A 53,637-nucleotide genomic window follows, 5' to 3' on the forward strand; every position below is an offset into this window, starting at 1 on the left:
GGTGATGCCCATGTGGACCGTGCGTCATCGGCAACCACGCCCTTCGACCGACCGTTTCAGGAGATGATCACCGAAGGCGCCTGGGGAACAGTCTGGTCGCGTCCCACCTGGTCGAAGCGCGAGCGCTCGATGGTAACCATCGCGCTTCTCGCGGCCTTAGGCCATGATGAGGAGGTGGCCATGCATGTGCGTGCTACCGCGAATACGGGAGCGAGCCGGGAGGATATCTGCGAGGCTCTTTTGCATGTCGGCGTCTATGCCGGCGTGCCGGCGGCCAACCGGGCGTTCAAGATCGCCAAGCAGGTTTTCGAGGAGATGGATATGGCAGCAAACGGGGGAGGGGCGGATGTCTGATCTATTGAACAGGAAGCCCGAGACGGGGGCTTTCTTTCCACGCGACCGGGACTGGCATCCGCCGGCCTATACGCCGGGCTACAAGACATCCGTCTTACGCTCACCGCAAAAGGCACTTCTGTCGCTGGATGGCACCAGGTCCGAGATCACCGGCCCCGTCTTCGGCCATTCGATACTTGGCGAACTCGACAACGACCTGATCCACAACTTCGCCAAACCGGGCGAGAGTGCGATCGGCGAGCGCATCATCGTGCATGGCCGGGTGCTGGACGAACGGGGCCAGCCCGTTCCCGGCGCTTTGCTCGAATTTTGGCAGGCCAATGCCGGTGGTCGCTACCGTCACAAGAAGGAAAGTTATCTCGCAGCGCTTGATCCGAACTTCGGAGGGTGTGGGCGGACCATAACCGACGAGAACGGTTATTACGCCTTCCGAACCATCAAGCCCGGCCCCTATCCTTGGCCGAACGGGGTCAACGACTGGCGCCCGGCGCATATTCATTTCTCGATCTTCGGGCACGGCTTTTCGCAGCGCCTGATCACCCAGATGTATTTCGAGGGCGATCCGATGATCTGGAAGTGTCCGATCGTCATGACGATCCCGGATCGACGGGCGATCGAGCAACTGGTGGCAGCGCTCGACTGGTCGGCGACGATCCCGATGGATGCGCGCGCCTACAAGTTCGACATTATTCTGCGGGGACGCCGTTCGACGCTGTTTGAAAATCGGATGGAGGGCAATTGATGGTGCAGTCTCTCGACTATCTGAAGGAGAGCCCTTCGCAGACCGCTGGCCCTTATGTGCATATCGGCCTGACCCCGAACTTCGCCGATATCCAGGGCGTCTATCCTTCTGATCTCGGCACGGCCATGGTCAACGACCGGACGCGTGGCGAGCGCATCACCATAACGGGCCGGGTGATCGATGGCTCTGGGACACCGCTCAGGGATGCGCTGATCGAGATCTGGCAGGCTGATTGCGACGGGCTTTACAATAGCCCGTCCGAAACGCGCGGCAGTGCCGATCCCAATTTTACCTGTTGGGGGCGTTGTCCCTGCGATCTCTCGACCGGCGAATACCGGTTCGATACGGTCAAGCCGGGCCGTGTGCCCTTCCGGGATGGGCGCCTGATGGCGCCGCATATCTCGTTCTTTGTGGTTGCCCGTGGTATCAATCTCGGTCTCAACACGCGGCTTTATTTTCCTGATGAAGAGGCGGCCAATGCGGAGGATCCTATCCTGTCGCGCATCGAGCATCGTGTCCGGGTGCCAACGCTGATTGCGCGCAAGGACGGCGCCACCTACCATTTCGACATTCACCTGCAGGGAGACAAGGAAACGGTCTTTTTCGACATCTAGGACCGTTTTTGCTTCATCATGACCGCATCCGTCTTCGATCATCCCTTCCTGTCCGGCCTGCTCGGCGACCCGGAAACGGCAGCCCTGTTTTCCGCTCAAGCGGATCTGGCCGCCATGCTGCGCATCGAAGTTGCCCTGGCGGACGTGCAAGCGGCATGTGGTCTTGTTCCAAAGGCCTCCGCTGAAACCATTGCCGGGCTCGCCGAGACCTTCGTGCCGGATATGCATATGCTCGCGGTGGCGACGGCGCGGGACGGTGTCGTCATCCCGGAACTGGTGCGTCAGTGGCGCGCGGCTTTGGGCGAAGCGGGCAAGGATCTGCATTTCGGCGCAACCAGCCAGGATGTGATCGATACCAGCCTGATGCTGCGGCTCCAGTCTCTCTGCCAACTTTTGACTGGGAGGCTCGAACGCCTGGAAGCCAATCTCGGTCAGCTCAATCAAAAATTCGGTGCAGCAAGGCTCATGGGCCATACCCGCATGCAGGCCGCCATCGAGATTTCCGTCGCCGACAGGATTGTCGCATGGCAGGCACCGCTTGCAGAGCTGCAGGGGCGGCTTGCGCATTGGCAGAGTGCCGGGCTGCCCTTGCAGTTCGGCGGAGCAGCCGGAACCTTGGATAAACTTGGCGATCAGGGTGCCATCGTGCGAAGCCAGCTCGCTCAAAGGCTTGGCCTTGCCGATCGGCCGCAATGGCACGCCCAACGCGCCATCATTGCCGATGTCGGCAATACGCTATCGCTTGTCAGCGGCAGCCTCGGCAAGATCGGCCAGGATCTGGCTCTGATGGCGCAATCTGGCACGGCTATCATCGGCGGCGGCGGCGCTTCCTCTGCCATGCCGCACAAGCGCAATCCGGTAAAGGCGGAGATCCTGGTGACGCTTGCCCGCTTCAATGCCGTACAGGTGGCGGGTCTGCATCAGTCGCTGGTGCATGAGCAGGAACGATCCGGTGCCGCCTGGACGCTCGAATGGTTGCTCCTGCCGCAGATGGCGATTGCCGCAGGTGCGGCCACCCGAATTGCCCTTGATCTTCTTGCCTCCATCGAAGCGCTGGGGCAGGCGGACTGATTTGTCCGCGTTCATCCTCGCCTGTGCGGTTGCGGCCAGGCCGAAATCCTCCGCCTTGCGGTGCGCCCCTCAGCATGGAAGATCTAGGTTTACTTTATTAAGCTGGAATTAGGTTTCTCATCCCATTTTGATCGTTTGAAAGAGACTGTCCCGTGCTCGGTATCAAAGCGGGATTGGGGGAGAAGCACGTGTTCATCGACCGCATTTTGTCGCGCTTCAGCATCCAAACCAAGGTGCTGATTTTCATATTGCCTTTTGTCGTCAGCATTTCTGCCGTCGGGTTTACCGGGCTTTATGCCTCCGGCCTTCTGCAGGGGCGTATCGAGATTTCCAACAGCGTGTTGCAGTCGCTGAGTGGCTTTCGCGATGTTTCAGCGGCCATGTCGACATTTCTGGCGGAGACGAACGACGAGACGCGCGAGGATGTCACCGGTCGCCTGAAGCAGCAGCAGGACAATCTGCACACCACGCTTTCGCAGCTTCCGGCCGATGCCGATGGTCGCACCGAACTCGAACAGGCGAGTGGCCTGGTGGATACGGTCGTCAGCCATGTTGGCGAGCTCTGGAATTTGCATGAGCGCGAAGGCGAGCTGGTCGGCCTTCTGCAAAAGGGCAATGAAGCTGTCGTTGTGGCCCAGGGGCGAGTGGCTGCCAGCATGCTGGAAACCGAAGCCAAGCTGAAATCCGATGACACGGCCGCGAAATCGATGTTGCGCGAAGCGGAAAACATTCGCAGCACCGGCACCTTCCTCACCGAAACGAATTCCGGCTTTACCAAAGCTGCCACGCCTGAACTGAAATACGAGTTCATCAAGGGGCGGCTCGACGAACTGGCCACCCGTCAGACGATGCTCGTTGAGGCGCTTCCTGCCGCCAACCAGTCCGCGGCCAAGACGCTCGACAAGATAATCGCCGATCTCAAGACCATGCTTGCCGCCGGCGATACGTCAGAGGACGCGGTCAAGACCATGGCTGGCAGTCTGCGCAACTTCACCCAGCTCAATGCCTATCTTGGTCTTGCTGCCCAGCAGAAGATGAAGGAGGCAACCATCCGGTTTGCCGAGCTCGATGGTCCGCTCCTCAAGGCAGAGGCCCTTCTTGCCAGCGGCCGTCAGGTCACGACGGTGGGTTATGCCTTGCAGATCGTCATGGCGCGTTTTCTGCTCGAGCCGAGCGACGAAAATCGCACGCTTCTGAAAACGCAAATCGACGCAGCGCGCGAAGCTCTGGCATCGCTTGGCAAGGTTGCCGCCGAGGATCAAGCACTGGTCTCGATCGTCAACGACCTCGGCCCTTCGCTCGCAACCATGGAAACGGCAAGCGCCGATCTCGTTGCCGTCAGCAAGGAAAGCGGCGAAAGCTATCTCCGTGCCGGCTCCGATCTCAACGTCATCTGGGGCAAGCTTACCAATTTTGCCGAGGTGCAAAAGGTCAGCGCCGGCGAAGAGCGCCAGGATGCCAATTCGATTTCCATCGGCGCCACCATTCTCGGCATTCTGATTTCGATCTTTGCCGGTATTGGTCTCGTTCTCACCTTCAAGGGGCCAATCGGCCAGATCACGGGTGCCATGCGCCGTCTGGCCGAAGGGGGGCTTGATACTAGCATCAGCGGCGAGAGCCGTGTCGACGAAATCGGCGAGATGGCCCGCGCCCTTGGCGTCTTCAAGCAGAACGCGCTGTCCAAGATCGAGATTGAAAGCCGCAGCGAAGCGGAGCGGGCGCAGGCGGAAGAAGAACGCCGACGCAACGATATGGAAAAGCAGGAAACCGACCGCCAGATCGATTTTGCGGTCAACGCACTGGCCGCCGGTCTGCGCCGCCTGTCGCAAGGCGATATTTCCGAAGTCATCGACACGCCTTTCCACGGTCGTCTCGAACAGTTGCGCACCGACTTCAACCAGTCGCTTGCCCGGCTGCAGGATACGCTGACGCAGATCCGCGCAAACACGCAGCACATTCAACGCAACGCCGTCGAAATGACCGGCGCTGCCGACCAGCTGTCGAAGCGGACCGAGCAGCAGGCGGCCTCGCTCGAAGAGACTGCGGCCTCCGTCGATGAAATCACGGTGACGGTGCGCCTGTCGGCGGAGCGGGCACAGGAGGCAAACCAGATCGTTGCCGAGACCAAGTCGCGTGCCGATACGTCTTCGGTCGTTGTCGGCAATGCGATCGATGCCATGGGTCGCATCGAGGCGGCGTCCGGTCAGATCGTGCAGATCATCGACGTGATCGACGAGATCGCCTTCCAGACCAATCTTCTTGCGCTCAATGCCGGGATCGAGGCTGCGCGGGCCGGCGAAGCGGGCAAGGGCTTTGCGGTCGTTGCCCAGGAAGTGCGCGAACTTGCCCAGCGATCGGCAGGGGCTGCCCAGCAGATCAAGGATCTCATCAACAAGTCCGGCTCCGAGGTTGCCTCGGGCGCCAAGCTTGTCCAGGAAACAGGTGCGGTTCTCTCCGAAATCTCGACCAATATTGTCACGGTCGCCGATCGTGTGGCTGCCATCGCGACCGCTAGCCGCGATCAGTCGACAGGGCTTGCCGAGGTCAACGCCTCGGTCAACCAGATGGACCAGATGACCCAGCGCAATGCCGCCATGGTCGAGGAAACCACGGCTGCAACCCGTCAATTGGCGGAGGAAGCCGATACGCTGATGCAGCTTGTCAATCGCTTCAAGCTTGCGCCTGGATCAACCTCCGGCCAGCGCAGCATGGGCCAGGCAGCCTGATCATCGGCTGTGAGGTGGCGCGGCACGCGTCACCTCACAGCCGTCAATTGGCCGGGCGACGGAACAGCGCTTTCCAGTTATCGATAAACCTTGCACGCGTTGCCCTGTCCTGTGCTGCAAGGAGCGCCGGGCTGATGCGGATCGGACGGCCAATGCCGGACTCGATCAGCGCCTCCGGCCCCTCGACGCCTTCGGGCAGGGGGGCATTTTCCGCAAAGAAGAAAGCCTCCCTGCGCGCAACGTCGCGGCCCCTGTCGGAGAGCAGATAGTCCAGGAAGCGCTGCGCCTCCCGCTGCTGTGGCGAATGGCGGGGAATGAGAGCGCCACGCGACAGGATGAGGGTATAGTCTCCGGGGATCACAACCTTGAGGTCGGGGTTGCGCAGTGCAGCCGCGTAGGCATACGGACCCAGCACGTTGTAGGCGATCCTCAGTCGGCCATTGGCAATTTCGCCCAGAACCTCGTTGTTGCAGCATCGCGTGATGACGTCGGCCCGGCTCAGACTTTCCAGCAGCCGGCCAAAGCTTGTCGGCGCCTGCAGCGCATCGTGGAAAGCCAGGAGATAGCCAACCCCGGAGGCCTCGATGTCGTAGGTGCCGATCCGGCCACTGTAGATCTCGGGTTTGGCACGCACGAGTTCGGCAATGTCCACATGACTGCGCGGCACATCCTCCGGCGGCACCCGGCGACTGTCGTAGACAATCACGGCAGGTTCGAACGTGAAGCCGAACACCTCATCGCGCCAGTTGGCCCAGTTGGGAACGCTGCGGGTTTCTTCCGAGACATGTGCCTGGGCGCAGCCGTCATTGGCGAGCTTCACCAGTTGATCGACGGAGGACGACAGCAAGAGGTCGCCGAAAGGCCGGTCTTCGACGCAGGCGGCCTCGGCATCGCGGAACAGGTCGTTGGTGACGTAATCGTTGAACTCCACGGCGACATCCGGGGCCATCTGCTGAAAATCGATGATCAGCGGCCGCATGGCATCCGCATCGGTTGCTGCATTGATCACCAGGCGCACCCGCTCAGTGCCAAGGGCAGGCAGTATTGTCTGCTCGCCTTCGGCGGCGACTGCCTGAGGCGCGCCGAACCCGACCGCCAGAAGCGTCATCGCGCCGACTGTCGTCAGAAACCTTGTCATCGGCTCTCATCCTTGATCAGTGGCAGTTCCAGGATGACTGCAAAATTGTTCGTCGGGGTCTTCTCGATAAAGGACAGGGTCCCGCCGAGCGCTGTTGCCACTTCGGCGGCAATGGCGAAACCGAGGCCTGAACTTCCCTCGCCGGATTTGGACGAGACAAAGCGCCCCGTGACCTTTGCCCAATCGCCGGGCGCGATACCCGGACCATCGTCCATCACCTCAAGACGCGCGAAATCGCCGCGCCTGAGAACCCTGACTTCGAGCATCTGCAATGTCCCGTGGCGCAGCGAATTGTCGATGATGTTGACGATCGCTTCCCGCAGGCTCAGGCCATCGCCCATGACGAGCAGATCTTCATCGGCAGCCTCGAAGGAGACCACCGTGTCCGGATCGATCGTGATGGGGACGGCCGCGTGGAAGGCCTTGCGCGCGATGTCGGTCAGGTCGACAGGCGAAAGCTGCACGGAATCGAAGCGATGAATGACCATGGCATGATTGAGCAGCTGGGTGGTGAAGCGGGCAAGCTCGTTTGTCCGGCTCTTGACGCGGCTCAGATGCCGCCGATCATCCTCGGAAAGGGAACCCTCGTCGATCAGGCTGACCTGGGCCGACAGCGCGGTCAAGGGAGTGCGGATCTGATGGGCGCTGTCGGCAATGAAGCGCTGTAGGACCCTCAGGCGTTCATCCAGCCTACGCATGAAGTGGTTGATGGAATCGACAAAGGGGCTGAGTTCGCGCGGCACAGCAATGTCGAGCGGGGTCAGGTCCTGAGAATCGCGGCGGCGCAACGTGTCTCCAAGCATATCGAGCGGTCGCAGCGAATAGCGGACTGCCAGCACCGTGCCTCCCAGAGCGAGCACACTCATCAGCACGACAAGCAGCAGCGCCCGCGTGGTCAATTCGGCCGTCAGGCTCTGTCGCGCCTCGGTCGTCTGGGCGATGATCACATGAATCCAGCCGCCGACGCGCGGATCGGCGACAGCGCGGCTGGCGACAACGAGCCGGACTTGCTGGCCGCGATACTTTGTGGTTCGAAATGTCGGTTCGGCGCGCGGCGCGCGCACATCGGCCTCACGCCCGAGATCTTCATAGCCGGTCACCGTTTCGCCCTCGGGCTTGACCACGCGGTAGAACACCTTGTCACGGGACGCCAATCCCAAAAGCTCGAAGGCGCTGGGTGGCAGATTGACCTCGATGTCTCCGTCGACAACGGCCAGACTTTCGAGGATCTGCGTCGCGGCACCCTGCAACAGCCTGTCATAGGCTTCGTCTGCCGCGGCCTTGGCGTAGATCCATGCCGCGGTCACCAGGATTGCGGCGCCCGCGGCCAGTACCATGGTGACGCGGATCACAAGCCGTGAAAAGAGTGAGGGTTCAGTCTTCCGCATCGGTCACCAGCTGATAGCCGACACCGCGAACCGTGATGATGCGCGCGCCGCCGCCCTCGATCTTCTTGCGCAGCCGACCGACATAAAGCTCGATCGCGTTCGGTCCGGCGGCTTCATCGAAGCCGAACAGCTGATCGAGAAGCTGTTCCTTGGAAAACACCCGGCCCGGTCGGGTTGCGAATATTTCCAGAAGGGTCATCTCGCGCCGCTTGAGCTGAACTTCCCGCTTTCCGACACGGACGGAGCGCTGGGATCGGTCGAGCACAATGTCGCCCACCGTGATGATATTGGTTGCCTCGCCGCCGGCGCGGCGGCGCAGCAGCACGCGGGCACGGGCTTCAAGCTCCCGGAAATCAAAGGGTTTTACCAGATAGTCGTCCGCGCCGAGATCAAGCGCGCCAACCCGATCGTCAATTTCAGACCGGGCGGTCAGAATGAGGACGGGCACCGGGTTCTTGTTTTGCCGGATCTGCCGCAGGATGGAAAACCCGTCGAGACCGGGGAGCATCACATCCAGGATGACGAGGTCATATTCGGTGAAGTCGAGAATATCTGCGGCGGCCCGGCCATCCGTCTGCCAATCAACCGTGTGGCCGATCGTTTCGAAGCGACGGCTGATGGCCTCGCCGACATCGAGAGTGTCTTCCACGAGTAAAATGCGCATTGTGGAACGCTGACACGGATAGAGGCAGGGATCAAGCGGTCGGGCGGCGTCCTCCACGCGTTTACGGTTTAGACAGCATTGTGACAGGTTTGGGGCATAGCGTTCCCTCGCCGGTCAAGGGAGTGAGCTGCGGCCGGTCAATGAGGGAGGAACCTCAGCGTTCAGATTTCACCGATTGTGCGGCGTCGACGATGCCAGCGCTGGGCGTGAGAATGCGCGAGGCCTCCCGTTCAATCGAACTCGGGAGAGACATATGATTCACACCACCTTCAAGATGCTGGCCGGCGCCGCAGTCTTTGCTGCCGTTGCTGCAGGCGGCGCAATGGCCGAGGCGACAAAGCCTGAATGCCTTGCTGGCGCAAAGCCGGGCGGTGGCTTCGACCTGACCTGCCGTCTGGCCGCGAACGCGCTTTTGGCCACCAAGCAGATCGCTGAGCCGATGGCCGTCACCTACATGGAAGGCGGCGTTGGCGCCGTTGCCTATAACCACGTTATCGGCAAGCGCGCGAGCGACCCGAACCTGATCACGGCTGCTTCGTCCGGCTCGGCTCTTCTGATCGCCCAGGGCAAGTTCGGCCAGTACGACGAAAGCGCTGTCCGTTGGCTCGGCGCGCTCGGCGCTGACTACGGCGTTATCGTCGTTGCCGCTGACTCGCCCTACAAGACCATGGCAGACCTCGTTGCCGCCTATAAGGAAGATCCGGCATCCTTCGCGATTGCCGGCGGCGGTGCCATCGGTTCGCAGGACTGGATGAAGGGTTCGCTGATTGCCAAGGCAGCCGGCAAGGAGCCGAAGGAAATGCGCTACGTCGCGCTTGAAGGCGGCGGCGCCGTTCTGACAGCGCTCGAAGGCGGCCACGTCAAGATCGGCGCTGGCGATGCGGCCGAAATGGGCAAGCATCACGTTGCCGGCAAGGTTCGCATCCTCGCCGTCATGTCTGCCGATCGCCTGCCGGGCGAACTGGCTGAAATCCCGACCGCCAAGGAATCCGGTTTCGACATCGAATGGCCGGTCTGGCGCGGTTACTACGTTGGCAAGGATGTCAGCGATGCCGATTACGACTGGTGGGTCAACGCCTTCCAGGCAATGGCCAAGACGCCTGAGTTCGAAAAGGAACGCCAGGAGCGTGGCCTGTTCGAATTCACCATGGTCGGCAAGGAATTTGACGATCGCGTCAAGGCTGACGTTGCCAAGTTCAAGACCCTGGCCAAGGAAGCCGGTCTGTAATTTGCGCGGTGGTGCCGCCGGGTTCGGCGGCGCCACCCCCTTTCGGCTGCTGGAATTGCGCCGAACATCGATCTCAACCATTGCCGGTATGCCCAAACCGGCATCATGAATGCTGCACAGGCCCGATTCCAATCCGGCGCTGTTTCAGTTTCTGGGAGCACCACATGTCCGATAATACCAGAACCCATCTCCTGATTGGGCGGATCAGCGCAATCGTCCTGTTTATCCTTGCCGTGGCCTATGGCATCGGCGGTAGCCAGATCGAATATGCTTTCGCTTCCGATCCGCTCGGACCGCGCGTCATGCCGGTCGCTCTGGCTGTCCTGCTGGGTATCCTTGTGCTGATCTATCTGAGATTTCCGGGATCGGCAGAAGACTTTCCGACGGGCTCTTCGCTTGTTAGAATTCTCGCCATACCGCTGACTTTGATCGTCAGTGTTGCCCTGTTTGAGCCACTCGGATTTGTCGCGTCGATCTTCCTGCTCACGGCTGTTACCGGCTGGCTGTTTGGCGCTACGATCAAGCTTTCCGTCATTGGTGCCGTGGTGCATGCGGCCGTCTGGTGGTTCATCTTCTCCTTCTTGCTCGAGGTCTATTTGCCGACCGGCGCCGTTTTCGGCTGACCGTCGCCCTGACCTGAAAGGACATTTCCATGGATTTCGACTATCTTTGGCAGGGCTTTGGCGTTGCCCTCACTTGGCAGAACCTGCTGATCGGTTTCATTGGTTGCTTCATCGGCACTCTCGTCGGTGCGCTTCCGGCTATCGGTCCGATCAACGGCATCGCGCTGCTCATGCCGATTGCCTACACAATGGGGTTGCCGGCAGAAAGCACCATGATCCTCTTGGCGTCCGTCTATTGTGGCGCTGAATACGGCGGTCGCATCTCCTCCATTCTGCTCAACGTGCCCGGCGATGCGGGTGCGGTGATGACCGCGATGGATGGCTATCCGATGGCGAAGCAGGGACGTGCGGGTGAAGCTCTCGCACTGTCGGGTATTGCATCCTTCGTGGGTGGTATCATCGGTGTCATCGGACTGGCCTTTTTTGCGCCTCTGTTGTCCGGTCTCGCGATCGGCTTTGGCCCTGCCGAATATTTCGTGCTGATGGTCTTTGCCTTTGCGACACTCGGTTCAATGGTCGGCTCGCAACCGGCCAAGACGTTGATCGGATGTGTTCTCGGCCTGATGTTGGCAACCGTTGGCCTCGATGCGACCTCAGGCGCCTATCGCTTCACGTTCAACGAGCCGGAACTTGGCGACGGCATCGAATTCGTCACACTCGTCATTGGTCTCTTCTCGATCTCGGAAGCCATGCTGATCCTTGAGCACCAGACCAAAGGCGCCACCGTCATAAGAGAACTCGGACGCATGACGGCGCGGTTCTCCGACGTCATCTTCAGCATGGGTGCCACACTCCGCGGTTCCTTCATCGGCTTTATAGTCGGCGTTCTGCCAGGGACCGGCGCTTCAGTGTCGAGCGCGGTGTCCTACACCACCGAAAAGCGCTTCTCCGACACGGAAGGCACCTTCGGCAAGGGAGACGTGCGTGGTCTGGCGGCTCCTGAAGCAGCCAATAACGCGACGGCAGCCGGCGCCTTCGTGCCAATGCTGACGCTTGGCGTTCCCGGTTCCGGCACGACTGCCGTCATGCTTGGCGCCTTGATGCTCTACAACATCCAGCCAGGTCCGATGCTGCTCGTCGAGCGTCCAGAAATCGTTGGTGGCCTCGTGGCCTCCCTCTTCGTCGGCAATTTCATCCTGCTTGCGCTCAACCTGCCGCTGGTCAACATCTTCGCCCGCGTGCTCACCATGCCGAACTGGATCCTGGTTCCGGGCATTCTGGTGCTGTCGGTCATCGGCGTTTACTCCACGCATGCCTCGGTCTTCGCGATCTACCTGATGCTCGCCATCGGCATTGCCGGATGGCTGTTGCGCAAGGCCGGTTTCGACATGGCACCGATCATCCTCGGTTTCGTGCTGGGCAAGGTCATGGAAGTGAACCTGCGCAATGCGCTGGCGATCAGCGGTGGCGAGCTTTCGATCCTGTTCCAGAGCACGATCTCGCAGATCCTCTGGGCGCTCGCCATCCTCGTTGCCGTCCTGCCGATTTTCCTCGCTCGTCGTGCGAAGAAAAAGGCGAAGGCTGCAGCCGAACTCCCGATCTGACCGCTTCGCGGCCATACTGGCTGCGGACAAGACAGATCCTCCCAGGAAGCGCCGTGTTCTGCATCGCAGGCACGGCGTTTTCTGTTTTGGACACGCAGGCGCGCCTGAGGCGATTATCTTAACGACGATATGCGAGAAGCCGCTGTGCAGGCTTCATAAGCATCCCGATCGGAAAGGATTTGCCATGCAGGACAGCAAGGAAAGCTTCATCCGCGCTGGCTACGAGCAAGGCGCGTGGCGCGATCTGGCACGGCGTGCGTTCTGGCGGCTGATCGCTCCCTTGCCGGACAAGCCTTACCTTTTCCTCAAATTCTGGAGCATCAAGGGAGCCTGGCCCAATATCGATGCACCGAAGACATTCTCGGAAAAGGTTCAGCATCGGAAGCTCTATGACCGGCGTCCGCTTTTCGGCCTGCTGGTCGATAAGATTGCAGTCAAGGATTTCATTGCCGACCGGATTGGTCCAGAGCATGCCATAGAGACCTATTGGCAAGGCACCGACCTTGCCTCCGTCGACTGGTCGAAGATCCCCTTGCCGGCAGTCATCAAGCCGAACCATGCCAGCGGTCTTGGTGCGTTCCTGTATTCGCCTGAGGATGTAGAGGCTTTTCTGGCCAGCAATCCATGTCCCGCGTGGTTGGCTATTGATCACGCCCACTACAATCGTGAATGGGCCTATAGCCAGGTGGAGCGGCGTATCGTCATTGAAAAGCTGTTGACCAAGGATGGCGGCGTGCCCTGGGATTACCGCCTCTTCGTGTTCAATGGCCGGGTCTCGCACATCATTGTCGATACCCGCGAAAACGATGCGGGCTATTCGGCGACCTATTCACGAGACTGGCAACCTCTGCCGTTCTACGATCCCGACTACTACCCACCCTATCCGGGGGACATGCCACGGCCCGACACGCTTGAAGAGATGGTCGCGCTCGCCGAGGCGCTGGTGCATGATCTGGATTTTGTCCGCGTGGACTTCTTCGATACCGATGATGGCTTGAAAGTCGGCGAACTCACTCTTTATCCCGGCGGTGGCTTTGAAGCCTTTGAGCCGCCGGAATACGACCGCCTGATCGGCGAGAAATGGCATTTGCCGTCTCGGCCTCAAGCAGGACGATAATTTACATCGACGTCCGGTTCGGCTGCATCTGGTGTGCCGCAATCACCTCGGGCGCCGGAACGCTGAGCGCTTCCATCAGGCAGCTCGCAATGGCTGCCCTTAGCGCATAGGTGTTGGCCGTGGTCTTCTTGTGGTCGAGCCGCTGTGCCGCGACGACCAGATTGGCGCCTTGCTGCATCACGATCTGCTGGGCGCGCACCATCGCCCAGGTTTCAATGTCGTTGTTGTCCGTCATGTCCGCATCCCAGCTAAGTCATTTAGCCCCGTGAGCCGCCCGAATCGGCTCTTCCATGAATCTATTTGAATGTGCGGGTGGCTGGAATCGGCATCCAAAAAAAGTCTTCGAAAACAGGAAAGATAACTTGCGCTTTTAAAAGCCACTTGCGTAGCGACGCTGATGCCTGCGGGCAAGGTGAACAGAAAGATGTCACCTTGCGTCATCGGTTCAATTGCTCTGGCAGGCTCCGCCCTTTCCGGTCACCTGCCTTCGGTTCAGGCAGCCGTCCGGTTGCCGGGAAGAAAGCTCGGCCGGCGAGACGGATCGTTGCATTGGCGCATGCCGACATCCTGGGCGGCGATCAGAAAGGCCTTGCGGGCGAGTTCCTTGCCGCCGGCACCCCGCAACGCATTTCGGCAGAATTTCAGCGCGTGTTCATAGGGCTGGCCCCTGCGGGTCGGCCACTCTGCATCGAGAAAATCGAAGGCATCATAGGCATTGGTGAAACGGCGCGTCAGTCCGCAGGGGAGCTGCAGTTCGACTGGGACGGTCCAGGTGAAATCGGCTTCTGTCATTCCTGTCTCCATTTGGCACCCCCAAACTCTCAGGCGTTCAGATCGGTTCCCATCAGACAGAAAAATCGGGGGCTTTCGATGAAGATAATTGGGCCGTTCAATGATCTCATTGCGGCTGGCGTCGTGAGAGCCACTCTGCCGTCACACTATTCGCGTGACGGACGGCTTTTTCCACCGGCATGTCGCGGAGCAGGCCATCCAGCAAGCCCGCGCTGAAGTTGTCGCCGGCACCGATAGTGTCGCGGACGACGAGCGGGTTTTCGATCGTCACGGCGGTGGTGCCTTGGCCATCCGCAATATGCACGGCACCCGGTCCATCGGTCATGACCAGATGTTTGAGCCGATCACCGGCAAGCTCGCTGGCCAGCTGCCAGATCTGGCGGAGCGTCATGTCCGGCAGGTCGGCCTTCGAGCCAATGATCACGTCGGCTGGGCGCGGAGTGGCCTTGCGCAGCGGAAGCTGGGAGATGGAGAGCTTGGCCTGGAGCATGGAGGCTATGGCGGCCTCTGGCAGATGCGGCGTGTTGACGTAAATCGCCTTTGCTCTGACGGGGCGAGAAAGGGGAATGTTGCGGGCGAGTTTGCCTTCGCTCGCAAGAATGGTTCGCTCGCCTTCGGGATCGAGCAGAATATCGGTGATCTCGGTCTGTCCCTCCTGAAGGGCCATCAAGCGCGTGTCCAGCCCTTCTGCTGCCATGCGATCGAGGGCTTGCCGGCCGGTTTCGTCTTGCGCAAGGGTGGAGACGATCAAGACGCGGTGTCCGAGTTCGACCAGGCGACGCGCAGTGAAGTATCCGCCGCCGCCGAGCCGTGTTTCGCGCTGCTTCCACAGGATGCGCGCCCCGGACCGCAATGGCTCGGCCAGATGCCAGATCCGGTCATGATTGACATGGCCGATGACGACGACCTCCGGCATTGCGGCGTCTGCTGTCATGGCGTGGGCTCCTTCGGTGCCGGCCGGCTGCTGTCGCGCAAGATAAGGTCAACCGGCCAGAGTTCGGCAATGTCTGAGGGCTTTCGACCGTCCAGCATCTGCAGCAGGAGGTCGGCGATCTCGCGCCCGGCTGCACGGATCGAAGATCGCGTCGTTGAGAGAGCAGGGGTCATGGTTTCCGCCGTCAGATAAGGAAAGACGTCATCATGCGCCACGACAGAAATATCGGAGCCGACAGCCAGGCCGAGGCTTCTCGCGGCCCGGTAGATACCGAGCGCCGTCATCATCGATCCGGCGACGAAGGCGGTCGGTCGGGCTTGTTTCGACAGCGCAGTGCTGGCGAAGCGGAATCCCGTTTCATCGGAGAAGGTGCCGTGGTGGACGAGTGTCTCGTCATAGGCGATCCGTCGTGCCTGCAGTGCCGTGCGATAACCGTGATCGCGATCCCTCGCGAAGGTGTAGTTGTCGGGTCCGTTGATCAGGCAGATGCGTCTATGCCCGAGATCGAGCAGGTGATCCGTGGCGCGCCGGGTCACCGCCTCGTTGTCAATGTCGAGCCAGGCATGCGGCACGGTCGTCAGCGAACGCCCATGCACGATGAAGGGGATTTTCAGCCGGTCGAGCAAGGCGATCCGCGGGTCGTCCGGCACGGGGGAGTGGATGACGACGGCATCGACCCGGCGGCTTTGCGCGAGCCGCCGGAACACCTGCAACTCGTCCACGGTCTCGTGTTCGCCCATTGGAATGAGGAGAATATCCAGCTCCCCACCGCTCAGCCGCTCGGCCATGCCATTGATGAATTCGGAGAACTGGTAGTCGCCGGCGCGGGTCATCGCGACACCAATCGCGCCCGCCCGGCCCGTGGCAAGCCGCACGGCATTGACGTCGGGATGGTAGCCCAGACGGGCCGCTTCCGCCTCCACCCGCTTGCGCGTCTTGTCGCTCACCTCCGGATAGCCGCTCAGCGCCCGGCTGACGGTGGTCGGTGAGAGGCCGATCTGGGCAGCGAAGTCCTTCAGTTTCATCCGGTGGAATTGTCCTTTGGCTGGAGCGGCTGATCGATCCTTATTTCACGGGCGGCGCGACCATGGCAAGATTATCCAGCGATCCGTCAAAGCGCTTTCAAAGCCTGCTCGCGGCTCTCATTGATGTATTTGCCTTCGGCGCGGGTCGCCATCTTCGATCGCGCGAAGATCTCGCGGGGCGGCCGGCGTGGGGGAAGGGCCGGGAAAAAAATCTGGTCCGTGACCGTCTGCCGCACTTGAAAGCGCTTTCAAAATATCTCCATATTTCCGTCCGATAGACGGTTGCCGTCCAACCGGTGAAAGCTATCTTTCGCACCGTGCACACAAAGGAGATGGAGCGTGTCGATCAAAACAGTTGTCTGGGGCGAGAACATCCATGAGCGGGAAAATGCCGTGGTTCGTTCGATCTATCCCGATGGAATGCACACGGCCATTGCCGCCGCTCTCAACCGCGATGACGGCATCGATGCCAGCGCCGCGACGCTGCAGGAGCCGGAGCACGGCCTTTCGGAAGCGCGGCTTGCGGAAACGGATGTGCTGATCTGGTGGGGCCACAAGGCGCATGGCGATGTGTCCGACGAGATCGTCGAGCGGGTCGCCAAACGCGTCTGGGAAGGCATGGGTCTGATCGTCCTGCATTCGGGACATTTTTCCAAGCCGTTCAAGCGGCTGATGGGCACGCCTTGCGCACTGAAATGGCGCGAGGCCGGCGAGCGCGAGCGTATCTGGACGGTCAATCCGGGACACCCGATTGCAGCAGGCATTCCAGAGAACTTCGTCCTCGAGAACGAGGAAATGTACGGCGAATTCTTCTCCGTGCCGGAGCCGCTCGAGACGGTATTCATCTCGTGGTTCGCCGGTGGGGAGGTCTTCCGTTCGGGCCTCACCTGGCGTCGCGGCGCCGGCAATATCTTCTACTTCCGTCCGGGTCACGAGACCTATCCCACCTATCACGACGCCACCGTGCAGCAGGTGATCAGCAATGCGGTGAAATGGGCCTACAATCCCATGCCGCGCTACATGGCCGTGCATGACGCGCCGAATGTGCCGGTCGAGCAGGCGCTCGAGCCGATCACCGAGCGTGGACCCCGCCTGCATCAGGATGGCGAGGAAGGATACAAATGAGCTCCAATCCCATTCGCCTGCTGATCCTCGGCACCGGCGGCATGGCCAATTCCCATGTTCTGAATTTTTCGACCATCTCGGGTGTGCAACTCGTGGCGGCCGTCGATCTCGACCTTGCGACGGTTCGCGCCTTCGCGGCCCGGCACGATATTCCCAACACCTTCACCTCGCTGGACGAGGCGATCGCATGGGGGCAGTTCGATGCGGTCACGAACGTGACGCCGGACCGCGTTCATCACCCCACGACGCTCAAGCTGCTCGCTGCAGGCAAGCATGTGATGTGCGAGAAGCCGCTGGCGGAAAACTATGCCAAGGCCGACGAGATGGCGACGGCGGCGGAAGCCTGCGGCCTGATCAACATGGTCAATCTCACCTATCGCAATGTGGCGCAGGTGCAGAAGGCTCGCCAGATGGTGGTCAATGGCGAGATCGGTAAGGTCCGCCATATCGAGGCCTCCTATCTGCAGAGCTGGCTGGTTTCGAAGGCCTGGGGCGACTGGGCGAGCGAGAGCCAGTGGCTCTGGCGGCTGTCGACCAAACACGGCTCGAACGGCGTGCTGGGCGATGTCGGTATCCATATCCTCGATTTCGCCGGCTATGGTGCGGCCACCGATATCGATCATGTCTTTGCGCGGTTGAAGACCTTCGACAAGGCGCCGGGCAACAGGATCGGCGAATATGATCTGGACGCCAATGACAGCTTCACCATGACGGCCGAGTTTACCAACGGTGCCATGGGTGTCATCCATGCCAGCCGCTGGGCAACGGGACATCTCAACGAGCTGCGGCTGCGTGTCCATGGCGACAAGGGCGCGCTCGAGGTCATCCATAGGCTCGACGGGTCGAGCCTTCGGGCCTGCCTGCAGGAAGATGTCGAAAAGGCCGTCTGGCGCGAGATCGAGGTCGATCCGGTCGAAACGAACTATCAGAAGTTCATCGCCGGCATCCGCTCCGGTTACGCGCAGGAGCCGAGCTTCCGTCATGCGGCAGACCTGCAGAAGATCCTCGATCTCGCCATGCTGACGGAAGTCGAGCGCCGCGAACTCGCAGTCTAGCGCCCGCAAAGCCGACCAACGAAAACGCCGCCCGAGGAGGTTCGGGCGGCGTTTCCAGACTGCACCGCCCGCAAGCGGCGCAGGATCCCGTGCGTCGTCAGTAGCTGACGGTCACCGCAGACTTGTCCTTGGCCGACTTCACCGCCGCATCGGCAAGCGCCAGCGCGATCAGACCGTCTTCGGCCGAAGGTGCCATTGGTGTGCCGTTCTCCAGTGCGTCGATGAAGGCGGAGATCTCGGCCGCGTAAGCTGCCGTGTAGCGGGTCATGAAGAAATCATGCAGCGGCGGGCGGGTATAGCCGTCCTTGTTGGCGACTTCGATCGAGACGGGGCGCTGGTTTTCAGCCGAGACCGATCCCAGCGAGCCGTGGACTTCGATGCGCTGGTCATAGCCGTAGGATGCCCGGCGCGAGTTGGAGATGATCGCCTGGCGGCCACTCTTCGTCGTCAGGATCAGCGAGGCGCTGTCATAGTCACCCAGTTCGCCGATCTTCGGGTCCACGAGCACGGAGGCCGAGGCTTGAACGGTCTCGATCTCTTCGCCGAGCAGGAAGCGCGCCATGTCGAAGTCGTGGATGGTCATGTCGCGGAAGATGCCGCCGGAGACCTTGATATATTCAGCCGGCGGGGCGCCCGGATCGCGGCTGGTGATCGTCACCATCTCGACCTTGCCGATCGAGCCCTTGTCGATTTCCTTGCGCACGGCCTGGAAATGCGGGTCGAAGCGGCGATTGAAGCCGAGCATGACCTTGCCGCCAACGGCGCGCACGGTTTCAAGGCAGGCCTTCGCGCGCGCAACGTCCAGATCGATCGGCTTTTCGCAGAAGATTGCCTTGCCGGCCTTGGCGAAGCGCTCGATCAGGTCGGCATGGGTATTGGTCGGCGTGCAGATGATGACGGCATTGATGTCCTTGTCGGCTTCGATCTCCTCGATCGTCTTCACCGCGCAGCCGGTCTGGGCGGCGATTGCGTTTGCGGCTTCCGCAAAGGCGTCGGCAACGGCGACGAGTTTCGCGCGCTTGTCCTCGGCGATCGCCTTTGCGTGCACCTTGCCGATACGACCTGCGCCGAGAAGCGCCAGCTTCGTGACCATGTTCATTTCCTCCCTTGACGCCTTCCTCTTTCGTCAGGAGGCGGCGATTGTGCTGTGCTGGAGCGCTTCGTGACGACGCCGGATTTCTATTCCATTTGTCGCTGGCAAAAACGACGTTTTGGAATATATGTTCTATTTTGCTAGATCGTGGCACGGTTTCTGTCAAGCGTGACGATCTGGCGGTGTGCGGTAATGGAGAGGCGATGAGCGACGCTGGTGGACCACAAACAATCAAGGCGTTCGAGGACCGGCTGCTGGAGGTCTCCGGCGCCTTGCCGAAGCGACTGAAGCAATGCGCCGATTATGTCGCGGCCAACAAGGACCGCATCGCCGTGTCGACGGTCGCGGAAATGGCGGAAGGGGCGGGCGTCCAGCCGTCGGCCTTCATGCGGTTTTGCCAGATCATGGGTTTTTCGGGCTTTTCCGAGATGCAGAAACTGTTTCGCGAAAACTTCGTCGGCGGCTGGCCGGATTATTCGACGCGGCTGCAGCACCTGCGCGAAAAGGCGGAAGGGTCGCCTTCGGCGCTGCTCGCCGAGTTCGTCGAAGCGGGGCGAATGTCGCTGGAAAACCTTGTGCAGACCGTTGATCCGCAGGCGCTGGAGGCGGCCGTCCAGCAGTTGGCCGACGCGCGCATGATCCATATCATCGGCTTGCGCCGGTCCTTCCCTGTCGCGAGCTACATGGCCTATGCCTTCGAGAAGATGGGCGTGCCGGCCATGTTGCACAGTGTCGTCGGGCGGCTCGACAATCACCATGCCATCCGGCCGGGGGATGCGCTCCTCGCGGTAACCTTCTCGCCGTACTCAGCCGAGACCCTGGAGCTCGTTGATGAGGTCCGGGCGCGGGGCGTCCCTGTCGTCGCCGTCACCGACACCGTCGTCAGCCCGCTGCGGCGCATGGGGGCAACGCTGCTGTCCGTTTCCGAGGTCGATTTCGGCGCCTTCCGCTCGTTGTCAGCCACGCTCTGTCTTGCAATCGCGCTGTCCGTTGCCGTCGGCACGGCCCGTCCGGATGAGTGAACGTCCGTATTGAAATTCAAAAAAATAGAATTTATAGTCCATTTTGACGGTGGCCGTTCCAAACGTATCGGATGGTCGCGAGGCGGGGCTGGAGACCTCGTATTGTAGGGAGGAATAGACTTGGCTTCGCTCGATCTGATCACGATCGGTCGCTCATCCGTGGACCTTTACGGGGCCCAGGTTGGCGGACGGCTGGAGGACATGGCCTCCTTCAATAAATATATTGGTGGTTCGCCGACCAATATTGCTGCCGGTACGGCGCGGCTCGGCCTGAAGTCGGCATTGATCACCCGCGTCGGCGACGAGCATATGGGGCGCTTCATCCGCGAGCAGCTGGTGGGCGAGGGCGTCGATGTTCGCGGCGTGAAGACCGACAAGGAGCGCCTGACCGCGCTCGTATTGCTCGGCATCCGAGACGAACACCAGTTTCCGCTGATCTTCTACCGCGAGAACTGCGCCGACATGGCGCTTTCCGAAGAGGATATCGATCCGGATTTCGTCGCCGAGGCGCGCTGCGTCTGCGTGACGGGCACGCATCTGTCCAATCCGCGCACCGAACAGGCCGTGCTGAAGGCGCTGGAAATCGCGCGCCAGTCGGGCGGCTTGACCGCGCTCGACATCGACTATCGCCCCAATCTCTGGGGGCTGGCCGGCCATGGCGATGGCGAAAGCCGGTTCGTCCAGTCCGCCAAGGTAACCACCAAGCTTCAGTCGACGCTGCATCTGTTCAACCTGATCGTCGGAACCGAGGAAGAGTTCCACATTGCCGGCGGCTCGACCGATACGATCGAAGCCCTGCGCGCCGTTCGCCAGGTGTCGCCCGCGACGCTGGTGTGCAAGCGTGGGCCGATGGGCGCGGTGGTGTTCGAGGATGCCATTCCCGACAGCCTCGACGACGGCCAGACCGGCGAAGGCTTCCCGATCGAAGTGTTCAACGTGCTCGGTGCCGGCGACGGCTTCATGTCTGGCCTGCTGAAAGGTTGGCTGACCGGCGAAGACTGGCCGACCAGCCTGAAATTCGCCAATGCCTGCGGCGCCTTTGCCGTGTCGCGGCACGGCTGCACGCCGGCCTATCCGAGCTGGGAGGAACTGCAATATTTCTTCCGCACCGGCATCCGGAACAAGGCGTTGCGCAAGGACGAAGCGCTGGAGCAGGTGCACTGGTCGACGAACCGCAAGGGTGACTGGTCGACCATGCGGGTCTTCGCCTTCGATCATCGCATGCAGCTCGAAGCCATGACAAAAGAGATCGGCGTTTCCGACGACCGGATCGGCGATTTCAAGAATCTTTGCCTTGATGCCGCACTCGGCGTCTCTGCTGGACAGCCGGGTTACGGTCTTCTCTGCGACAGCCGTGTCGGGCGAGATGCGCTTTACCGCGCCGCCGGCCAGGGCCTGTGGATCGGTCGTCCCGTCGAATGGCCGGGTTCGCGGCCCCTGACGCTGGAGCCGGAAATCGGCCCCGATTTCGGCGGGCTGGTCGAATGGCCGGTTGAGCACGTCGTCAAGGTGCTGTGCTTCTATCATCCTGATGACACGGCCGAAATGAAGGCCGGGCAGGAAGAGACGGTGAAGCGGCTGTTCCATGCCGCACGCCGCAACCGGCTGGAATTCCTTCTCGAGGTCATTCCGTCCAAGGTCGGCTCCACGGATGACGAGACGACGGCCAGGATCATCGACCGTTTCTACGAGATCGGCGTCTATCCCGACTGGTGGAAGCTGGAGCCGATGAAGACGAAGGCATCCTGGGCCAATGCCTGTGCCGCCATCGAGCGCCACGACCAGCACACGCGCGGCATTGTCGTGCTTGGCCTCGATGCACCCCAGGCGGAGCTTGAAGAAAGCTTCCAGCTTGCGGCTGGCTTTGATCTGGTCAAGGGTTTTGCGGTGGGGCGGACGATTTTCGCCGATGCCGCGCGCAAGTGGCTTTCCGGCACGATCAGCGATGCCGAGGCCGTAGAGGACATGGCGGCGCGTTATCGGAGCCTTTGCGGCATCTGGGATGAGGCGCGGGCAAAGGCGCAAGCGGGGGCTGTTGCCGCCAAGGGAGAACAGGCATGAAGACGATCCGGCTGACCGCCGCGCAGGCAATGGTGCGTTACCTCGCCAACCAGTTCAACGAGGACGGCGAGCCCTATATCGCGGGCGTCTGGGCAATCTTCGGACATGGCAATGTCGCCGGTATCGGCGAAGCCTTGCATGGCATCCGCAACGAATTGCCGACCTATCGCGGCCAGAACGAGCAGTCGATGGCCCATGCGGCGATTGCCTATGCCAAGCAGTTGCGCCGTCGCCGCGCCATGGCGGTGACGTCCTCGATTGGCCCGGGCGCGCTCAACATGGTGACGGCTGCAGCGCTTGCACATGTCAATCGCCTGCCGGTCCTCTTCATCCCCGGCGACGTTTTCGCCAATCGCGGCCCGGATCCGGTGCTGCAGCAGATCGAGGATTTTGGTGACGGCTCGATGTCGGCGAATGACTGCTTCAAGCCGGTCTCGCGCTATTTCGACCGCATCATGCGGCCTGAGCAGTTGTTGACGGCCTTGCCGCGTGCCTTCCGCACCATGACCGATCCGGCCGATTGCGGGCCTGTCACGCTGGCTTTCTGCCAGGATGTGCAGGCCGAGGCCTATGATTATCCTGAGAGCTTCTTTGCTAAGAAGGTCTGGCGTTTCCGTCGTCCGGAACCGGATGCGGTGGAATTCGAGGCGGCAGTTGCTGCCCTGAAGGCGGCGAAGAACCCCGTCATCGTCGCCGGTGGCGGCGTGCATTTTGCCGGTGCGACCGAGACGCTGAAGGCCTTTGTCGAGAAGCACAAGATCCCCGTCGTCGAGACGCAGGCCGGCAAGTCGGCACTTGCATGGGATCATGACCTGAATTTCGGTCCGGTCGGTGTCACCGGGGCGGAAAGTGCCAATATCGTCTCGGAAAAGGCCGATCTCGTGCTTGGCGTCGGCACGCGGTTCCAGGACTTCACCACGGGTTCCTGGGCGCTGTTCAAGAACCCGGACCGGAAAATCCTGGCGCTCAATGTGCAGTCCTATGACAGTGCCAAGCATGATGCGATCCCGCTGACCGCGGATGCAAAGATCGGGCTTGAAAAGCTTTCAAGCGCGCTTGGCGGTCACACGTATGCCGGTCCTGATGCGGCCGTGAAGGCGTCGTGGTTTGCCAAGGCGGATGCGGTGACGGCGGCCCCCGCCGACAGCAATTCCCTGCCGACCGACATGCAGGTGATCGGCGCCGTGCAGCGCGCCTCGCGCGACAATACGGTGGTGATGTGCGCGGCCGGCACCATGCCGGGCGAACTGCACCAGCTGTGGAAGTCCAAGCTGCCGCTCTCCTATCACATGGAATACGGCTTCTCTTGCATGGGCTATGAAGTGGCCGGCGGTCTCGGCATCAAGATGGCCGAGCCCGACCGCGACGTCATCGTCATGGTCGGCGACGGCTCCTACATGATGATGAATTCGGAGCTTGCGACGGCGGTCGGCATGGGCGTCAAGATCACGCTCGTCATCACCGACAACCGTGGCTATGGCTGCATCAACCGACTGCAGATGGGCACCGGTGGCGCCGAGTTCAACAATCTCTACGCCCATTCCAACGTCAATCCGATCGCGATCGACTTCGTCGCCCATACGGCGGCCATGGGCGCGCGTTCGACGAAGGTTTCCAGCATCGCCGAACTCGAGGCCGCACTCGATGCGGCCCGCGAGGCGACGGAAACCACTGTTATCGTCATCGATACAGACCCTTATCCAACCACCGGGGCCGGCGGCTATTGGTGGGATGTCGCGGTGCCGGAAGTCTCGGTCCGCAGCGAAGTCACACAAGCCCGCGCAGCCTATGAAGCGGCCCTCAAGGAAAGAAACTGATCATGATCCTGTTCGGAACTAATCCGATTGCCTGGTCGAACGACGATGATCGTACGCTCGGCGCCCATATCAGCCTCGAACAGTGCCTGGACGAGACCGCGAAGATCGGCTTCGACGGCATCGAGAAGGGGCACAAAATGCCGACCGATCCGGCGGGCCTGAAGGGCGTGCTGGAGCCGCGTGGCCTGAAATTCGTTTCCGGCTGGCATTCGCTGAACCTGCTGACGAACACGATCGAGGAAGAAAAGGCGGCCATGCAGCCCTTCCTCGACGTTCTCAAGGAGATGGGCTGCAAGGTCATCATCGTCTGCGAAACCTCGAACGCCATCCATGGCGCGGATGATACGGCACTGGCAGATCGTCCGGTGCTCGCGGAAGCCGATTGGGCCAAGTTTGGCGCCGGCGTCGAGGCGCTGGCCGAATATGCCGCCGCCCAGGGCATTGCGCTGGTCTATCACCACCACATGGGAACCGTGGTCGAGACCGAGGCCGAAATCGACAAGCTGATGCAGCATACCGGTCCGCATGCCAAGCTGCTGCTCGACACCGGCCATTGCTATTTCGGCGGCGGCAATCCGGTCGCGGTCGCAAGCAAATACATGAACCGCGTCGGCCATATCCATGCCAAGAACGTGCGTCCGGTCATTGCCGATCAGGTGCGCAACGAGAAGCTCTCCTTCCTTGAAGGCGTGCGCCGCGGTGTCTTCACCGTGCCGGGTGATGCCGAAGGTGGCGTCGACTTTACCGCGGTGCTGAAGATTGCCGCCGAGCATGGCTATGAGGGCTGGGTGGTCATCGAGGCCGAGCAGGATCCCAATGTCCGCAATCCCTTCGAATACCAGAGCCTCGGCCTGAAATCGCTGAAGGGTTTTGCCAAGGATGCCGGCCTGATCTGAAAATCCCCACGAGGCTGAGCAGGCCCTCGGCCTCCTGTTTTGACAGATCGCGGATTTGGGCTCTATTGCAGGCGACGTTTAAAACTCTGACTGCCGGGAGCAGACCTTGAAATTCCAGATCCTCGATCCGACCCATCCCTTCTTCAAGCCGCTCTGGCGCCGCATCCTGTGTGTCGTGCTGCCATTGGCCTGGGCGGGGGTGGAGTACTCCAACGGTGCGACCGGCTGGGCGATGATCTTCGTCGCAGCCGGTCTCTATGCGGCCTATGAGCTGCTTTTCATGTACGACCACACGATGAAAAAGGCCGAGGCCAAAGCCGAGGCCGAACGGGCGCGGATCGCGGCGGAAGCCGAGAGGCCCGACAGCGAATAGGGAGACGAGGAATGACCGATCTGTTGCGCAAGCCTTCCGGTACGACCGGCAAGGTGCATGACATCACGCCGGCCGATGCCGGCTGGGGCTATGTGGGCTTCGGACTTTACCGGCTGAAGCCGGGCGAGCGTGCTGCGGAACAGACCGGTGAAACCGAAGTGATCCTCGTGCTTGTCGAGGGCAAGGCAATTATTTCGGGCGGCGGCAAGGAGTTCGGCGAAATCGGCGACCGTATGTCGGTCTTCGAAAAGACACCGCCGCACTGCGTCTATGTGCCGGCCGGGGCCGACTGGTCGGCCGTGGCCACCACGGACTGTGTGCTGGCAGTCTGCACCGCGCCCGCCATGCCGGGCCGCGAAGCCCAGCAGATCGGGCCGGAAGGCATTTCCCTTGTCGATCGCGGCAAGGGCGCCAATACCCGCCATATCTATCCCATCGCCATGGAAGACCGGGATGTTGCCGACAGCCTGCTGGTGACCGAGGTCTTCACGCCGTCGGGCAACTGGTCGTCCTATCCGCCGCATCGGCACGACGAGGACAATTTCCCCGAGATGACCTATCTCGAGGAGACCTATTACCACCGCCTGAACCCCGCCCAGGGTTTCGGTTTCCAGCGCGTCTTCACCGAAGATGGATCGCTCGACGAGACCATGGCCGTGTCCGATGGCGATGTGGTGCTGGTGCCGAAGGGTCACCATCCCTGCGGCGTGCCGCATGGCTACGAGATGTATTATCTCAATGTCATGGCCGGCCCCTTGCGCAAGTGGCGCTTCCAGAACCACCCGGATCACGACTGGATCTACAAGCGCGACAATCCCTGAAGTTGGCGCCTACTACGTCTTTGCATGCATGAATGCATTTCCTGGAACGGTCTCAAATCCATTGGCGAATGGCCGCCGTAATGGGTGCAAAACCGCGCCAATGATGGAGACGCACCCATGCCAAAGATCAGTCTGGCCCTGGTTGGGCTTGCCCTCAGCCTGTTGCCATCCGCCGGTCAGGCGGCCGAAACGTTCACCTTCGAGGATTATTTCACCGGTCGCACGGAAGCGACCGGCTCGTTCAGCGCGATCAATGGTGTCAAACGCAGCTTCAAGGTCGATCTGACCGGCAAATGGGACGGCAAGACCCTGACGCTGCGCGAGGATTTCGTCTTCGATGATGGCACCAAGGACCGCAAGACCTGGCGCTTCACCAAGACCAGCCCGACGACCTATAGCGGCACGCGCGAGGATGTCATTGGCGAGACAAAGGTAACGTTGAATGGCGCGGTCGCACGCTTCAACTACCTCGTCTATCTGAGCCCGGAAACCCAGGGCAACAAGGTGCGGTTCTGGGACAAGATGGTGCTGAGGGAAGACGGCACAGTGCTCAATACGGCACTCGTGACGAAGTTCGGCATCCCGGTAGCCAAGACCACGGTCGAGTTCCGCAAGCCGGGATCCGCGCACAAGACGGCGAGCCGCTGAGGCTCAGTTGCACTTATCCTTCAGCCAGCCGTCGATACCTTCGGCGGCGGCAAGGCCCGTTGCAAAACAGGCGGTCAGCAGATAGCCGCCTGTCGGCGCCTCCCAGTCGAGCATTTCGCCGGCGACGAAGGTGCCGGGGCGATTTCTCAGCATGAAGCGATCATCGATCGCGTCGAGGGCTATCCCGCCCGCCGTCGAGATCGCCTCGGCGATCGGGCGCGGTCGTTTGACTGGGAGCGGCAGAGCTTTGATGAGGCTTGCGAGGCCACTCGCGTCACGCTGGTTGACTGCGGGATAGACTTCCCGCAGCAGCGCGATCTTCACGCCATCAAGGTTGGCGGCCTTTTTGAGCCGTGTCGAAAAACTCGCCTTGCGATCCTGTCGGGCGAGATCGGCCGTCAGCCGCTCCACCGTTCGTCCTGGCGTGAGATCCATCAGAAGTTCAGCATGGCCGTCCGCATCGAGCCCATCCCGCAGTGCCGCCGAATGGGCATAGATCAGGCTGCCCTCGACACCGCCCTTGCTGATGACGAATTCGCCCTGGGTGGTCCCAGCCGCCGAGGTGGCCTTGACGGATTTGACCGGCTCGCCGGAAAACCGAGCGTTGAAGGCTTCGGAAAACTCACAGTCGAAACCGCAATTGGCCGCGCGGAGCGGTGTGATCTCGATACCTTGGCCTTGTAGCACCGGCACCCAAGCCGCATCGGAACCGAGTTTCGGCCAACTCGCGCCGCCAAGGGCGAGCAGCGTGGCCTCCGCCGATACGCGCAGGTCACCGTCTGGCGTGTCGAAGCGCAGGGCATCGCCGTCAAAACCCATCCAGCGGTGGCGGGTGAGGATCGTGACGTCCAGTGCCTCCAACCGCCTGAGCCATGCGCGCAGGAGCGGCGAGGCCTTCATCGCTTTCGGGAAAACGCGGCCGGAGGAGCCGACAAAGGTCTCAGTGCCGAGGTCTGCCGCCCAGGCCCGGATCGCATCCGGCGTCATCCGGTCAAGGATCGGGCGGATCCACCCGTTTGCCGCGCCGTAGCGGGTGACGAACCGGGCGTAGTCCTCGGAATGGGTGATGTTCAATCCCGATTTCCCCGCGAGCAGGAACTTTCGTCCAACCGTCGGCATGGCGTCATAGACCGTCACGGCATGACCCTTGCCCGCCAGGTGCTCCGCCGCCATCAGCCCTGCCGGGCCGCCACCGATCACCGCCACCGAATGGCGGGTGGCCTGCAGCTCTTTCAAATCGGAGAGGGTTTCCGTGCTCATGCCCGTCTGGCTACAGCACGCGGCCGTTTTCGCCAAGGGCCGTCGGCTTCATCGGTTGTCCTCGATGATCATCGCTGCCGCCTTTTCGGCGATCATCAGGGTCGGCGAGTTGGTGTTGCCGGAAACGATGGTCGGCATGATCGAGGCATCGGCGATCCGCAGGCCTTTCAAGGCCCTTAGCCGCAAACGCGGGTCGATAACACTGTCCGGATCCGCGCCCATGCGGCAAGTGCCGACGGGGTGGAAGATCGTCGTGCCGATATCGCCTGCGGCCTGTTCCAGCTCTGCATCGCTTTCCAGCGCTGGGCCGGGGCGATATTCCTCGGGGTGGTAGCGGGCAAAGGCGGGCTGGGCGGCGATGCGGCGCGTCAGTCGGATCGAGCGGACCGCGACGTCGCGGTCGCCAGGTGTTGAAAGATAATTCGGCGCGATCCTCGGTTGCGCGGGGAAGTCCGGTCCGGCGATATGGACGGAGCCCCGGCTTTCCGGCCTGAGATTGCAGACGCTGGCGGTGATCGCCGGGAAGGGGTGAACCGGATCGCCGAACTTGTCGAGCGAGACCGGCTGGACATGATATTCGAGATCGGCGGTTTCCTTGTCCGGGCCGGAGCGGGTGAAGATGCCAAGCTGGCTCGGCGCCATGGACATCGGCCCTGAGCGCCTCAGCGCATATTCCAGCCCGATCATCGCCTTGCCGTAGAGGCTGGCGGCCCGCTCGTTGAGCGTCGGCACGCCCTTGACCTTGAAGACAAGGCGGAGTTGCAGGTGGTCCTGCAGGTTTTCGCCAACGGAGGGCACCTCGCGGACGGTTTCGACCCCAGCATTCTGCAGGACATCGCCACGACCGATGCCGGAGAGTTCGAGGATCTGCGGTGAGCCGATGGCGCCCGCCGACAGCACCACCTCGCGGCGGGCGGCGAAGCGCTTCAACTCGCCGTCGTGATGCACCTCGACGCCGGTCACCCGCTCGCCCTCGATCGTCAGCCGCTTCACATGGGCGCGGGTAAGGATCGTCAGGTTCTTCCGATGCCGGATCGGTTTCAGGAAGGCCTTGGCCGTGTTCCAGCGAATGCCTGAGCGCTGGTTGACCTCGAAGAAGCCTGAGCCTTCGTTGTCACCCCGATTGAAGTCGTTTGTCTCCGGAATGCCTGCCTGTTTTGCCGCCTCGCGAAAGGCTTCCAGCACGTCCCAGCGCAGCCGGGCCTTCTCGACGCGCCATTCACCGCCGGCGCCGTGTTTGTCATCGGCACCCCGGTAAAAGTCTTCCGTCTGACGGAAGATCGGCAGCACGTCATCCCAACCCCAGCCGGTGCAGCCCATCTGGCGCCACTGGTCGTAGTCGCGCGCCTGGCCGCGCATGTAGATCATGCCGTTGATCGACGAGCAGCCACCGAGCACCTTGCCACGGGGATAGCCGATGGCGCGGCCATTCAGGCCGGGCTCGGCTTCCGTCCTGAAGCACCAGTCGGTGCGCGGATTGTTGATGCAGTAGAGATAGCCGACCGGAATATGGATCCAGTGATAATTGTCGCTGCCACCGGCTTCGAGCAGCAGCACGCGCCGCGCGGGATCGGCGGAGAGCCTGTTAGCCAGCAGGCAGCCGGCGGTGCCGGCACCGATGACGATATAATCGTAGGTCTCCATGCTCCTCCCCGAGCCTCAGGGTCGAAACCCAATTAGGATAGCGGTTCTGTTGACGATAATGGGATTGAATGGAAGCAAACAAGCGCAAGGCAAGACCCATAGGTCTTGTCGAGTATTGATTGCGATCAGTCGGCCCATCATCGCCAATCCTTCGGACAAGCTCACTCTTGTGCCTGCGGGCGTCGGAAAGGTTTGAAAATGATCAGCATTTCCTGCACCTTTCCTCCTACTCAGTCACAAGATTGAGCTTGCATAACCACTATCCTAATTGGGTTTCGACCCTAAGCCTCAACTGTTTCGCAGGCGGCCTTCCAGAAGGTCAAGCACCGAGCGCGCGGCATCCATGACATTGGTGCCAGGGCCGAAGACGGCGGAGACGCCATGCTCGAGCAGGAAATCGTAATCCTGGCGCGGGATGACCCCGCCGACCACGACGATCACCTCGTTTGCGCCCCTGGCCTTCAGCGCTTCGACCAACTGCGGGGCGAGCGTCTTGTGCCCGGCGGCAAGCGAGGACATGCCGACCACCTGCACCTTGCTCTCGACGGCGAGATCGGCCGCTTCCTCTGGCGTCTGGAAGAGGGGACCTGCCACGACATCGAAGCCGATATCGCCGAAGGCAGACGCAATCACCTTGGCGCCGCGATCATGGCCATCCTGGCCGAGTTTGGCGATCAGGATACGCGGCTTGGCGGCAGCCTTGCCATAGTCCTTCAGGCGATTGCTCAGCGTCTCCATTTCCGGATCGCCCTCATAGGCCTTGCCGTAGATGTCATGCACTACCTCCGGCGTTGCTGCATGATCGCCAAAGACGGCGCGCATGGCATCCGAAATCTCGCCGACGGTGGCGCGCGCGCGGGCGGCCTCGACGGCGGCTTCAAGCAGATTGCCGGTGCCGGTGCGGGCGATCTCGGTCAGGCGGGCCAGTGTCGCTTCCACCCGCTTCGGGTCGCGCTGGCGGCGCGTCTGCTCGATGCGCTTGACCTGCGACAGGCGCACGGCGGTGTTGTCGATCTCAAGAATGTCGATGGCCTGTTCGTTTTCTAGGCGGAACTTGTTGACGCCGACGATGACCTCCTCGCCACGGTCGATGGCGGCTTGCCGGCGGGTGGCGGCTTCCTCGATCAGGCGTTTCGGCAGGCCGTCATCGACGGCCTTGGTCATGCCACCCAGGCTTTCGACCTCTTCGATCAGCGCCCAGGCTTTCTCCGCCATCTCGTTGGTCAGGCTCTCGACATAGTAGGAGCCGGCGAGCGGATCGACGACCTTGGTGACGCCGGTTTCGTTCTGCAGGATCAGTTGGGTATTGCGGGCGATGCGGGCGGAGAATTCCGTCGGCAGCGCGATCGCCTCGTCGAAGGAATTGGTGTGCAGCGACTGCGTGCCGCCAAGCGCTGCCGACATCGCCTCGAAGGCGGTGCGCACAATGTTGTTGTAGGGATCCTGCTCGGCGAGCGACACGCCGGAGGTCTGGCAATGGGTGCGCAGCATCAGGGACGACGCCTTTTTCGGCTCGAACTCCTGCATGATGCGGGTCCAGAGCAGGCGGGCGGCGCGGAGCTTCGCCGCCTCCATGAAGAAGTTCATGCCGATCGCGAAGAAGAAGGAGAGGCGGCCGGCGAACTCATCGACATTCAGGCCCTTGGCAATGGCGGCGCGCACATATTCGCGTCCGTCGGCCAGCGTGAAGGCCAGCTCCTGCACCAGCGTCGCACCGGCCTCCTGCATGTGATAGCCGGAGATCGAGATCGAGTTGAACTTCGGCATTTCTTTCGCCGTGTATTCGATGATGTCGGCGATGATCCGCATCGAGGGTTCCGGCGGATAGATATAGGTGTTGCGGACCATGAACTCCTTGAGGATGTCGTTCTGGATGGTCCCCGACAGCTTGTCGCGCGAAACACCCTGTTCCTCGCCGGTCACGATGAAATTGGCGAGGATCGGAATGACCGCGCCGTTCATGGTCATCGAGACGGAGATGTCCTCAAGTGGAATGCCGTCGAACAGGATCTTCATGTCCTCGACACTGTCGATCGCCACGCCCGCCTTGCCGACATCGCCCTCGACACGAGGATGGTCACTGTCGTAACCGCGATGGGTGGCGAGATCGAAGGCGACGGAGACACCCTGCTGGCCGGCCAAGAGCGCCTTGCGATAGAAGGCGTTCGATTCCTCCGCCGTCGAGAAGCCGGCATATTGCCGGATCGTCCAGGGGCGGCCGGCATACATGGTGGCGCGCGGGCCGCGAGTGAAGGGCGCAAAACCCGGCAGGCTGTCGAGATGCCCGATGCCATCAAGGTCGTCTGCCGTATAGAGCGGCTTCACCGGAATCCCCTCCGGCGTGTTCCAGACGAGGCTGTCAGCCGGACGCTTCAATTCCTTCTCGGCAAGCGCCTGCCAGTCGGCGATGGTCTTCTTGGTCATGGCTGCGATCCTTTCGCGACAATTGCGCGGTTCGGTGGTTTGCCGAGGGTGATCTGTTTGACGGGATTTCGGGTCCGGGCTATTCTGAGGTTCTCATTGGGAGTGCCTTGCCTTGACCGTAAAAGCCTCTGTCTCGCTCTCACCCCAGCAGGAGGAATTCGCCCGCAAGCTGGTCGAGGATGGCCATTTCCCGAGCCTTGCCGCTGTCGTCGAGCGAGGGCTGGATCTGGTGCGGGAAGAGACGAAGATGCGGGAAGAGGATCAGGCGGCGTTGCGGGCGCTGCTCCTGCGACGCATGGAAGGGCCGTTTCTCTCGGAAGAAGAAAGCCGGGTGCAAGTCGAGGAGATGATAGCCGAGGTGAAGGCGTCCTATGGCCTTTAGGATCGTCCGTTCTCAGGCGAGTACCGAGGATCTCCGGATCATATTCCGACATCTCATTGATAGTTATGTTGCGCTGGGAGATGACCTCCCGCAGGCAGCCGATCGCGCGCTGCGGCGCATGGATGGGATTGAGCGCGACCTTCAATCGATAGCTCGCGCGCCTCATCAGGGAACCGTCACTTCTTACCGTGGATTTGAGGGTGTTAGGCATGTAACCAAAAACAAGGTGGTCTTCTATTTTCAGACCCAGGAGACGCAAAAGGTGCTCCGGCTGCTCGCTGTGTTTTTTGGTGGACAGGATCATCAGCGGCATATGCTGAAGCGTCTGTCCTAGATGGATGGCGACCGTTGGTGAGCTTGCCGCGTGGATACTCCCTTCGATCATCGGCGGCGATTTCATCCCTCGAACTCCATGATTAAATGGTTCTTGGTTCAGCTTCATCGAGAAACCCAGTCTCTCGCAATGATCTGGCCGATGAGAAAGTACGCTGCTATCCCGACCAGCATCGCCGTTGAAATCTGCAAGACGCCGTTCTCTGCCAGCCCCCCGAGAAAACCTATGATCAAGAGACCGGCGATCCAGAGCGCCGCTACGCGAATTGCGGAGACACCGCCGAAGACTGCCTTCATGGCTGCGCCGTAGGCAATGGCTGCCCAAAATCCTTTGATGCCCATGTTCATCACATGCACCCACAATGGGGCTCCTCCCTGCGTCGGTACTCCCGTCAGAAGAAGGAAGCCACCTGCTGTGCCCATCGAGTAGATGTCCAGCATCGACATGATGGCCATTGCGAAAAACAACGCGCCGAAGATGCCGAACTCCTTCTTCAGGCGCATCCGATCACCCCTCGAACTCCATGATCAGTTCGTCGACCGCCAGGCTCTGGCCCGGCGTGACGACGATCTTCTTTACTGTGCCGCGGCGTTCGGCGCGCAGGATGTTTTCCATCTTCATCGCCTCGACGGTGGCGAGCGCCTGACCGGCTTCCACGGTCTCGCCTTCCTTGACTGCAACCCCCGTGATCACGCCAGGCATGGGGCAGAGCAGCATTTTCGAGGTGTCCGGCGGCAGCTTTTCCGGCATGAGTTTGGCGAGCGCCGCAACGCGCGGCGAGCGGATGCGGGCCGTTACATCGATGCCGTGCAGGCGCAGGCGGATGGCCGGACCCTTGAGATCGACCTTGAGGATGGCGGGGGCGCCGTCGGCGAGGATAGGGGCGAGTGTCTGTCCCGGTTGCCATGTCGTGTCGATCCGCAGGCTTTCGCCACTCACAAAATCCACGATGGTTTCGTTTGCCTCGGGGCGAAGGCTGACACTGTGGTGGCTGTCAGCAAGGGTGACGACCCAGTCGCGGCCGAGCTTGCGCGGATGGTTGCCGAGCGTGCCGGAAATCTGTGTCGCGCGGCTTTCGCGGCGGTGATGGGCAACGGCGGCGAAGGCTGCGAGCAGGCGTTCCGTTGCGGTATCCGGCGCAACACCGGTAAAGCCGTCCTTGAATTCTTCGGCGATATAGGCGGTGGTGATTTTGCCGGACCGGAAACGCTCCTGACCCATAACGGCCGAGAGGAAGGGCAGGTTGTGGCCGATACCCTCGACCTCGAAGCTGTTCAGGGCCGCGCCCATGGCCTTGATCACCGCCTGCCGTGCGATGGCGCCTTCGCCGGGCGCCCAGGTGCAGAGCTTGGCGATCATCGGGTCGTAATACATCGAGATCTCGCCGCCCTCGAAGACGCCAGTGTCGTTGCGAACGACGGTGCCGTCGGGACGCTCGCCCTCTTCCGGCGGGCGATAGCGGCTCAGGCGACCGATCGAGGGCAGGAAGTTCCGATAGGGATCTTCGGCATAGAGGCGGCTCTCGATCGCCCAGCCATTCAGCTTCACGTCGTCCTGAACGAAGGACAGTTTTTCGCCCGCGGCCACGCGGATCATCTGTTCGACGAGATCAAGCCCGGTGATGAGCTCGGTCACCGGATGCTCGACCTGCAGGCGGGTGTTCATCTCAAGGAAGTAGAACTTGTTCTGCTTGCCATCGACGATGAATTCGACCGTGCCGGCGGAGTGGTAACCGACGGCTTTTGCCAGTGCGACGGCCTGTTCGCCCATGGCCTTGCGGGTGGCTTCGTCGAGGAAGGGCGAGGGGGCCTCTTCGATGACCTTCTGGTTTCGCCGCTGGATCGAGCATTCGCGCTCTCCGAGGTAGAGCGTATTACCGTGCTTGTCGCCGAGCACCTGGATTTCGATGTGGCGCGGTTCGGTGACAAATTTCTCGATGAAGATGCGGTCGTCGCCAAACGAGTTCTTCGCCTCGTTCTTCGAGGACTGGAAGCCTTCGCGGGCTTCTTCGTCGTTCCAGGCGATGCGCATGCCCTTGCCGCCGCCGCCGGCCGAGGCCTTGATCATGACGGGATAGCCAATCTCGCCGGAGATTTTCACCGCTTCGTCGGCATCCGCGATCAGGCCCATATGGCCGGGCACCGTGGAGACGCCGGCTTCGGCCGCCAGTTTCTTCGAGGTGATCTTGTCGCCCATGGCCTGGATGGCGTTCACCGGCGGGCCAATGAAGGTCACGCCCGCCTTTTCCAGCGCCTCTGCAAAGGCTGCGTTTTCCGAGAGGAAGCCGTAGCCGGGATGCACGGCATCGGCACCGGTTTGGCGGATCGCGTCGAGGATCTTGTCGATGACGATATAGGACTGGTTCGATGGGGCCGGGCCGATATGTACGGCCTCATCGGCCATCTCGACATGCAGCGCATTTCGATCGGCATCGGAATAGACGGCGACCGTCTTGATGCCGAGCTTCTTCGCGGTCTTGATGACCCGGCAGGCAATTTCGCCCCGGTTGGCGATGAGGATTTTCTGGATCATGGATATCACTCGGCAGCTTGAGCGGGAGGGATGGCGCCAGGGGCGGCGCCTCCGATGATGAGCGCCTTGGCGCTGATGTACTCGTCGATCTCTTCCCAACCGACGGCGTCTCCGAAGGGCAGGATTTCACCCTTGGCGCGCTGCTCGGGGGATGCCTTGGCCAGGCGTGGATACCACCAGAGTGGCGCCTCTATCCTGCGCCCATCTGCCATCTGGAAGATGATGCTGTCGTCCGTGACCTCAACGGATTGGATCTGCAACTGTCGCTCATCAATGTCCAAAGTGGTCATTCCACGCCTCCTCGAAACCCTGCCGGTGTTCCGCGACAACCTTGAGGATAGCATTCACCTCATGGGCCGCGAAGCCTGCATTGCGGGCGACACCGAGATCCCGCAACCACACTTTCAACTGTTTTCCGTCCTTCAGGACGTGAATATGTGGCGGCTCGCCGATCTCCTTCGAGTAGAAAAGAAAACGATGTCCTTTCCAGAGAAGGAGTGTCGGCATGCCCGCTATTCCCTGACCTTCTTTTTCAAGCCTTTCGCCACGCTCTTTTCGTCCTTCACCTCGCCAAAGGCTTCCGGAAAGTTCTTCCGCGCCAACGGCTCGTTGATCTTCAGCTTGGCGAAATAGGATTGCGGGTCGAAGCCGCGTTCGGCGGCGATGACTTCGCGGCCAAAGAGACGGCAGAGGCGTTCGCCGTCGAGATTGCCGCGCTCGAAGGGTTCGGTGCCGAAATACTGCCAGAGCGCCTGCATGAAGCCGAGGTCGGCGAGTGCCACCGTCTGGTCCATGGTGCGGTGGCGCGGCCAGTTGGTTACCGGCGTCACTTTCGGGTTGGCGCGGCGGATCGTGTATTGCCATTGCGTTCCGGGCAGGCCGAGCGGAAAGCCCTGGTGTTTCGGCATGAGCGGATCTTTTGCCATGGCCTCACACCTCGAACACGTCTTCGAAGGATTCGGGGAAGTTCTTCCGCGCCACCTTCTCATCGATGACAAGCATGGCCTCATAGGACAGAGGATCGAATTCCTTGGTGGCCGATATCACTTCGCGACCGAAAAGCAGGCTCAAACGTGCGGCATCAAGATTGCCACGCTCGAAGGGCTCGGCGCCGAAATGATGCCAGAGCGCATGCAGGAAGGCCGCGTCGATCCGGTGTTCCTTGGTGCCTGGTCTTGCCTTTCTGGGCAGCGCCTTGATCGGGGTGACGCCGCGCGGATTGGCGCGGCGGATGGTGAACTGCACACCGGTCCCCGGCATGCCGCCGGGGAAGCCGCGATGTTTGGTCATGTCGGGGAGGCTTGGCATGGTCTCTCCTTACGCCGCAGCGATCTTGTCCTGCGTCTTCGTGTCGAAGTCGGAGGCATCGTGGCGTTCATGCAGCTGTTCGGAAAGCGGGCCGGAGGTCTTGTTGACCATCACGCCGCGCTGCACGGCGGGTCGGGCGGCAAGCTGCTTGGCCCAGCGCAGGATATGCGCGTATTCATGGGTCGACAGGAAGGTGCCGGCATCCGGATAGGATGTGTCCATCGCCAGACGGCCATACCACGGCCAAATGGCCATGTCGGCAATGGTGTAGTCGCTGCCGGAGACGAATTCGTTTTCGGCAAGCTGACGGTTCAGGACGTCGAGCTGGCGCTTGGTTTCCATGGCGTAGCGGTCGATCGCATACTGGATCTTGACCGGCGCATAGGTGAAGAAGTGGCCAAAGCCGCCGCCGACGAAGGGGGCGGAGCCCATCTGCCAGAACAGCCAGTTGAGCGTTTCGGCGCGGGCGCGCGGATCGGTCGGCAGGAAGGCGCCGAATTTTTCCGCCAGATAGGTCATGATCGAAGCAGACTCGAACAGCCGGATCGGCTTGCCGCCGTCGACAGGCGCATGGTCTGCAAGCGCCGGGATCTTGGAGTTCGGGTTCACACCGACAAAGCCCGAGCCGAACTGATCGCCCTTGCCGATATTGATCAACCACGCGTCATATTCGGCGCCGTTATGACCGGCGGCGAGCAGCTCTTCGAGCAGGATCGTCACCTTCTGGCCGTTCGGGGTGGCCAGAGAATAGAGCTGCAGCGGATGTTTGCCGACCTTCAGCTCGACTTCCGTCTGCGCGCCGGCCGTCGGACGGTTGATGCTGGCGAACTGGCCGCCATTGCCGGCCTCCCAGGTCCAGACCTTGGGCGGCACATAGCCTGCGGGCAGGTTCTTCTCGGGCGGGAATTTTTCGTCGGTCATGGATTGCCTCTGTTCCTTGGTTCACGAAGGGTCGAAGACGACTTCCGCTTACTCTTTCGCACGCTCTTCGTGGTACTCGGCTCGCTCGGGATCTTTGAGAAGTCGATATGTCTTCGCCAGCATCAGGTGAGCCCCTTGATCCTTGGCGTCAAGCTCCAACACCGAGTTAAAGAACTCCACAGCCTTCCTGTAATCGCCATCGATCCCCAGGTGAGTTCCGATCATGATCAGTGCTGCTCTTTGTCTCTCACTGCGGTCGATGGCGGCTTGTAGGCAGAATTCCTTCTTTTCCAACTTGTTCATCAAACGATAGATGTCCACGAAACCAAGATATGGGTAGGGACTCTTGGGGTCGAGCACAGCTGCCTCGCTAAACGCTTTCGAGGCCGAAGCGAAGTCCAGCTCATCCAGAGCTTGGAACCCTTTATTTGCAGCAGCACCAGCTGCTTTCCTGAAGTCCCCACCAAACTCATCGGTGACCGATGCTCGAACGCTATCTTCCCATGCTCTCGTTTCGTCATTCGTCGGTCTTTCCCAAGGGGGCACGACCAGAGTTTGGATTTGACTAGGATCGATGTGGCCGATCTCCCCTTCAGTCGGTTGCGCCAGCGATAGGTCTGCCACTAGGGTGCCCAATACCAAAAACGATGCGAATGCTTTCACGGCATAACTGGAGGTCATTGTCGGGCCTCTCACAACGGGATCGTGTCGTGCTTCTTCCAATGAGTACTCACCTGCTTGTTGCGGAGGCTCGCGAAAGCCTTGGCAATACGGCGGCGGGAGGAATGCGGCATGATCACCTCGTCGACGAAGCCGCGTTCGGCGGCCTTGAACGGGTTGGCGAAGTTGACTTCGTATTCCCGCGTGCGCTCGGCGATCTTTTCTGCGTCGCCAAGTTCGGAGCGGTAGAGGATCTCGGTCGCGCCCTTGGCGCCCATCACGGCGATTTCGGCGGTTGGCCAGGCATAGTTGATGTCGGCGCCGATATGTTTGGAGGCCATCACATCATAGGCGCCGCCATAGGCCTTGCGGGTAATCAGGGTCACCATCGGCACGGTCGCCTGGCTATAGGCGAAGAGGAGTTTTGCGCCATGCTTGATGACCCCGCCATATTCCTGGGCGGTGCCGGGCAGGAAGCCGGGCACGTCGACCAGCGTCAGGATCGGGATCGAGAAGGCATCGCAGAAGCGGACGAAACGAGCGGCCTTGCGCGATGAATCGATGTCGAGGCAGCCGGCCAGCACCATGGGCTGGTTGGCAACGACGCCGACCGTCTGGCCTTCCATGCGGATGAAGCCGGTGATGATGTTCTTCGCAAAGGCTTCCTGGATCTCGAAGAAATCGCCTTCGTCGGCCAGCGCGTAGATCAGCTCCTTCATGTCATAGGGTTTGTTGGAACTGTCGGGGATCAGCGTGTCCAGCCGCATTTCGATGCGGGCCGGATCATCATGGAAGGGCCGGACCGGCGGTTTCTCCCGGTTGTTGAGCGGCAGGAAATCGAAAAGCAGGCGGACCTGTTCCAGCGCTTCCACGTCGTTCTCATAGGCGCCATCGGCAACGGAGGATTTCTTCGTGTGGGTCGAGGCGCCGCCCAGTTCTTCCGCCGTGACGATCTCGTTGGTGACGGTCTTCACCACATCGGGGCCGGTGACGAACATGTAGGAGCTATCGCGCACCATGAAGATGAAGTCCGTCATCGCAGGCGAATAGACGGCACCGCCGGCGCAGGGGCCCATGATGACGGAGATCTGCGGGATCACGCCCGATGCGTCGACATTGCGCTTGAAGACATCGGCATAGCCGGCAAGCGAGGCCACACCTTCCTGGATGCGGGCGCCACCACTATCATTCAGGCCGATCACGGGGGCTCCCACCTTCATCGCCATGTCCATGATCTTGCAGATCTTCTGAGCATGGGTTTCCGACAGCGAGCCGCCGAGCACGGTGAAATCCTGGGAGAAGACATAGACCTGACGGCCATTGATCGTGCCCCAGCCGGTGACGACGCCATCGCCTGGCACCTTTTGGGTCTCCATCCCGAAATCCACGCAGCGATGGGTGACATACATGTCGTATTCTTCGAAGGAGCCTTCGTCGAGCAGGACCTCGATGCGCTCGCGGGCGGTCAGCTTGCCCTTGCCGTGCTGGGCGGCGATGCGCTTTTCGCCGCCGCCGAGGCGGGCCTCGTCGCGACGGGCTTCGAGCTGGTCCAGGATCGTCAGCATATGTCCTCCCGAATGGTCTTTTGGCTCTTAAGCCTTGATGTGACACCTATTCCACTGTGCCGCAGAAGAAAACGGTTGAACAGGTGCATCTGTGGATTTATGAATTTGCAAAGTGAAAATTGCGAATTTGTGAAATGGCCATCGGGAAACTCTTCATCGGCCGCAAGGTCCGCGACATCCGCCAGGCAAATGGCGCCACGCAGGCGCAGTTTGCCGATATGGTCGGCATTTCCACCAGCTATCTCAACCAGATCGAAAACAACCAGCGCCCGGTCTCGGCCTCTGTGCTGTTGTCGCTGGCGGAAAAGTTCGGCATCGATATCACGGAGTTGTCCTCCGGCCAGAACGACCGGCTGATGTCGGCGCTGACGGAGGCGCTCTCCGATCCCTTGTTCGAAACCTATTCGCCGAGCCTGCAGGAGCTGAAGCTCGTCACCCAGAATGCGCCGGGTTTTGCCCATGCGCTGATTGCCGCCCACCAGGCTTACCGGCGCGGCAATGAGCAGCTGGCAAGCCTCGACGACCGGCTGGGGGCGGCCCCCAGCCAGGAGGTGACGCCGTATGACGAGGTGCGCGACTTCTTCCACTTCGTCGACAATTACATCCACGATCTCGACCTCGCCGCCGAGCAGCTGGCGACAGAGCTGAAGCTCGGGGAGGGGGAGAATTACGCGGCCCTTTCAGGCCATCTCGAAGCGCGCCATGGCGTGCGCGTGGTGCGCGGCGAGGCCGGCGACGAGGCGATCCGCCGCTTCGATCCGGTGGGGCGCATCCTGACCGTCAGCCGCTATGCCTCTGCCCCGACCCGCGATTTCCAGATCGCCATCCAGATTGCCCAGCTGGCGGCGGCCACCAAGATCGACCAGGTGCTGAAACAGGCGAATTTCCGCAGCGAAGAGGCGGTCGAGATCTGTCGCATGGGTCTCTACAACTATTTCGCCGGGGCGCTGATCCTGCCCTATCGCAGCTTCCTCACCGCCGCGCGGGATCTGCGCCACGATATCGAACTGCTCGCCGCCCGTTTCGAAGCCTCGCTCGAACAGGTCTGTCACCGTCTATCGACGCTGCAGAGGCCGGGGCTGAAGGGTGTGCCGATCTTCTTTGCCCGCATCGACCGGGCCGGCAATATCACCAAGCGGCACAGTGCTGCCCGCCTGCAATTCGCCCGCTTCGGGGCGGCCTGTCCGCTGTGGAATGCACATCAGGCCTTCGAGACGCCGGGCCGGATCATCCGCCAGACGGCGGAAACGCCCGACGGCGTGCGCTATCTCTGCATCGCAACGCAGGTGTCAAAAGGCTCCGCCGGCTTCCGCGCCGCCAATCCGCGTTACGCCTTGGCGCTCGGCTGCGAGATCTCCTATGCCGGCGCCTTCGTCTATGCCGACGACCTCGACCTCTCCAACCGCGGCGCCTTCGACCCCATCGGCATTTCCTGCCGCATCTGCGAGCGCGTCAAATGCACCAGCCGCGCCGTGCCGCCGCTGAAAAGGAAGCTGGTGGTGGATCATCGGGTAAGGAACCCGATGCCCTATGAGATTGAGTAATGCGCTTAGGTTGTGAGTTCGTCGACAATTTTGGGTTGTAAGTTTCGCGCCAGCTTTGGCCTCTACCTCTCGCATCAGAAGAGCGAAGCGGAGTGGGGCGATGCAGATCAGTCAATCTACGAATACTTATTCGGCAAAGTTTGCCGGTTCGAGTTCTGCTTCCGGGGCGAAGAGCGCGGATCAGGGCTTTGGCGCGTTTGTGAATAAACATGACTATGCCTCCAAGGAGAACGGCCTCTTCAAGACTATGCTCATGGATCCCAGTTTGCAGGATAACTATGTGCAGCGTGCAGATGGCGCGTATGAGATCATCGCAGATCCAGAGGGCTCGCCCGTAGACACTCGAATAGGTACCTTACGGCTGCTCCTTCAGGCGCAGGCTGCGGGTCCCGATGCGGACTACGAGGCTGTATTGCGCCCATTCACTGCGAATGAGCTGGATGCTTTTCGGCAAATAACCGGGTATAATTTGATTGAGTTGCCAGGTGGTGCGGGGTCAATTGTGGATGACTATGGACGATCTCCTCCGAATGAGGAGGTTGATCGGCTCATGGCTGCCTGGCACACCTTTCATACGGCAAAGGGCCTTGCTGGGCTTGATGCTGAGATCACCATGGCGGATCTGAAGAGCGCTGCGGGTATGTACGCCATGGAAGGGTGGCGTGACACATCTCTGTGGACTGACTTCATAGACATGATTGACGGGCTTGCTTCCTCCGACAGCCCGCTCGCATCCGGCGAAAGCGCGATGACGGAGCAAGAGACCGTCGCCGAGAGTTCAGCAGATACCTTGCCGTTATGATCGGCACTCCTCTGATCAAGCGATGTTGTCTGCGTGCCCTCGTGTGCTATATTTGTAGCACAATGTGGAGGCGACGATGACGGTGACGACAAAGGTGCGCAAACAGGGCGGGGCTGCCGTGGTCACGATCCCACCAGCGCTGCTCAAGCTCATGGCCGTCGAGGTCGGCGATCAGCTCTCACTTGACGTCCAGAATGGCGAGTTGGTAGCAAAGCCGCTGCGAGTCGGCGCCAAGCGCTATACTTTAGCGGAATTGCTGGTCGGCGCCGAAGAGCTCGCCCAGCTGAATACTTCGCTGGCCGAGACGATGGAGGGCGATGCCATCGGTCGCGAGATCGGCTGATGGTGCGCAGCGGTGTTCCTCGCCGGGGCGATGTCTACTGGATAGATCCCAATCCGGTCGCCGGGCGCGAGATGAAGAACCGGCATCGGTTCGTTGTGATCACGCCGCACGAAATCAATATATTCGGTGTCTGTATGACCGTGCCGGTTACCACAGGCGGTGGCTTCACACGCGACATCGGCCTTGCCGTCCCGATTCATGGGCATGATACGACCGGGGTAGCGGTCTGTAATCAGGTGCGCAGTTTCGATATCGCAGCCCGTGTTCAGCAGCGCACGGCGAGCTTCATCGAGACGCTGGATAAGGCGACCGTCGATGAGATCGTCGCGCGCGTCGTCAGTGCCATCGATCCGCTGCCGACACCGGGTTGATCATATCCTAATCTACCCAAACAACCGCTCATCCCTCGCCACAAAAAACGCCTCGACACTCTCCGGCGCCACCCCCTCCAGCGTCGCCGGGGACCATTTCGGGTTTCGGTCCTTGTCGATGATCGCAGCACGTATGCCTTCGTAGAAGTCGGAGACTTTCACCACCTGAAGTGTGCCCGAAAATTCACGTTCGAGGCAGCTTTCGAGGTCTTTTGAGCGGCGGGCCTCGCGCAGCATCCTGAGCGTCACCTTCAGGCTGGTCGGCGATTTCGCGCGCATGACGGCGAGCGTTCTGGCTGCGAGATCGGACTGTTCTTTTTCTAGGGCGGCAATGATCTCCTCCACCGTGTCGAAGGAAAAGCAGCGGTCGATCATGGCGCGGCCTTCGGAAAAGATGCCTGTCGGGCCGTCCACCGTGTAATCGCGGATGATCGAGGCGATCGTTGGCCCGAGGGCCGGTGCGGGCAGGGCGGCGATCCGCTCCAGCAGGGCGGCAATCCGGTCCTGCGGAACGAACCAGTCGGCAAAACCTGCGGTGATGGCGTCGGCACCGTTCACCGCCTCGCCGGATAGCCCCATCCAGGTGCCGAGTTCGCCGGGTGCGCGGGAGAGCAGCCAGGTCGCGCCGATATCGGGAAAGAAGCCGATGCCGGTTTCGGGCATGGCGAGTTTCGTTGTTTCGGTCACGATGCGGTGGCTGCCATGGCTGGACACGCCCACACCGCCGCCCATGGTGATGCCGTCCATGACGACGACATAGGGCTTGGTAAAGCGCGCAATGCGGGCATTCAGCCGGTATTCGGCTTTCAGGAAGGCGGAAGCCTTGCCGTCACCGGCCTTGCCGCTTTCATAGAACATCCTGATATCGCCGCCGGCACACAGCCCGCGCTCGCCTTCGCCGGTGACCAGCACGGCTGCGACCTGTGGATCGGTTTCAAGGGCATCGAGCGCCTTGCCGAAGTCCAGCACCATGGCATGGCTCAAGCTGTTCAGCACGCGCGGCCGGTTGAGCGCAATCAGCCCGAGCGCTCCTTTTTTCGCCGTCAGGATTTCCTCCCCCTGATAGTCCGCCTCCAGATAGCGCATGCCGTTCTCCCTCGTCTTTTGAGAGAGTTAGATATGCGTCGCGGAGAAAGGGCAAGAGGCGGGGTGTTGCATAGGCAGGGGAACCCCCCTCTGCCCTGCCGGGCATCTCCCCCACAAGGGGGGAGACTGGCTGAGCCGTCGGCCCCTCACATTCCTTTGGTGCCGCAAAGGGATCGGCGAACGCTGCGCTCCGCTCTCCCCCCCTTGTGGGGGAGATGTCACGCAGTGACAGAGGGGGTATCCCCATGCGACAGCCGTGAGCTGCCTTGGAAAGGATCAGCCAACAAGGTTGCGCGGCGTGCCAGCCACAAACAGCTCGATGTTTTCGATCAGCTGGTCGGCCAGCGCCTGGATTGCCTCACGGCTTGCCCAGGCAATATGCGGTGTGAGGATGACGTTGTCGCGGGCGGCGATGCGCATCATCGGGCTGTCGGCTGCGGGCGGTTCGCCATCGGTCACGTCGAAGCCGGCGCCGGAAATCTGGCCGGCGTCGAGAGCCTCTTCGAGCGCAGGCTCGTCGACGAGGCCGCCGCGACCGGTGTTGATGAGAAGTGGTTTTCTCTCCATCAGGGCAAATTCCCGCGCGCTGATCACGCCGCGCGTCTCCGGCGTCAGCGGGCAATGCAGGGTGATCACGTCGGAGCGCTTCAGGACCTCATCGAAATCGGTCTGGCCGGGTTTCAGGTTTGTTGCGCCGCGACGGCCGGCGGCTAGCACCGTCATGCCGAACGCCTCGGCGATCTTTCCAACGGATTGGCCAAGCCTGCCATTTCCGATGATGCCGAGCGTTGCGCCGCCGAGATCGGCAACGGGATAATCGAAATAGCAGAATTGCGCGGCCTGCTGCCAACGACCGTCGATCACCGATTGGCGATAGGGAACGATCGAACGGCGCAAGGCGAGCATCAGGGCGAAGGTGTGTTCCGGCACCGTGTGCCTGGCGTAATTCCTGATGTTTGAAACGGCGATGTCGCGGTTTTTGGCTTCGGCAAGGTCGATGATGTCGGTGCCTGTCGCAGCGACCGCGATCAGCTTCAATCGGGTTGCCTGCGCGAGTGCGTCTGCGCGGACCGGTACCTTGTTCGTGATGACGATGTCGGCATCGCGAATGCGCTCGGCCACCTGGTCGGGGCGGGTGCGCGCATGGACGATCATCTCGTGCACATAGGACGGCGGCCTGACCACGGTTTCGGGCGAGAGCGTGTCCCGGTCGAGAAAAACGATACGGATCATGGCAGTCCTCCTATGCACGTGCCGGCGTCAGGCCCTGCGGTGCAGAGGCTCGTGACTCTCATCGGCGACTAAATCGCTCGGAGCCTATAGAGGATTGTGTCAACAAAAAACCCGGGAGCGAGCTCCCGGGTCATCTGGTTCAAAGGTCTCGCAAATCAGTTGCGGGATACCCAGTCATCGATCTCGCGGTCGGCTTCTTCCTGGGTCTTGCCGTAGGCGGCCTGGATCTTGCCGGACAGTTCCTTGCGCTTGCCGTTGATGACGTCGAGGTCGTCACCGGTCAGCTTGCCCCACTGGGTCTGGGCCTTGCCTTTAAACTGCTCCCAATTGCCTTCAACCTGATTCCAATTCATGGCTTTTCTCCCGTGTTATGTTGAACATCGAGGTGTCGTGTCCTCGGCTCAACAACGCGGTGAGGGATGGGAAGTTCCGCCAGAAACCAATTTCGACGAGACATCGACGCGCAAAAACAAAGGCGGATGACGATGGAACACTTCTCTATATAGGCCGTTGTTTGGCGGAGGCTTGCTGACAAGCCGATCCATTTCCACTGTGCAATTTCAGGAGATACATCATGGTTCAGGCGTCGAACACCATCAAGTCTGTCGCGGACGAGGCAGCGGAGCGTATCGACAGCAATCTGTCGACCGCCGGTGCTGCATCCAGCGAAGACGTTCAGGCCGAGCTGGAGCAGCTGCGCCGCGATCTTGCCGCCCTGACCCAGACTGTTGCCTCCTATGGCAGTGGCAAGATCCGGGAAGCCGGTGATGTGTCGCGCGAATATGTCGATAGCGCCCGCGAGCAGCTGCGCAATGCCGAGCAGGACATCGAGGCCTATGTGCATGCCAAGCCGTTCCAGTCGCTGGCCATTGCCGCCGGCGTCGGCTACGTGCTCGCACTTCTCAGCCGTCGCTGATCCATGCTGCCACTGTTCACACAGCTCGGCGTCGTGGCTTTCGGCCGCATCAAGCCAACCTATGAGCAGGTCACGCGCTCCGTGATTGCGGGCGCCGTGGCTGCGATCTTCGGGCTTACCGCCTATGTCGCTCTGCTGGTTGCGCTCGGCATCTACATCGCCGATTTCCACGGCGCCTTGTGGGCAGCTCTCGCCGTTGCCATGCTCAATGCGCTCTTGGCGATCGTCGTCATTGTCGGCGTCAAGATCGCCAACCGCCAGGCCCAGCGCAGGGTGGAAGCGCAGCAGCGCGCGGCGCGCTCCCGTCTGCCGGATCCCGTCACGCTCCAGTTGCTCGCCAGCGTTCCGGCGCTTCTAAAAGGACGATCGCTCATCACCACGGCGGCCATCGCGGCCATGGTCTTTGCGGTTGCCAAGTCGCAAGGCGCTGGCCGCTACGACGATTGACACAGTCTTAGGAAAAGGCTGGCTTTTGGAAAAGGCGGGGAGGCATTCCTCGCCTTTCCTCATTGTCGGTCCGATTTTGTGGCTTTCAACTCCGCCTCATGCAGACGCTCGAGGAGATCGAGCAGATGGGCAGGCGTTCCTTCATCGACGATGCTGTCGTAATAGCTTTTAAGACGCGAGCCGATCTTTTCATCGACAATGCCGGTTTTCCCGGCATCCTCGCCGGCATGATCCGATCCCGGCGCTTTTTCGTTATCCATCTTGATTTGGCCCGATACTTTCATTTGTCGAAGCGGATAGCAGCCTGATAAGAAACGATCCGGAAAAATTGTTCCAGATGGGTGGAACTATTTTTCCCAGGCTTCGTTATGGCAGCGTCCGCACCTATTCCATACTGATTGGAGAATTGCATGTCCCTTACTGCTCGTGTTGCTAGTCATCTTCCCTATCTGAGGCGTTATGCGCGTGCCGTCACCGGCTCCCAGACCTCTGGCGATGCCTATGTTGCCGCAGTGCTCGAGGCCTTGATCGCTGATCTTTCTATCTTCCCTGACGAAGGTGACGATCGCGTTTCGCTCTATAAATTGTTTGTCGTCATTTACGATTCCACCAAGGTCGAGCTGCCGCCGATCACCTCGCCCTTTGCGTGGGAAAAGCGGGCGCAGGCCAATCTGGCCGCTGTACCTACCCGCGCGCGCCACGCCTTCCTGCTGATCACGGTGGAGGGCTTTACGGCTGCTGAGGCCGCCCGCATCCTCGACGTCAACGATGCCGAGTTCAACGCCCTGTTCAACGAGGCCTCCCAGGAAATTTCCCGCCAGGTCGCAACCGACATCATGATCATCGAAGACGAGCCGCTGATTGCGCTTGATATCGAGCAGATGGTCGAGGATCTCGGACATCGCGTCACCGGCATTGCCCGCACCCATGCGGAGGCCGTCGAACTGTTCAACCGCACCAACCCGAAGATGGTGCTGGCCGATATCCAGCTTGCCGACGGCAGCTCGGGCATCGACGCGGTCAACGATATCCTCAAGGTCGATAGCGTACCTGTCATTTTCATCACCGCCTTCCCGGAACGTCTTCTGACGGGCGAGCGCCCGGAACCCGCCTTCCTTGTGACGAAGCCGTTTAACCCTGATATGGTCAAGGCGTTGATTAGCCAGGCTCTGTTCTTTAACGAACGGGTCAGCGAGCAGGCGTAATGAACTTGAAAAACTTTCAGTCTGGTGGTTTTTCGCGGCCATGCTTGGCGTGGATGAGCTTCCGATGATGGCGGAGCTGGAATATTGGTACATCGATTAACCTGGTTTGAACCTCAGCGCGGCGACGACCAGCTGCGCGAGTTTTTCATAACCGCCTTGATGGATTTGGGAGCCAGTCTGATCCTGCAGGATCAGTCTGGTCGCTACCTTTGCATCACCTCGTTGCCTCCGCGCTGGCAGCTCAAGGAAGGGATTCCTCCAACCGACCTTAGCATTTTCGGTTCGGAGATTGCCGTCAGGCTGGAGGAACTCAAGGCAGGCCTCACCAGCCACGGTGACAGGGCAGAACTCGAGGTGGAAGCTGGTGACGACACCTTCTTCGAGTTCCGCTGCCGCCTCGTGGAAATGGCCGACAAGAAACTTCATCTGATTACCGTTGTGATCGATCGGACGGAGGATCGGCGTCGCGAGCGGCTGCTGCGAGCGCTGCTGAGAGAGGTCAGTCATCGCTCGAAAAACCTGCTGGCGATCATCCAGTCCATCGCATCGCAGACGGCACGGCATGCCGGCACGCTAGACATGTTCCTCGGCAAGTTCCGGGGACGGTTGCATGCGCTGTCGCAATCGCAGGATCTGATCACCGATTCCAGCTGGCGCGGCGCCTATTTCCGCGACCTTCTGAAGCAGCAGGTCGATCGCTACGTGCAGGAAAATGCAGATCTCGTAAAGGTCAGTGGCGACAATGTGCTGTTGACCCCGAATGCCTCGCTGCATATCGGGCTTGCCCTGCATGAACTGGTGGTCAATGCGGTCAGCCACGGAGATTTTCTCCAGAGGCGCATTCCCATCGAGGTCAGCTGTCAACGCATCGAGAAGCCCGGTGGTCCCGAGGTGAAAATCGTCTGGGTGGAGCCTTATGGTGCCCGGGAAGAGATCGACAGCAAATCCGGGCGCTTCGGCAGCACGGTGCTGGAACGAGTCGTGCCCTCATCCGTTAATGGCGTGGCTTCGCATCACTTGCGTGATGGGGAAGTGCGCTATGAGCTCCAATTTCCACTCGAAATCTTTGACTGACGGCCCCTGGCCCCAGGGGACGGTTCCTCTGGAGGCCTGCAATGCGACTGTTTCACTGCACGAACTGCCCCAATGTCGTGCATTTCGATAATACGGCCTGCGTGATTTGCGACGCGCATCTCGTCTTCCGTCCCTCGCGTCTGGATATGGCGTCGCTGGATGCGTCCGACGGCGCGATGCTGCCACGAGACGGATCGCCCCCACCACAGCGCTGCGCCAATAGCGGTCTTTGCGGCTGCAACTGGCTGGTCGAAGACGGGGATGAGAGCCGCTTTTGCCTCGCCTGCCGGCACAATGTCACGATCCCCGATCTCTCCGTGCCTGACAATGTTGCCAATTGGCAGAAGATCGAGCTGGCCAAACGATCGCTCTTTTATTCCCTTCTGCGTTTCAAGCTCCCGCTCGTCACCCGCAGGGATAACCCTCAGTCAGGGCTTGGATTTGCCTTCCTGGCCGACAATCCGGATCCGGCTGCGGAGGGAACGGTGCTCACGGGGCACGACGAGGGGTTGATCACGCTCAATGTTGCGGAAGCCTCCGATGCGGAGCGGGAGGCGCGCCGGGTGACGCTCGGCGAACCCTTCCGCACCTTGCTTGGACATTTCCGCCATGAGATCGCCCATTACTACTGGAATGTCCTCGTGCGGGACGTCAACGCTTTCGAGGCGTTCCGCGCTGTGTTCGGCGACGAGCGGCAGGATTATGCTGCCTCGCTTCAAGACCACTATCGCAATGGTCCGAGTGCGGGCTGGGAAACGGAATATATCTCTGCCTATGCAGCAAGCCATCCATGGGAAGACTTCGCCGAAACCTTCGCGCACTACTTTCACATCGTCGATGCGCTCGATACGGCGGATGCCTTCGGCCTCAGAACTGATCCGGACGTCGAGGTTCCCGCAGATGGCCTGCAACTGAAGCGGACATTTGACAGTTATGCCGCGGTCAATGTGGATGCCCTGATCCGCGCATGGGTGCCGCTGACAGTGGCGATCAACAGCATCAACCGCAGCATGGGGCAGCCTGATCTCTACCCCTTCGTGATGCCCGAACCCGTTTTCCGGAAACTCTCCTATATCCACGATCTCCTGCGCCATCACGGTTAACCTGGCAGGTCGAAAACCAGATAATTGGAACAAGGCAAAGCTCTCCGCGTTAACATTTGTGTAACGCGGAGAGAAATCATGAACAGTCTTGCTGCTTTGCTTGTGATTGTTGCTTGCCATTCCCAGGACACAAGCTGCCTGGATGAGCCGGTGTCGGTGGTTTCTCACTCCACGCTGACAGAGTGCTTTGCGGCGCTGCCGCAAGAGCTTCAGCGGGCGCGCAAGCTGACGGACGTTGTCTACGGAGACTGCGTGCCAGTCGACGCCGAGCTGGTCGCAGGAAAAGAAATCCGCAAGTCGATTGCGCCTGAGCGCCTCGTGGCCTGGTCGTCGCGCGCTGCTGATGTCGAGGATGTGACGCCGCAGGCTGTTATGCCCCTGCCTCGGGTAATCCCAATTCCACTTGATCGCTATTAGTGATCGGAAAGGATAGGTCATGTCTGATCTGACGCCACCAGAGGCGCGCGCCCATGTCGATGCCCGTACACGGTTGCTTGCGCAAGAGGCAGGAACTGACAAGGATTTGGGGAGTTCAGTGCCACCGCTCTACAAGCGTTCCACGACCGTGCTGTTGGGTGGAATGCTTGTCGTTATCATCGTTGGTTTGGTGTGGGTCGCAGTCTAAGGCATTGCAAAGACGGTCCGAAACGCCGTCCGGCCTCCAGCAATTCAATGAAAATCCATAAAGATGAAGATTTTTCTCGAGACCTCGCGTTTGCGAGGCGTCCATTGGCAAGATCCTGGCCAAGGATTGAGTTGTGCAGTGTATCATGGGAGGCGCGTAGCCGCGCCTCCCATTGTCATTATGCGCGGCGGAACAGGCGCATGGCCAGCGATACCAGGAACAGGATGATGAAGATCCCGAACAATACCTGGGCAATACCAGCAGATGCGCCGGCAACGCCGCCAAAACCGAGTACGCCAGCGATCAGGGCGATGACGAGAAAGACGAGTGCATAATAAAGCATGAGATTTCTCCTTGTTCGACGACAGGATAAACGGGATGCTTCAAGAATTGTTCCGGCTGAGCGCTGATGCGGCCGCGAAATCCGCTTCAGATTTTTTCTTTCCTTGACGGAACAATGAGACGCTCGCCACGTTTGATCCGCGAGATTTGCCACACGTGTTGGAACATTGAACAATATGACAGAGCATCCGAAAAAAGGCATGACAGAACAAGGGCAGGCGGGGATGAAGCCATTTCACCCAAGCGTCGCCGACCAGCTGCGCGATTATTATCAGTCGGTTCAGGAAGAAGGTATTCCAGACCGGTTCATGCAGCTCCTGGAAAAGCTTGATGCAGCAGAGCGGGGCGTCGCGCTTGCTGAGAAGGACGATGCCCGATGACAATGGACCAGCAGGAAATTGACCGCTCCTTCAAGCGTGATCTACTGGCCGCCCTGCCAAACCTGCGGGCCTTCGCCGTGTCGCTTACCGGTCGTCACCACGTGGCCGATGACCTGGTGCAGGACACGATCATGAAGGCCTGGGCCAAGCAGTCGCATTTCGAGCCCGGTACCAACATGAAGGCCTGGCTGTTCACCATTCTGCGCAACGAGTTCTATTCCCAGATGCGAAAGCGCGGCCGTGAAGTGTCGGATACCGACGGTATCTTCACATCGCAACTTTCCACGCATCCGCAGCAGTATGGTTCCCTCGACCTGCAGGATTTCAAGCGCGCGCTCGATCAGCTGCCGAGCGATCAGCGTGAAGCCATCATCCTCGTTGGTGCCTCGGGTTTTGCCTACGAAGAGGCGGCAGAGATCTGCGGTTGCGCTGTGGGCACGATCAAGAGCCGCATCAATCGTGCACGCAACAAGCTTCAGGAACTGTTGGGCGTCAGCGGCGAAGGCGACTATGGCCCCGATGCCAACAGTTCAGCTGTTATCAAGAAGGCCTTCGCTGTCTGATCCGGGTAATTGTTTCAGCACCTGTCTGACGACGCCGAGAAGTTCATTATGGATCAGCGGCTTCTGCACTTGAAGCCGTGATCCAACATGGACCGGGTCGGGTTCATTCACAGCATAGGACGAAAGGAAGATGACCGTCGCACCCTTGGCTTCGATCATGGCAGCGCGCTCAATGTTGACCGTCGTGCGCGCCTCGGCCTCGATGATTGCAATATCGAAGCGCTGCTTCTCAAGCGCTTCGGCAAGAGCGTTCAGCGGTACGATCTGAATATCGCAGCTGATCGCGGCATCGAGCAGGTGCTCGACGTCCAGGGCAATGAAATACTGGGTTTCAGCAATCAGGATCTGCGGTTGCGGCATAATCATCCATCACTTCTTTTCTGGCCGCATTATCCTGTTGGGTTAAGAGCCGGCATTTAAAAAAGACATGGCATTATGCGAATTGTTCCATACGCCGTGCAAGACTGCTAATAAGGGGGACCCATGACAACCGAACCGCGCTCCAACGTAACGCGTGTGAGCTGCTTCGATTGCCCCTTGCGGTCACTCGCAGGTTTCCGAGCATTTTCCGAGAGTGAGTTGAATTTCGTTTCGCAGTTCAAGCGGGGCGAACTGCTTGCGGATTCCAGTTCGACCATTCTGGTGGAGGGGGCAAAGAGCGCGCACCTCTACACGGTGCTTTCCGGCTGGGGGTTCCGCTACAAGATTCTCGAGGATGGCAGGCGCCAGATCCTGAACTACGTCGTTCCGGGCGACATGGTGGGCCTGCAAGGGGCTCTGATGGCCGAGATGCAGCATTCGGTCGAAGCGCTGACCCCCATGACACTGTGTGTCTTCGAGCGGTCCAAGCTCTATTCCCTTTTCGAACGCCATGCGGGACTGGGTTTCGATCTGACCTGGCTTGCCGCTCGCGAGGAGGCGATCCTTGACGAACACCTGCTCAGCATCGGTCGCCGCTCGGCTGTCGAACGCGCGGCCTATCTGCTCGGCTTTCTCTATGATCGGGGCATCAAGTCGGGGATGCTCAGCGAAACCAATCGCCACATTCCGGTGACGCAGATGCATTTTGCGGATACGCTGGGCCTCTCGATCGTCCACACAAACAAGACATTGCGGAAACTCGCAGATCGGGGCCTGATCCTTTGGCGCGAGCGTGGCTGCGAAATTCTCGATCCCGAAGGCCTTCAGACGCTGTCCAGCTGGGCGCCTGAAGAACTGCGCCAGCGCCCCTTCATCTGAGGATGTAAAAAAGGGTCCATTCCGGACCCTTTTTCATTTCAGCTATTTTGCCTCAGGCGACGATCAAAACGCCGGTAAAGAGCGCGATGATCATGATGACCAGCACGATGAATATGAGGATTTTCGCGATTCCGGCAGAAGCGCCTGCCACGCCGCGGAAGCCGAGCAGGCTTGCGACACCGGCGATGAGAAGCAGGATCAGGATCCACTGCAGCATTGGGTCTCTCCATCGTTTGCGTTTTCAAAAACTACAATCGGGAGCTCGGCGAATTGTTCCCGATGGCTGCCGATCAGCCAGGCCTTGGAAATACGCAGTAAAATCGATTTAAGGCTGTAGACCCGTCGTCGAAACCATCACATCACCGTCACGCCGGACTAGACAGCGGCGCTGACATCTGATCGTCTCCGGCGCCAGCCTGGCTGTCATTTTGCGCGGCCTTGTTTGTGTTTGATCGTTCGATTT

At 60.7% G+C, this 53,637-nt stretch carries 61 protein-coding genes (1 of these 61 only partly in view); 34 read left to right on the top strand and 27 right to left on the bottom strand.

Annotation, left to right across the window (positions count from 1 at the left end; genetic code table 11):
- From pcaC to FAA97_RS21120, 5 genes are all read left to right on the top strand, one after another.
- On the top strand, positions 1-354 hold the 3' portion of the coding sequence (gene pcaC / locus FAA97_RS18710) for a 4-carboxymuconolactone decarboxylase (RefSeq protein WP_136600089.1). The gene continues 66 nt to the left of window position 1, outside the view; 354 of the gene's 420 nt are visible here — the last part of the coding sequence; its start codon lies off the left edge, out of view; its stop codon occupies positions 352-354.
- Complete coding sequence (gene pcaH / locus FAA97_RS18715) at positions 347-1,096, top strand: protocatechuate 3,4-dioxygenase subunit beta (RefSeq protein ID WP_136600090.1); 750 nt, start codon at positions 347-349, stop codon at positions 1,094-1,096. The genes pcaC and pcaH overlap by 8 nt, the downstream gene beginning before the upstream one ends.
- A complete protein-coding gene (gene pcaG, locus FAA97_RS18720) occupies positions 1,096-1,710 on the top strand; it encodes a protocatechuate 3,4-dioxygenase subunit alpha (RefSeq protein WP_136600091.1) in 615 nt (204 codons plus the stop codon). The genes pcaH and pcaG overlap by 1 nt, the downstream gene beginning before the upstream one ends.
- A gap of 18 nt (positions 1,711-1,728) precedes the next feature.
- Positions 1,729-2,781, top strand: coding sequence for a 3-carboxy-cis,cis-muconate cycloisomerase (locus tag FAA97_RS18725; protein ID WP_136600092.1), 1,053 nt, complete (start codon positions 1,729-1,731; stop codon positions 2,779-2,781).
- A gap of 188 nt (positions 2,782-2,969) precedes the next feature.
- Positions 2,970-5,507, top strand: a complete 2,538-nt coding sequence (locus FAA97_RS21120) for a methyl-accepting chemotaxis protein (protein WP_168801050.1) — start codon at positions 2,970-2,972, stop codon at positions 5,505-5,507.
- 43 nt (positions 5,508-5,550) lie between these two features.
- Here the strand turns inward: FAA97_RS21120 and FAA97_RS18735 are convergent, their stop codons facing one another.
- From FAA97_RS18735 to FAA97_RS18745, 3 genes are read right to left on the bottom strand one after another with little or no spacing between them, the layout of a single operon-like run.
- The gene (locus FAA97_RS18735; protein WP_136600093.1) at positions 5,551-6,645 is read right to left on the bottom strand and encodes an ABC transporter substrate-binding protein; all 1,095 of its coding nucleotides are present in this window, start codon (positions 6,643-6,645) and stop codon (positions 5,551-5,553) included.
- Positions 6,642-8,033 carry a sensor histidine kinase gene (locus FAA97_RS18740; protein WP_136600094.1) on the bottom strand — a complete coding sequence of 464 codons (1,392 nt, stop codon included), beginning with the start codon at positions 8,031-8,033 and terminating at the stop codon, positions 6,642-6,644. Before FAA97_RS18740 ends, FAA97_RS18735 begins: the two co-directional genes overlap by 4 nt.
- On the bottom strand, positions 8,020-8,697 hold the full coding sequence (locus tag FAA97_RS18745) for a response regulator transcription factor (protein ID WP_136600095.1): 678 nt from the start codon (positions 8,695-8,697) through the stop codon (positions 8,020-8,022). The genes FAA97_RS18740 and FAA97_RS18745 overlap by 14 nt, the downstream gene beginning before the upstream one ends.
- 253 nt (positions 8,698-8,950) lie before the next feature.
- On the opposite strand from FAA97_RS18745, the gene FAA97_RS18750 reads away from it, so the two are divergent.
- From FAA97_RS18750 to FAA97_RS18765, 4 genes are all read left to right on the top strand, one after another.
- Positions 8,951-9,925, top strand: coding sequence for a Bug family tripartite tricarboxylate transporter substrate binding protein (locus FAA97_RS18750; RefSeq protein ID WP_168801046.1), 975 nt, complete (start codon positions 8,951-8,953; stop codon positions 9,923-9,925).
- A 164-nt stretch (positions 9,926-10,089) separates the two neighbouring features.
- Entirely contained in the window at positions 10,090-10,548 is a 459-nt protein-coding gene (locus FAA97_RS18755; protein ID WP_136600096.1) for a tripartite tricarboxylate transporter TctB family protein, read from the top strand.
- A 29-nt stretch (positions 10,549-10,577) separates the two neighbouring features.
- Positions 10,578-12,092, top strand: a complete 1,515-nt coding sequence (locus tag FAA97_RS18760; protein ID WP_136600097.1) for a tripartite tricarboxylate transporter permease — start codon at positions 10,578-10,580, stop codon at positions 12,090-12,092.
- Positions 12,093-12,276: 184 nt separating this feature from the next.
- Positions 12,277-13,209: an ATP-grasp fold amidoligase family protein gene (locus tag FAA97_RS18765; RefSeq protein WP_136600098.1), complete on the top strand. Its 933-nt coding sequence runs from the start codon at positions 12,277-12,279 to the stop codon at positions 13,207-13,209.
- Position 13,210: 1 nt separating this feature from the next.
- On the opposite strand, the gene FAA97_RS18770 is transcribed toward FAA97_RS18765, so the two are convergent.
- The 4 genes from FAA97_RS18770 to FAA97_RS18785 all read right to left on the bottom strand — a co-directional run bounded on the left by FAA97_RS18770 (position 13,211) and on the right by FAA97_RS18785 (position 15,960).
- Entirely contained in the window at positions 13,211-13,444 is a 234-nt protein-coding gene (locus FAA97_RS18770; protein WP_136600099.1) for a hypothetical protein, read from the bottom strand.
- A 257-nt stretch (positions 13,445-13,701) separates the two neighbouring features.
- Positions 13,702-14,001: a DUF982 domain-containing protein gene (locus tag FAA97_RS18775; protein WP_136600100.1), complete on the bottom strand. Its 300-nt coding sequence runs from the start codon at positions 13,999-14,001 to the stop codon at positions 13,702-13,704.
- A 106-nt stretch (positions 14,002-14,107) separates the two neighbouring features.
- Entirely contained in the window at positions 14,108-14,935 is an 828-nt protein-coding gene (locus tag FAA97_RS18780; RefSeq protein WP_136600101.1) for a PfkB family carbohydrate kinase, read from the bottom strand.
- Complete coding sequence (locus tag FAA97_RS18785) at positions 14,932-15,960, bottom strand: substrate-binding domain-containing protein (protein ID WP_136600102.1); 1,029 nt, start codon at positions 15,958-15,960, stop codon at positions 14,932-14,934. The genes FAA97_RS18780 and FAA97_RS18785 overlap by 4 nt, the downstream gene beginning before the upstream one ends.
- 339 nt (positions 15,961-16,299) lie before the next feature.
- Here FAA97_RS18785 and FAA97_RS18790 point away from each other — a divergent pair, with 339 nt between their 5' ends.
- Positions 16,300-17,085: a ThuA domain-containing protein gene (locus FAA97_RS18790; RefSeq protein ID WP_136600103.1), complete on the top strand. Its 786-nt coding sequence runs from the start codon at positions 16,300-16,302 to the stop codon at positions 17,083-17,085.
- Complete coding sequence (locus FAA97_RS18795; protein WP_136600104.1) at positions 17,082-18,140, top strand: Gfo/Idh/MocA family protein; 1,059 nt, start codon at positions 17,082-17,084, stop codon at positions 18,138-18,140. Before FAA97_RS18790 ends, FAA97_RS18795 begins: the two co-directional genes overlap by 4 nt.
- 97 nt (positions 18,141-18,237) lie before the next feature.
- Here FAA97_RS18795 and iolG read toward each other — a convergent pair whose 3' ends face one another.
- Positions 18,238-19,233 carry an inositol 2-dehydrogenase gene (gene iolG / locus FAA97_RS18800; RefSeq protein WP_136600105.1) on the bottom strand — a complete coding sequence of 332 codons (996 nt, stop codon included), beginning with the start codon at positions 19,231-19,233 and terminating at the stop codon, positions 18,238-18,240.
- A gap of 203 nt (positions 19,234-19,436) precedes the next feature.
- Between iolG and FAA97_RS18805 the strand changes: the two genes are divergently transcribed.
- From FAA97_RS18805 to FAA97_RS18835, 7 genes are all read left to right on the top strand, one after another.
- Positions 19,437-20,255 (top strand): MurR/RpiR family transcriptional regulator, encoded by an 819-nt coding sequence (locus FAA97_RS18805; protein ID WP_136600106.1) that lies wholly within the window; start codon positions 19,437-19,439, stop codon positions 20,253-20,255.
- Between the two features lie 120 nt (positions 20,256-20,375).
- On the top strand, positions 20,376-22,316 hold the full coding sequence (locus FAA97_RS18810) for a bifunctional 5-dehydro-2-deoxygluconokinase/5-dehydro-2-deoxyphosphogluconate aldolase (protein ID WP_136600107.1): 1,941 nt from the start codon (positions 20,376-20,378) through the stop codon (positions 22,314-22,316).
- Complete coding sequence (gene iolD, locus FAA97_RS18815; protein ID WP_136600108.1) at positions 22,313-24,133, top strand: 3D-(3,5/4)-trihydroxycyclohexane-1,2-dione acylhydrolase (decyclizing); 1,821 nt, start codon at positions 22,313-22,315, stop codon at positions 24,131-24,133. Before FAA97_RS18810 ends, iolD begins: the two co-directional genes overlap by 4 nt.
- 2 nt (positions 24,134-24,135) lie before the next feature.
- Complete coding sequence (gene iolE / locus FAA97_RS18820) at positions 24,136-25,029, top strand: myo-inosose-2 dehydratase (protein WP_136600109.1); 894 nt, start codon at positions 24,136-24,138, stop codon at positions 25,027-25,029.
- A 106-nt stretch (positions 25,030-25,135) separates the two neighbouring features.
- The gene (locus tag FAA97_RS18825; protein WP_136600110.1) at positions 25,136-25,402 is read left to right on the top strand and encodes a hypothetical protein; all 267 of its coding nucleotides are present in this window, start codon (positions 25,136-25,138) and stop codon (positions 25,400-25,402) included.
- Positions 25,403-25,413: 11 nt separating this feature from the next.
- Positions 25,414-26,223: a 5-deoxy-glucuronate isomerase gene (gene iolB, locus FAA97_RS18830; RefSeq protein ID WP_136600111.1), complete on the top strand. Its 810-nt coding sequence runs from the start codon at positions 25,414-25,416 to the stop codon at positions 26,221-26,223.
- Between the two features lie 117 nt (positions 26,224-26,340).
- Positions 26,341-26,871 carry a DUF3833 family protein gene (locus tag FAA97_RS18835; RefSeq protein ID WP_136600112.1) on the top strand — a complete coding sequence of 177 codons (531 nt, stop codon included), beginning with the start codon at positions 26,341-26,343 and terminating at the stop codon, positions 26,869-26,871.
- A 3-nt stretch (positions 26,872-26,874) separates the two neighbouring features.
- Here FAA97_RS18835 and FAA97_RS18840 read toward each other — a convergent pair whose 3' ends face one another.
- The 3 genes from FAA97_RS18840 to scpA all read right to left on the bottom strand — a co-directional run bounded on the left by FAA97_RS18840 (position 26,875) and on the right by scpA (position 32,199).
- Positions 26,875-28,131, bottom strand: a complete 1,257-nt coding sequence (locus FAA97_RS18840) for a TIGR03862 family flavoprotein (RefSeq protein WP_136600113.1) — start codon at positions 28,129-28,131, stop codon at positions 26,875-26,877.
- Between the two features lie 48 nt (positions 28,132-28,179).
- Entirely contained in the window at positions 28,180-29,775 is a 1,596-nt protein-coding gene (locus FAA97_RS18845; RefSeq protein WP_136600114.1) for a GMC family oxidoreductase, read from the bottom strand.
- Positions 29,776-30,063: 288 nt separating this feature from the next.
- Entirely contained in the window at positions 30,064-32,199 is a 2,136-nt protein-coding gene (gene scpA / locus FAA97_RS18855) for a methylmalonyl-CoA mutase (RefSeq protein WP_136600115.1), read from the bottom strand.
- A gap of 112 nt (positions 32,200-32,311) precedes the next feature.
- On the opposite strand from scpA, the gene FAA97_RS18860 reads away from it, so the two are divergent.
- Both FAA97_RS18860 and FAA97_RS18865 read left to right on the top strand, forming a co-directional pair.
- Entirely contained in the window at positions 32,312-32,581 is a 270-nt protein-coding gene (locus FAA97_RS18860; protein WP_136600116.1) for a type II toxin-antitoxin system ParD family antitoxin, read from the top strand.
- A complete protein-coding gene (locus FAA97_RS18865) occupies positions 32,571-32,915 on the top strand; it encodes a type II toxin-antitoxin system RelE/ParE family toxin (protein WP_136600117.1) in 345 nt (114 codons plus the stop codon). The genes FAA97_RS18860 and FAA97_RS18865 overlap by 11 nt, the downstream gene beginning before the upstream one ends.
- A gap of 104 nt (positions 32,916-33,019) precedes the next feature.
- On the opposite strand, the gene FAA97_RS18870 is transcribed toward FAA97_RS18865, so the two are convergent.
- The 9 genes from FAA97_RS18870 to FAA97_RS18910 are packed head-to-tail and all read right to left on the bottom strand — an operon-like array spanning position 33,020 to position 39,901.
- Positions 33,020-33,418, bottom strand: coding sequence for a hypothetical protein (locus FAA97_RS18870; protein WP_136600118.1), 399 nt, complete (start codon positions 33,416-33,418; stop codon positions 33,020-33,022).
- A gap of 4 nt (positions 33,419-33,422) precedes the next feature.
- Positions 33,423-35,447 carry an acetyl-CoA carboxylase biotin carboxylase subunit gene (locus FAA97_RS18875; protein WP_136600119.1) on the bottom strand — a complete coding sequence of 675 codons (2,025 nt, stop codon included), beginning with the start codon at positions 35,445-35,447 and terminating at the stop codon, positions 33,423-33,425.
- A 5-nt stretch (positions 35,448-35,452) separates the two neighbouring features.
- The gene (locus tag FAA97_RS18880) at positions 35,453-35,737 is read right to left on the bottom strand and encodes a DUF2442 domain-containing protein (RefSeq protein WP_136600120.1); all 285 of its coding nucleotides are present in this window, start codon (positions 35,735-35,737) and stop codon (positions 35,453-35,455) included.
- Positions 35,718-35,954 (bottom strand): DUF4160 domain-containing protein, encoded by a 237-nt coding sequence (locus FAA97_RS18885; RefSeq protein WP_110792574.1) that lies wholly within the window; start codon positions 35,952-35,954, stop codon positions 35,718-35,720. Before FAA97_RS18885 ends, FAA97_RS18880 begins: the two co-directional genes overlap by 20 nt.
- 5 nt (positions 35,955-35,959) lie before the next feature.
- Positions 35,960-36,373: a hypothetical protein gene (locus tag FAA97_RS18890; RefSeq protein ID WP_113461161.1), complete on the bottom strand. Its 414-nt coding sequence runs from the start codon at positions 36,371-36,373 to the stop codon at positions 35,960-35,962.
- Between the two features lie 4 nt (positions 36,374-36,377).
- Complete coding sequence (locus tag FAA97_RS18895; RefSeq protein WP_136600121.1) at positions 36,378-36,755, bottom strand: hypothetical protein; 378 nt, start codon at positions 36,753-36,755, stop codon at positions 36,378-36,380.
- A gap of 9 nt (positions 36,756-36,764) precedes the next feature.
- Positions 36,765-37,676, bottom strand: coding sequence for a glutathione-dependent disulfide-bond oxidoreductase (yghU, locus tag FAA97_RS18900; protein WP_136600122.1), 912 nt, complete (start codon positions 37,674-37,676; stop codon positions 36,765-36,767).
- A gap of 48 nt (positions 37,677-37,724) precedes the next feature.
- On the bottom strand, positions 37,725-38,357 hold the full coding sequence (locus FAA97_RS18905) for a tetratricopeptide repeat protein (RefSeq protein WP_136600123.1): 633 nt from the start codon (positions 38,355-38,357) through the stop codon (positions 37,725-37,727).
- 11 nt (positions 38,358-38,368) lie between these two features.
- A complete protein-coding gene (locus FAA97_RS18910) occupies positions 38,369-39,901 on the bottom strand; it encodes an acyl-CoA carboxylase subunit beta (protein WP_136600124.1) in 1,533 nt (510 codons plus the stop codon).
- 134 nt (positions 39,902-40,035) lie between these two features.
- Here FAA97_RS18910 and FAA97_RS18915 point away from each other — a divergent pair, with 134 nt between their 5' ends.
- From FAA97_RS18915 to mazF, 4 genes are all read left to right on the top strand, one after another.
- On the top strand, positions 40,036-41,445 hold the full coding sequence (locus tag FAA97_RS18915; protein WP_054156972.1) for a helix-turn-helix domain-containing protein: 1,410 nt from the start codon (positions 40,036-40,038) through the stop codon (positions 41,443-41,445).
- Between the two features lie 100 nt (positions 41,446-41,545).
- Positions 41,546-42,247, top strand: coding sequence for a hypothetical protein (locus FAA97_RS18920; RefSeq protein ID WP_136600125.1), 702 nt, complete (start codon positions 41,546-41,548; stop codon positions 42,245-42,247).
- A 76-nt stretch (positions 42,248-42,323) separates the two neighbouring features.
- The gene (gene mazE / locus FAA97_RS18925) at positions 42,324-42,590 is read left to right on the top strand and encodes a type II toxin-antitoxin system antitoxin MazE (protein WP_136600126.1); all 267 of its coding nucleotides are present in this window, start codon (positions 42,324-42,326) and stop codon (positions 42,588-42,590) included.
- Positions 42,590-42,961 (top strand): type II toxin-antitoxin system toxin MazF, encoded by a 372-nt coding sequence (gene mazF, locus FAA97_RS18930; protein ID WP_136600127.1) that lies wholly within the window; start codon positions 42,590-42,592, stop codon positions 42,959-42,961. Before mazE ends, mazF begins: the two co-directional genes overlap by 1 nt.
- Positions 42,962-42,973: 12 nt before the next feature.
- Here mazF and FAA97_RS18935 read toward each other — a convergent pair whose 3' ends face one another.
- The 3 genes from FAA97_RS18935 to FAA97_RS18945 all read right to left on the bottom strand — a co-directional run bounded on the left by FAA97_RS18935 (position 42,974) and on the right by FAA97_RS18945 (position 45,633).
- The gene (locus FAA97_RS18935) at positions 42,974-44,047 is read right to left on the bottom strand and encodes an enoyl-CoA hydratase/isomerase family protein (protein ID WP_136600128.1); all 1,074 of its coding nucleotides are present in this window, start codon (positions 44,045-44,047) and stop codon (positions 42,974-42,976) included.
- 276 nt (positions 44,048-44,323) lie between these two features.
- Positions 44,324-45,280, bottom strand: coding sequence for a D-2-hydroxyacid dehydrogenase (locus FAA97_RS18940; RefSeq protein WP_136600129.1), 957 nt, complete (start codon positions 45,278-45,280; stop codon positions 44,324-44,326).
- A 155-nt stretch (positions 45,281-45,435) separates the two neighbouring features.
- Positions 45,436-45,633 carry a CsbD family protein gene (locus FAA97_RS18945; RefSeq protein ID WP_136600130.1) on the bottom strand — a complete coding sequence of 66 codons (198 nt, stop codon included), beginning with the start codon at positions 45,631-45,633 and terminating at the stop codon, positions 45,436-45,438.
- A gap of 221 nt (positions 45,634-45,854) precedes the next feature.
- Here FAA97_RS18945 and FAA97_RS18950 point away from each other — a divergent pair, with 221 nt between their 5' ends.
- The gene (locus FAA97_RS18950; protein WP_136600131.1) at positions 45,855-46,196 is read left to right on the top strand and encodes an ElaB/YgaM/YqjD family protein; all 342 of its coding nucleotides are present in this window, start codon (positions 45,855-45,857) and stop codon (positions 46,194-46,196) included.
- Positions 46,197-46,199: 3 nt separating this feature from the next.
- The gene (locus FAA97_RS18955; RefSeq protein WP_136600132.1) at positions 46,200-46,643 is read left to right on the top strand and encodes a hypothetical protein; all 444 of its coding nucleotides are present in this window, start codon (positions 46,200-46,202) and stop codon (positions 46,641-46,643) included.
- A 59-nt stretch (positions 46,644-46,702) separates the two neighbouring features.
- Here FAA97_RS18955 and FAA97_RS18960 read toward each other — a convergent pair whose 3' ends face one another.
- On the bottom strand, positions 46,703-46,903 hold the full coding sequence (locus tag FAA97_RS18960; RefSeq protein ID WP_136600133.1) for a NepR family anti-sigma factor: 201 nt from the start codon (positions 46,901-46,903) through the stop codon (positions 46,703-46,705).
- A gap of 150 nt (positions 46,904-47,053) precedes the next feature.
- On the opposite strand from FAA97_RS18960, the gene FAA97_RS18965 reads away from it, so the two are divergent.
- The 5 genes from FAA97_RS18965 to FAA97_RS18985 all read left to right on the top strand — a co-directional run bounded on the left by FAA97_RS18965 (position 47,054) and on the right by FAA97_RS18985 (position 50,650).
- Positions 47,054-47,848 carry a response regulator gene (locus tag FAA97_RS18965; RefSeq protein ID WP_136600134.1) on the top strand — a complete coding sequence of 265 codons (795 nt, stop codon included), beginning with the start codon at positions 47,054-47,056 and terminating at the stop codon, positions 47,846-47,848.
- 84 nt (positions 47,849-47,932) lie between these two features.
- A complete protein-coding gene (locus tag FAA97_RS18970; protein WP_136600135.1) occupies positions 47,933-48,922 on the top strand; it encodes a sensor histidine kinase in 990 nt (329 codons plus the stop codon).
- Positions 48,923-48,963: 41 nt separating this feature from the next.
- Positions 48,964-50,025: a zinc-binding metallopeptidase family protein gene (locus FAA97_RS18975; protein ID WP_136600136.1), complete on the top strand. Its 1,062-nt coding sequence runs from the start codon at positions 48,964-48,966 to the stop codon at positions 50,023-50,025.
- Between the two features lie 78 nt (positions 50,026-50,103).
- Positions 50,104-50,442: a hypothetical protein gene (locus tag FAA97_RS18980; RefSeq protein ID WP_136600137.1), complete on the top strand. Its 339-nt coding sequence runs from the start codon at positions 50,104-50,106 to the stop codon at positions 50,440-50,442.
- A 19-nt stretch (positions 50,443-50,461) separates the two neighbouring features.
- Positions 50,462-50,650, top strand: a complete 189-nt coding sequence (locus tag FAA97_RS18985) for a hypothetical protein (protein WP_136600138.1) — start codon at positions 50,462-50,464, stop codon at positions 50,648-50,650.
- 178 nt (positions 50,651-50,828) lie between these two features.
- On the opposite strand, the gene FAA97_RS18990 is transcribed toward FAA97_RS18985, so the two are convergent.
- Positions 50,829-50,993 carry a DUF1328 domain-containing protein gene (locus FAA97_RS18990; RefSeq protein WP_136600139.1) on the bottom strand — a complete coding sequence of 55 codons (165 nt, stop codon included), beginning with the start codon at positions 50,991-50,993 and terminating at the stop codon, positions 50,829-50,831.
- Between the two features lie 223 nt (positions 50,994-51,216).
- On the opposite strand from FAA97_RS18990, the gene FAA97_RS18995 reads away from it, so the two are divergent.
- Together FAA97_RS18995 and FAA97_RS19000 are read left to right on the top strand one after the other, a co-directional pair.
- Positions 51,217-51,372, top strand: a complete 156-nt coding sequence (locus tag FAA97_RS18995) for a NepR family anti-sigma factor (RefSeq protein ID WP_168801047.1) — start codon at positions 51,217-51,219, stop codon at positions 51,370-51,372.
- Between the two features lie 2 nt (positions 51,373-51,374).
- Complete coding sequence (locus FAA97_RS19000; RefSeq protein ID WP_136600184.1) at positions 51,375-51,935, top strand: RNA polymerase sigma factor; 561 nt, start codon at positions 51,375-51,377, stop codon at positions 51,933-51,935.
- On the opposite strand, the gene FAA97_RS19005 is transcribed toward FAA97_RS19000, so the two are convergent.
- Positions 51,903-52,301 carry a response regulator gene (locus tag FAA97_RS19005; RefSeq protein WP_136600141.1) on the bottom strand — a complete coding sequence of 133 codons (399 nt, stop codon included), beginning with the start codon at positions 52,299-52,301 and terminating at the stop codon, positions 51,903-51,905. The genes FAA97_RS19000 and FAA97_RS19005 overlap by 33 nt on opposite strands.
- Positions 52,302-52,418: 117 nt before the next feature.
- Here FAA97_RS19005 and FAA97_RS19010 point away from each other — a divergent pair, with 117 nt between their 5' ends.
- Positions 52,419-53,174 (top strand): Crp/Fnr family transcriptional regulator, encoded by a 756-nt coding sequence (locus FAA97_RS19010; RefSeq protein WP_136600142.1) that lies wholly within the window; start codon positions 52,419-52,421, stop codon positions 53,172-53,174.
- A gap of 52 nt (positions 53,175-53,226) precedes the next feature.
- Here the strand turns inward: FAA97_RS19010 and FAA97_RS19015 are convergent, their stop codons facing one another.
- Positions 53,227-53,391 carry a DUF1328 domain-containing protein gene (locus tag FAA97_RS19015; protein WP_136600143.1) on the bottom strand — a complete coding sequence of 55 codons (165 nt, stop codon included), beginning with the start codon at positions 53,389-53,391 and terminating at the stop codon, positions 53,227-53,229.
- Between the last annotated feature and the right edge of the window lie 246 nt (positions 53,392-53,637).

It is taken from the genome of Peteryoungia ipomoeae, from assembly GCF_004912165.1.
GTDB lineage: Bacteria > Pseudomonadota > Alphaproteobacteria > Rhizobiales > Rhizobiaceae > Allorhizobium > Allorhizobium ipomoeae.

Excerpts from the sequence above, each read along its gene's own strand:
- pcaH (WP_136600090.1), top strand. The coding sequence starts at position 347 with ATGTCTGATCTATTGAACAGGAAGCCCGAGACGGGGGCTTTCTTTCCA.
- pcaG (WP_136600091.1), top strand. The coding sequence starts at position 1,096 with ATGGTGCAGTCTCTCGACTATCTGAAGGAGAGCCCTTCGCAGACCGCT.
- FAA97_RS18725 (WP_136600092.1), top strand. The coding sequence starts at position 1,729 with ATGACCGCATCCGTCTTCGATCATCCCTTCCTGTCCGGCCTGCTCGGC.
- FAA97_RS18735 (WP_136600093.1), bottom strand. The coding sequence starts at position 6,645 with ATGACAAGGTTTCTGACGACAGTCGGCGCGATGACGCTTCTGGCGGTC.
- FAA97_RS18740 (WP_136600094.1), bottom strand. The coding sequence starts at position 8,033 with ATGCGGAAGACTGAACCCTCACTCTTTTCACGGCTTGTGATCCGCGTC.
- FAA97_RS18745 (WP_136600095.1), bottom strand. The coding sequence starts at position 8,697 with ATGCGCATTTTACTCGTGGAAGACACTCTCGATGTCGGCGAGGCCATC.
- FAA97_RS18750 (WP_168801046.1), top strand. The coding sequence starts at position 8,951 with ATGATTCACACCACCTTCAAGATGCTGGCCGGCGCCGCAGTCTTTGCT.
- FAA97_RS18755 (WP_136600096.1), top strand. The coding sequence starts at position 10,090 with ATGTCCGATAATACCAGAACCCATCTCCTGATTGGGCGGATCAGCGCA.
- FAA97_RS18760 (WP_136600097.1), top strand. The coding sequence starts at position 10,578 with ATGGATTTCGACTATCTTTGGCAGGGCTTTGGCGTTGCCCTCACTTGG.
- FAA97_RS18765 (WP_136600098.1), top strand. The coding sequence starts at position 12,277 with ATGCAGGACAGCAAGGAAAGCTTCATCCGCGCTGGCTACGAGCAAGGC.
- FAA97_RS18770 (WP_136600099.1), bottom strand. The coding sequence starts at position 13,444 with ATGACGGACAACAACGACATTGAAACCTGGGCGATGGTGCGCGCCCAG.
- FAA97_RS18775 (WP_136600100.1), bottom strand. The coding sequence starts at position 14,001 with ATGACAGAAGCCGATTTCACCTGGACCGTCCCAGTCGAACTGCAGCTC.
- FAA97_RS18780 (WP_136600101.1), bottom strand. The coding sequence starts at position 14,935 with ATGACAGCAGACGCCGCAATGCCGGAGGTCGTCGTCATCGGCCATGTC.
- FAA97_RS18785 (WP_136600102.1), bottom strand. The coding sequence starts at position 15,960 with ATGAAACTGAAGGACTTCGCTGCCCAGATCGGCCTCTCACCGACCACC.
- FAA97_RS18795 (WP_136600104.1), top strand. The coding sequence starts at position 17,082 with ATGAGCTCCAATCCCATTCGCCTGCTGATCCTCGGCACCGGCGGCATG.
- iolG (WP_136600105.1), bottom strand. The coding sequence starts at position 19,233 with ATGGTCACGAAGCTGGCGCTTCTCGGCGCAGGTCGTATCGGCAAGGTG.
- FAA97_RS18805 (WP_136600106.1), top strand. The coding sequence starts at position 19,437 with ATGAGCGACGCTGGTGGACCACAAACAATCAAGGCGTTCGAGGACCGG.
- iolD (WP_136600108.1), top strand. The coding sequence starts at position 22,313 with ATGAAGACGATCCGGCTGACCGCCGCGCAGGCAATGGTGCGTTACCTC.
- iolE (WP_136600109.1), top strand. The coding sequence starts at position 24,136 with ATGATCCTGTTCGGAACTAATCCGATTGCCTGGTCGAACGACGATGAT.
- iolB (WP_136600111.1), top strand. The coding sequence starts at position 25,414 with ATGACCGATCTGTTGCGCAAGCCTTCCGGTACGACCGGCAAGGTGCAT.
- FAA97_RS18835 (WP_136600112.1), top strand. The coding sequence starts at position 26,341 with ATGCCAAAGATCAGTCTGGCCCTGGTTGGGCTTGCCCTCAGCCTGTTG.
- FAA97_RS18840 (WP_136600113.1), bottom strand. The coding sequence starts at position 28,131 with ATGAGCACGGAAACCCTCTCCGATTTGAAAGAGCTGCAGGCCACCCGC.
- FAA97_RS18845 (WP_136600114.1), bottom strand. The coding sequence starts at position 29,775 with ATGGAGACCTACGATTATATCGTCATCGGTGCCGGCACCGCCGGCTGC.
- scpA (WP_136600115.1), bottom strand. The coding sequence starts at position 32,199 with ATGACCAAGAAGACCATCGCCGACTGGCAGGCGCTTGCCGAGAAGGAA.
- FAA97_RS18865 (WP_136600117.1), top strand. The coding sequence starts at position 32,571 with ATGGCCTTTAGGATCGTCCGTTCTCAGGCGAGTACCGAGGATCTCCGG.
- FAA97_RS18870 (WP_136600118.1), bottom strand. The coding sequence starts at position 33,418 with ATGCGCCTGAAGAAGGAGTTCGGCATCTTCGGCGCGTTGTTTTTCGCA.
- FAA97_RS18875 (WP_136600119.1), bottom strand. The coding sequence starts at position 35,447 with ATGATCCAGAAAATCCTCATCGCCAACCGGGGCGAAATTGCCTGCCGG.
- FAA97_RS18880 (WP_136600120.1), bottom strand. The coding sequence starts at position 35,737 with ATGACCACTTTGGACATTGATGAGCGACAGTTGCAGATCCAATCCGTT.
- FAA97_RS18885 (WP_110792574.1), bottom strand. The coding sequence starts at position 35,954 with ATGCCGACACTCCTTCTCTGGAAAGGACATCGTTTTCTTTTCTACTCG.
- FAA97_RS18890 (WP_113461161.1), bottom strand. The coding sequence starts at position 36,373 with ATGGCAAAAGATCCGCTCATGCCGAAACACCAGGGCTTTCCGCTCGGC.
- FAA97_RS18895 (WP_136600121.1), bottom strand. The coding sequence starts at position 36,755 with ATGCCAAGCCTCCCCGACATGACCAAACATCGCGGCTTCCCCGGCGGC.
- yghU (WP_136600122.1), bottom strand. The coding sequence starts at position 37,676 with ATGACCGACGAAAAATTCCCGCCCGAGAAGAACCTGCCCGCAGGCTAT.
- FAA97_RS18905 (WP_136600123.1), bottom strand. The coding sequence starts at position 38,357 with ATGACCTCCAGTTATGCCGTGAAAGCATTCGCATCGTTTTTGGTATTG.
- FAA97_RS18910 (WP_136600124.1), bottom strand. The coding sequence starts at position 39,901 with ATGCTGACGATCCTGGACCAGCTCGAAGCCCGTCGCGACGAGGCCCGC.
- FAA97_RS18915 (WP_054156972.1), top strand. The coding sequence starts at position 40,036 with ATGGCCATCGGGAAACTCTTCATCGGCCGCAAGGTCCGCGACATCCGC.
- FAA97_RS18920 (WP_136600125.1), top strand. The coding sequence starts at position 41,546 with ATGCAGATCAGTCAATCTACGAATACTTATTCGGCAAAGTTTGCCGGT.
- mazE (WP_136600126.1), top strand. The coding sequence starts at position 42,324 with ATGACGGTGACGACAAAGGTGCGCAAACAGGGCGGGGCTGCCGTGGTC.
- mazF (WP_136600127.1), top strand. The coding sequence starts at position 42,590 with ATGGTGCGCAGCGGTGTTCCTCGCCGGGGCGATGTCTACTGGATAGAT.
- FAA97_RS18935 (WP_136600128.1), bottom strand. The coding sequence starts at position 44,047 with ATGCGCTATCTGGAGGCGGACTATCAGGGGGAGGAAATCCTGACGGCG.
- FAA97_RS18940 (WP_136600129.1), bottom strand. The coding sequence starts at position 45,280 with ATGATCCGTATCGTTTTTCTCGACCGGGACACGCTCTCGCCCGAAACC.
- FAA97_RS18945 (WP_136600130.1), bottom strand. The coding sequence starts at position 45,633 with ATGAATTGGAATCAGGTTGAAGGCAATTGGGAGCAGTTTAAAGGCAAG.
- FAA97_RS18950 (WP_136600131.1), top strand. The coding sequence starts at position 45,855 with ATGGTTCAGGCGTCGAACACCATCAAGTCTGTCGCGGACGAGGCAGCG.
- FAA97_RS18955 (WP_136600132.1), top strand. The coding sequence starts at position 46,200 with ATGCTGCCACTGTTCACACAGCTCGGCGTCGTGGCTTTCGGCCGCATC.
- FAA97_RS18960 (WP_136600133.1), bottom strand. The coding sequence starts at position 46,903 with ATGGATAACGAAAAAGCGCCGGGATCGGATCATGCCGGCGAGGATGCC.
- FAA97_RS18965 (WP_136600134.1), top strand. The coding sequence starts at position 47,054 with ATGTCCCTTACTGCTCGTGTTGCTAGTCATCTTCCCTATCTGAGGCGT.
- FAA97_RS18975 (WP_136600136.1), top strand. The coding sequence starts at position 48,964 with ATGCGACTGTTTCACTGCACGAACTGCCCCAATGTCGTGCATTTCGAT.
- FAA97_RS18980 (WP_136600137.1), top strand. The coding sequence starts at position 50,104 with ATGAACAGTCTTGCTGCTTTGCTTGTGATTGTTGCTTGCCATTCCCAG.
- FAA97_RS18985 (WP_136600138.1), top strand. The coding sequence starts at position 50,462 with ATGTCTGATCTGACGCCACCAGAGGCGCGCGCCCATGTCGATGCCCGT.
- FAA97_RS18990 (WP_136600139.1), bottom strand. The coding sequence starts at position 50,993 with ATGCTTTATTATGCACTCGTCTTTCTCGTCATCGCCCTGATCGCTGGC.
- FAA97_RS18995 (WP_168801047.1), top strand. The coding sequence starts at position 51,217 with ATGAAGCCATTTCACCCAAGCGTCGCCGACCAGCTGCGCGATTATTAT.
- FAA97_RS19000 (WP_136600184.1), top strand. The coding sequence starts at position 51,375 with ATGGACCAGCAGGAAATTGACCGCTCCTTCAAGCGTGATCTACTGGCC.
- FAA97_RS19005 (WP_136600141.1), bottom strand. The coding sequence starts at position 52,301 with ATGATTATGCCGCAACCGCAGATCCTGATTGCTGAAACCCAGTATTTC.
- FAA97_RS19010 (WP_136600142.1), top strand. The coding sequence starts at position 52,419 with ATGACAACCGAACCGCGCTCCAACGTAACGCGTGTGAGCTGCTTCGAT.
- FAA97_RS19015 (WP_136600143.1), bottom strand. The coding sequence starts at position 53,391 with ATGCTGCAGTGGATCCTGATCCTGCTTCTCATCGCCGGTGTCGCAAGC.